Source organism: Kitasatospora sp. NPDC127035 (assembly GCF_042726075.1).
Lineage (GTDB): Bacteria > Actinomycetota > Actinomycetes > Streptomycetales > Streptomycetaceae > Kitasatospora.
Genome location: NZ_JBHXDN010000002.1, coordinates 1 through 57,034 on the forward strand (window position 1 = coordinate 1; position 57,034 = coordinate 57,034).

General features: G+C 72.9%; 47 protein-coding genes, 1 pseudogene and 1 riboswitch (1 of these 49 cut by a window edge). Of the genes and pseudogenes, 21 read left to right on the plus strand and 27 right to left on the minus strand.

Annotation, left to right across the window (positions count from 1 at the left end; genetic code table 11):
• Positions 1-356: 356 nt before the first annotated feature.
• Genes ACFWIC_RS01065 through ACFWIC_RS01075 form a run of 3 tightly spaced genes read right to left on the minus strand, consistent with a single transcriptional unit; the run spans position 357 to position 3,585 of the window.
• A complete protein-coding gene (locus ACFWIC_RS01065) occupies positions 357-1,436 on the minus strand; it encodes a threonine aldolase family protein (protein ID WP_380514996.1) in 1,080 nt (359 codons plus the stop codon).
• Complete coding sequence (locus ACFWIC_RS01070) at positions 1,433-2,188, minus strand: SDR family NAD(P)-dependent oxidoreductase (protein WP_329880246.1); 756 nt, start codon at positions 2,186-2,188, stop codon at positions 1,433-1,435. Before ACFWIC_RS01070 ends, ACFWIC_RS01065 begins: the two co-directional genes overlap by 4 nt.
• Positions 2,185-3,585, minus strand: a complete 1,401-nt coding sequence (locus ACFWIC_RS01075; protein ID WP_380514728.1) for a DUF6421 family protein — start codon at positions 3,583-3,585, stop codon at positions 2,185-2,187. The genes ACFWIC_RS01070 and ACFWIC_RS01075 overlap by 4 nt, the downstream gene beginning before the upstream one ends.
• Positions 3,586-3,847: 262 nt before the next feature.
• Between ACFWIC_RS01075 and ACFWIC_RS01080 the strand changes: the two genes are divergently transcribed.
• From ACFWIC_RS01080 to ACFWIC_RS01100, 5 genes are all read left to right on the plus strand, one after another.
• Positions 3,848-4,714 (plus strand): ABC transporter substrate-binding protein, encoded by an 867-nt coding sequence (locus ACFWIC_RS01080; protein ID WP_380363382.1) that lies wholly within the window; start codon positions 3,848-3,850, stop codon positions 4,712-4,714.
• Positions 4,715-4,722: 8 nt separating this feature from the next.
• Positions 4,723-5,634, plus strand: a complete 912-nt coding sequence (locus ACFWIC_RS01085) for an amino acid ABC transporter permease (protein ID WP_380363391.1) — start codon at positions 4,723-4,725, stop codon at positions 5,632-5,634.
• Positions 5,635-5,738: 104 nt separating this feature from the next.
• Entirely contained in the window at positions 5,739-6,491 is a 753-nt protein-coding gene (locus ACFWIC_RS01090) for an amino acid ABC transporter ATP-binding protein (protein ID WP_380514998.1), read from the plus strand.
• A 144-nt stretch (positions 6,492-6,635) separates the two neighbouring features.
• Complete coding sequence (locus ACFWIC_RS01095) at positions 6,636-7,277, plus strand: DUF5134 domain-containing protein (RefSeq protein ID WP_329948793.1); 642 nt, start codon at positions 6,636-6,638, stop codon at positions 7,275-7,277.
• A gap of 173 nt (positions 7,278-7,450) precedes the next feature.
• The gene (locus tag ACFWIC_RS01100) at positions 7,451-8,398 is read left to right on the plus strand and encodes a M56 family metallopeptidase (RefSeq protein ID WP_380514732.1); all 948 of its coding nucleotides are present in this window, start codon (positions 7,451-7,453) and stop codon (positions 8,396-8,398) included.
• An 18-nt stretch (positions 8,399-8,416) separates the two neighbouring features.
• Here the strand turns inward: ACFWIC_RS01100 and ACFWIC_RS01105 are convergent, their stop codons facing one another.
• Positions 8,417-8,869, minus strand: coding sequence for a MarR family transcriptional regulator (locus tag ACFWIC_RS01105; protein WP_329948795.1), 453 nt, complete (start codon positions 8,867-8,869; stop codon positions 8,417-8,419).
• A gap of 87 nt (positions 8,870-8,956) precedes the next feature.
• Here ACFWIC_RS01105 and ACFWIC_RS01110 point away from each other — a divergent pair, with 87 nt between their 5' ends.
• Positions 8,957-10,474 carry an MFS transporter gene (locus tag ACFWIC_RS01110; protein WP_329948796.1) on the plus strand — a complete coding sequence of 506 codons (1,518 nt, stop codon included), beginning with the start codon at positions 8,957-8,959 and terminating at the stop codon, positions 10,472-10,474.
• Positions 10,475-10,732: 258 nt separating this feature from the next.
• Positions 10,733-10,804 (plus strand): annotated as a pseudogene (locus ACFWIC_RS01115) (TetR/AcrR family transcriptional regulator); the annotation flags it as partial.
• A gap of 495 nt (positions 10,805-11,299) precedes the next feature.
• On the opposite strand, the gene ACFWIC_RS01120 reads toward ACFWIC_RS01115, so the two are convergent.
• Positions 11,300-12,166 (minus strand): helix-turn-helix transcriptional regulator, encoded by an 867-nt coding sequence (locus ACFWIC_RS01120; RefSeq protein ID WP_329880262.1) that lies wholly within the window; start codon positions 12,164-12,166, stop codon positions 11,300-11,302.
• Between the two features lie 415 nt (positions 12,167-12,581).
• Between ACFWIC_RS01120 and ACFWIC_RS01125 the strand changes: the two genes are divergently transcribed.
• Positions 12,582-13,103: an ATP-binding protein gene (locus ACFWIC_RS01125; RefSeq protein WP_329880263.1), complete on the plus strand. Its 522-nt coding sequence runs from the start codon at positions 12,582-12,584 to the stop codon at positions 13,101-13,103.
• A gap of 357 nt (positions 13,104-13,460) precedes the next feature.
• Here ACFWIC_RS01125 and ACFWIC_RS01130 read toward each other — a convergent pair whose 3' ends face one another.
• Complete coding sequence (locus tag ACFWIC_RS01130; protein ID WP_329880265.1) at positions 13,461-13,706, minus strand: DUF397 domain-containing protein; 246 nt, start codon at positions 13,704-13,706, stop codon at positions 13,461-13,463.
• Between the two features lie 526 nt (positions 13,707-14,232).
• On the opposite strand from ACFWIC_RS01130, the gene ACFWIC_RS01135 reads away from it, so the two are divergent.
• Entirely contained in the window at positions 14,233-15,144 is a 912-nt protein-coding gene (locus ACFWIC_RS01135) for a sirohydrochlorin chelatase (protein ID WP_380514736.1), read from the plus strand.
• Between the two features lie 137 nt (positions 15,145-15,281).
• Here the strand turns inward: ACFWIC_RS01135 and ACFWIC_RS01140 are convergent, their stop codons facing one another.
• Entirely contained in the window at positions 15,282-17,501 is a 2,220-nt protein-coding gene (locus tag ACFWIC_RS01140; protein ID WP_380514739.1) for a hypothetical protein, read from the minus strand.
• A gap of 234 nt (positions 17,502-17,735) precedes the next feature.
• A riboswitch (cyclic di-AMP (ydaO/yuaA leader) is annotated at positions 17,736-17,932 on the plus strand.
• Between ACFWIC_RS01140 and ACFWIC_RS01145 the strand changes: the two genes are divergently transcribed.
• Together ACFWIC_RS01145 and ACFWIC_RS01150 are read left to right on the plus strand one after the other, a co-directional pair.
• Complete coding sequence (locus ACFWIC_RS01145; protein WP_380514742.1) at positions 17,919-19,250, plus strand: transglycosylase family protein; 1,332 nt, start codon at positions 17,919-17,921, stop codon at positions 19,248-19,250. It overlaps the preceding riboswitch by 14 nt.
• A gap of 189 nt (positions 19,251-19,439) precedes the next feature.
• Positions 19,440-19,640 (plus strand): hypothetical protein, encoded by a 201-nt coding sequence (locus ACFWIC_RS01150; protein WP_329880272.1) that lies wholly within the window; start codon positions 19,440-19,442, stop codon positions 19,638-19,640.
• A gap of 67 nt (positions 19,641-19,707) precedes the next feature.
• Here the strand turns inward: ACFWIC_RS01150 and ACFWIC_RS01155 are convergent, their stop codons facing one another.
• The 7 genes from ACFWIC_RS01155 to ACFWIC_RS01185 form a co-directional block, all read right to left on the minus strand.
• Positions 19,708-20,727, minus strand: coding sequence for a LacI family DNA-binding transcriptional regulator (locus tag ACFWIC_RS01155; RefSeq protein ID WP_329880273.1), 1,020 nt, complete (start codon positions 20,725-20,727; stop codon positions 19,708-19,710).
• Positions 20,728-20,752: 25 nt separating this feature from the next.
• Positions 20,753-22,459 (minus strand): alpha-amylase family glycosyl hydrolase, encoded by a 1,707-nt coding sequence (locus ACFWIC_RS01160; protein ID WP_329880274.1) that lies wholly within the window; start codon positions 22,457-22,459, stop codon positions 20,753-20,755.
• Between the two features lie 77 nt (positions 22,460-22,536).
• Complete coding sequence (locus ACFWIC_RS01165; protein WP_329880275.1) at positions 22,537-23,451, minus strand: carbohydrate ABC transporter permease; 915 nt, start codon at positions 23,449-23,451, stop codon at positions 22,537-22,539.
• A gap of 37 nt (positions 23,452-23,488) precedes the next feature.
• Positions 23,489-24,490, minus strand: coding sequence for a sugar ABC transporter permease (locus ACFWIC_RS01170; RefSeq protein ID WP_329948802.1), 1,002 nt, complete (start codon positions 24,488-24,490; stop codon positions 23,489-23,491).
• Positions 24,491-24,605: 115 nt separating this feature from the next.
• Entirely contained in the window at positions 24,606-25,883 is a 1,278-nt protein-coding gene (locus ACFWIC_RS01175) for an extracellular solute-binding protein (protein WP_329880278.1), read from the minus strand.
• A 313-nt stretch (positions 25,884-26,196) separates the two neighbouring features.
• A complete protein-coding gene (locus ACFWIC_RS01180; protein ID WP_380514748.1) occupies positions 26,197-27,279 on the minus strand; it encodes an aldose epimerase family protein in 1,083 nt (360 codons plus the stop codon).
• Positions 27,280-27,561: 282 nt separating this feature from the next.
• Entirely contained in the window at positions 27,562-30,606 is a 3,045-nt protein-coding gene (locus ACFWIC_RS01185; protein WP_329948805.1) for an AAA family ATPase, read from the minus strand.
• Positions 30,607-30,899: 293 nt separating this feature from the next.
• On the opposite strand from ACFWIC_RS01185, the gene ACFWIC_RS01190 reads away from it, so the two are divergent.
• The 3 genes from ACFWIC_RS01190 to ACFWIC_RS01200 all read left to right on the plus strand — a co-directional run bounded on the left by ACFWIC_RS01190 (position 30,900) and on the right by ACFWIC_RS01200 (position 34,439).
• Entirely contained in the window at positions 30,900-31,847 is a 948-nt protein-coding gene (locus ACFWIC_RS01190) for a terpene cyclase (RefSeq protein WP_329880282.1), read from the plus strand.
• Positions 31,848-32,366: 519 nt separating this feature from the next.
• Positions 32,367-33,890, plus strand: a complete 1,524-nt coding sequence (locus ACFWIC_RS01195; RefSeq protein WP_380359852.1) for an aldehyde dehydrogenase family protein — start codon at positions 32,367-32,369, stop codon at positions 33,888-33,890.
• 225 nt (positions 33,891-34,115) lie between these two features.
• Complete coding sequence (locus ACFWIC_RS01200; protein WP_329880284.1) at positions 34,116-34,439, plus strand: nuclear transport factor 2 family protein; 324 nt, start codon at positions 34,116-34,118, stop codon at positions 34,437-34,439.
• Between the two features lie 7 nt (positions 34,440-34,446).
• Here ACFWIC_RS01200 and ACFWIC_RS01205 read toward each other — a convergent pair whose 3' ends face one another.
• Positions 34,447-35,667, minus strand: coding sequence for a serine hydrolase domain-containing protein (locus tag ACFWIC_RS01205; protein ID WP_355400881.1), 1,221 nt, complete (start codon positions 35,665-35,667; stop codon positions 34,447-34,449).
• Between the two features lie 62 nt (positions 35,668-35,729).
• Here ACFWIC_RS01205 and ACFWIC_RS01210 point away from each other — a divergent pair, with 62 nt between their 5' ends.
• From ACFWIC_RS01210 to ACFWIC_RS01225, 4 genes are all read left to right on the plus strand, one after another.
• Complete coding sequence (locus ACFWIC_RS01210; protein WP_355400882.1) at positions 35,730-36,239, plus strand: NUDIX domain-containing protein; 510 nt, start codon at positions 35,730-35,732, stop codon at positions 36,237-36,239.
• A gap of 251 nt (positions 36,240-36,490) precedes the next feature.
• Positions 36,491-37,288, plus strand: a complete 798-nt coding sequence (locus ACFWIC_RS01215; RefSeq protein WP_380514754.1) for a TetR/AcrR family transcriptional regulator — start codon at positions 36,491-36,493, stop codon at positions 37,286-37,288.
• A 147-nt stretch (positions 37,289-37,435) separates the two neighbouring features.
• A complete protein-coding gene (locus tag ACFWIC_RS01220; protein WP_380514757.1) occupies positions 37,436-39,298 on the plus strand; it encodes a hypothetical protein in 1,863 nt (620 codons plus the stop codon).
• A 464-nt stretch (positions 39,299-39,762) separates the two neighbouring features.
• Positions 39,763-42,042 carry a glycosyl hydrolase family 18 protein gene (locus ACFWIC_RS01225; protein WP_380514760.1) on the plus strand — a complete coding sequence of 760 codons (2,280 nt, stop codon included), beginning with the start codon at positions 39,763-39,765 and terminating at the stop codon, positions 42,040-42,042.
• Between the two features lie 57 nt (positions 42,043-42,099).
• On the opposite strand, the gene ACFWIC_RS01230 is transcribed toward ACFWIC_RS01225, so the two are convergent.
• The 11 genes from ACFWIC_RS01230 to ACFWIC_RS01280 all read right to left on the minus strand — a co-directional run bounded on the left by ACFWIC_RS01230 (position 42,100) and on the right by ACFWIC_RS01280 (position 53,062).
• Entirely contained in the window at positions 42,100-42,861 is a 762-nt protein-coding gene (locus ACFWIC_RS01230) for a spermidine synthase (RefSeq protein WP_329948811.1), read from the minus strand.
• A gap of 82 nt (positions 42,862-42,943) precedes the next feature.
• The gene (locus tag ACFWIC_RS01235; protein ID WP_380514763.1) at positions 42,944-44,038 is read right to left on the minus strand and encodes a YeiH family protein; all 1,095 of its coding nucleotides are present in this window, start codon (positions 44,036-44,038) and stop codon (positions 42,944-42,946) included.
• A 7-nt stretch (positions 44,039-44,045) separates the two neighbouring features.
• On the minus strand, positions 44,046-44,612 hold the full coding sequence (locus ACFWIC_RS01240) for a cysteine dioxygenase family protein (RefSeq protein ID WP_329880295.1): 567 nt from the start codon (positions 44,610-44,612) through the stop codon (positions 44,046-44,048).
• Between the two features lie 89 nt (positions 44,613-44,701).
• A complete protein-coding gene (locus ACFWIC_RS01245) occupies positions 44,702-45,616 on the minus strand; it encodes a LysR family transcriptional regulator (protein ID WP_329880296.1) in 915 nt (304 codons plus the stop codon).
• A 137-nt stretch (positions 45,617-45,753) separates the two neighbouring features.
• On the minus strand, positions 45,754-46,623 hold the full coding sequence (locus ACFWIC_RS01250; protein WP_380359859.1) for an amino acid ABC transporter permease: 870 nt from the start codon (positions 46,621-46,623) through the stop codon (positions 45,754-45,756).
• The gene (locus tag ACFWIC_RS01255) at positions 46,620-47,264 is read right to left on the minus strand and encodes an amino acid ABC transporter permease (RefSeq protein ID WP_329880299.1); all 645 of its coding nucleotides are present in this window, start codon (positions 47,262-47,264) and stop codon (positions 46,620-46,622) included. Before ACFWIC_RS01255 ends, ACFWIC_RS01250 begins: the two co-directional genes overlap by 4 nt.
• A 14-nt stretch (positions 47,265-47,278) precedes the next feature.
• Positions 47,279-48,175: a glutamate ABC transporter substrate-binding protein gene (locus ACFWIC_RS01260; RefSeq protein ID WP_380514769.1), complete on the minus strand. Its 897-nt coding sequence runs from the start codon at positions 48,173-48,175 to the stop codon at positions 47,279-47,281.
• Positions 48,176-48,183: 8 nt separating this feature from the next.
• Complete coding sequence (locus tag ACFWIC_RS01265) at positions 48,184-48,903, minus strand: amino acid ABC transporter ATP-binding protein (protein WP_380515001.1); 720 nt, start codon at positions 48,901-48,903, stop codon at positions 48,184-48,186.
• Between the two features lie 65 nt (positions 48,904-48,968).
• Positions 48,969-49,214: a LapA family protein gene (locus ACFWIC_RS01270; protein WP_329880303.1), complete on the minus strand. Its 246-nt coding sequence runs from the start codon at positions 49,212-49,214 to the stop codon at positions 48,969-48,971.
• Positions 49,215-49,320: 106 nt separating this feature from the next.
• Positions 49,321-51,117, minus strand: a complete 1,797-nt coding sequence (locus tag ACFWIC_RS01275; protein WP_380514773.1) for an ABC transporter ATP-binding protein — start codon at positions 51,115-51,117, stop codon at positions 49,321-49,323.
• A gap of 154 nt (positions 51,118-51,271) precedes the next feature.
• Positions 51,272-53,062, minus strand: a complete 1,791-nt coding sequence (locus ACFWIC_RS01280; RefSeq protein ID WP_329948815.1) for an ABC transporter ATP-binding protein — start codon at positions 53,060-53,062, stop codon at positions 51,272-51,274.
• Between the two features lie 339 nt (positions 53,063-53,401).
• Between ACFWIC_RS01280 and ACFWIC_RS01285 the strand changes: the two genes are divergently transcribed.
• Positions 53,402-54,265 carry an aldo/keto reductase gene (locus ACFWIC_RS01285; RefSeq protein WP_329880638.1) on the plus strand — a complete coding sequence of 288 codons (864 nt, stop codon included), beginning with the start codon at positions 53,402-53,404 and terminating at the stop codon, positions 54,263-54,265.
• A 161-nt stretch (positions 54,266-54,426) separates the two neighbouring features.
• Here the strand turns inward: ACFWIC_RS01285 and ACFWIC_RS01290 are convergent, their stop codons facing one another.
• Positions 54,427-55,293: a MarR family winged helix-turn-helix transcriptional regulator gene (locus tag ACFWIC_RS01290; protein ID WP_329880307.1), complete on the minus strand. Its 867-nt coding sequence runs from the start codon at positions 55,291-55,293 to the stop codon at positions 54,427-54,429.
• Between the two features lie 475 nt (positions 55,294-55,768).
• On the opposite strand from ACFWIC_RS01290, the gene fabG reads away from it, so the two are divergent.
• Together fabG and ACFWIC_RS01300 are read left to right on the plus strand one after the other, a co-directional pair.
• The gene (fabG, locus tag ACFWIC_RS01295) at positions 55,769-56,536 is read left to right on the plus strand and encodes a 3-oxoacyl-ACP reductase FabG (protein ID WP_329948816.1); all 768 of its coding nucleotides are present in this window, start codon (positions 55,769-55,771) and stop codon (positions 56,534-56,536) included.
• Between the two features lie 232 nt (positions 56,537-56,768).
• A protein-coding gene (locus ACFWIC_RS01300; protein ID WP_380514778.1) for a phosphatase PAP2 family protein crosses the window boundary here: on the plus strand, positions 56,769-57,034 show its beginning. The gene runs 577 nt beyond the window's last position; the window shows 266 of its 843 coding nt (coding positions 1-266); its start codon is at positions 56,769-56,771; the stop codon falls past the right edge of the window.

The following is a 57,034-nucleotide window of genomic DNA, read 5'->3' on the forward strand; positions in this document are numbered from 1 at the left end:
CCGAGGCCGGGGATGTCAACATATCTGGCGTTGACTTTTGGCACGCTGTTGAGTTCTCAAGGAACGGACACTTCCTTCAGGCGGCTTTCACACCGGCCCTCCGGGCGCTTCGTTCTTTCGTGTTTCCAGCTTATCAGACGTTTTCCGCTCCGTTTTCCGGAGTTTCATTCATCGGATTTTGCTTTCCGCTTGCCCCCGCTCTCTCGCGGCGACTCCGGAACTGTACGGCGATCGGCACGCCACATGCAAATCGTCCCGTCCCGCGGCGGCAGGACGGGACGATCCGCGGTTCGAGCAGGCCTTCGGCAGGCGCCGGACGCGTGCAGGACACGGGTCGGACGAATGTCAGAGGCCTGTCACACGCGGCCCATCTCCTCGGCGATGGCCGTCGCGAAGGCGTCGATGTCAGCCTCCGTCGTGTCGAACGAGCACATCCAGCGGACCTCTCCGGTGTGCTCGTTCCAGAAGTAGAAGCGGTAACGCTTCTGCAGCCGCTCGCTCACCTCGCGGGGGAGGATCGCGAAAACGGCGTTCGCCCTGACCGGGCGGACGACCGTCACGCCCTCGATCCCGCGGACGGCGGCCTCGAGGCGGCTGGCCATGGCGTTGGCGTGGCCGGCGTTGCGGAGATAGAGGTCACCCGCGAGCAGCGCCTCGAACTGGACCGAGACGAAGCGCATCTTCGAGGCGAGCTGCATCGAGGTCTTGCGGAGGAACTTGATGTTCCGGACCTTCTCGGGGTTGAGCACGACCACGCACTCACCGAACAGCAGGCCGTTCTTCGTCCCGCCGAAGGAGAGCACGTCGACGCCCACGTCCGTGGTGAAGGCGCGCAGCGGGACGCCGAGCGAGGCCGCGGCGTTGGCCAGGCGGGAGCCGTCCACGTGGACCAGCATGCCGAGCTGGTGCGCGTGGTCAACGATCGCCCGGATCTCCTCCACGGTGTAGAGGGTGCCGAGCTCGGTGCTCTGGGTGATCGAGACCGCGAGCGGCTGCGCGCGGTGCTCGTCGCCGAAGCCCCAGGCCTGCTGGTCGATGAGCTCGGGGGTGAGCTTGCCGTCCGGCGTGGGGACGGTGAGCAGCTTGATGCCGCCCATCTTCTCCGGGGCGCCGCCCTCGTCCACGTTGATGTGGGCCGACTCGGCGGTGATCACCGCACCCCAGCGCGGGAGCAGTGCCTGCAGGGCGACGACGTTGGCGCCGGTGCCGTTGAAGACGGGGTGCGCCTCGGCCTTGTCGCCGAAGTGCCGGCGGAAGACGTCCTGGAGGTGGGCGGTGTAGTCGTCCTCGCCGTAGGCCACCTGGTGGCCGCCGTTCGCGAGGGCTATCGCGGCGAGGACCTCCGGGTGCACACCGGCGTAGTTGTCGCTGGCGAAGCCGCGGACGGCGGGGTCGTGCCGCCGGACGGCGTCCGTCTGCGGGGTGGGGTCGGTCATCGGGCTGTCAGCCACAGGTGCTGTCCGTTCAGTTCTTCTGCGGGGCGGTCCCAGAGGCCCGCCAGGGTGGTGGCGAGGTCGGCGGTGTCGGTGAAGCCGGCGAACTTCGCCTCCGGCTTCTCGGCCCGCATCTCGGGACTGACCAGCGCCTTGATCACCAGGATGGCAGCCGCGGCGGTGGGCTTGCCGTCCTCGGCGGTGGTCTCCTTCGTGAAGGAGTCCGCCATGGCGAGCGTCCAGGCCTCGGTGGCGGCCTTCGCCGCGGCGTAGGCGGCGCCGCCCGCGGTGGGCTTGTGGGCGGCGGCGGCCGAGATCATGGCGTAGCGGCCACCGCTGCGGACCAGGGCGGGCTGGAACGCCAGCGAGGTGTGCTGGAGGGTCCGCACGACGGTGTCGTGCAGGAAGTCCCAGTCGTCGATCCGGGTGTCGAAGAAGGTCTTGCTGCCGCGCCAGCCGCCGACCAGGTGGAGGAGGCCGTCGACGTGGCCGTGCTCGGCCTCCAGGTGGTCGGCCCAGTCGTGGACCTCCTGCGGGTCGAGGAGGTCGATGACCTGGCCGCTGACCCTGGCTCCGCGCACGGCGACGCGCACGGTGTCGAGGGCGGCCTCCAGCCGCTGGGCGTCGATGTCGGCGCCGATGACGGTGGCGCCGTCCGCCGTGAGGCGGCGCAGCACGGCCTGGCCGGCCGGGCCGCTCGCGCCGGCGACGGCGATCACCTTGCCGCTGAGCGGTCCCTTGGGTGCGGTGGTCACGCGGCAACTCCCTGCAGGCCGGCACCGGTGATGCCGGTGGTCGAGGCGATGACGCCGCTGAGCTTCTTGGAGAGGGCCTCGTAGAACATGCTCAGCGGGAACTCGTCGGGGAGCACAGCGTCGCACAGGGCCTTGTTGAGGGCCTTGCCCTCGGTGATGTCGAACGGCAGCGCCGCGGAGCCCTTCGCCCAGGTGGAGGCGGGGTGCGGGGTGAGGTAGCGGGAGACCAGCTCGTAGGCGGCGATCCAGTGGGCCGGCTTGGGACGGTCGATGCCGTCGCGGTAGAGGGTCTCGATCTCGGCGCAGAGCGCGTTGGTGACCTGCGGGGCCCGCTCCCAGTCGATGCTGAGGCGGTTGTCGCGCCAGCGCAGCGCGTCGTGCTTGTGCAGGTACGCGAAGAGCAGCTGACCGCCGAGGCCGTCGTAGTTGCGGACGCGGTCGCCGCTGACCGGGAAGCGGAAGAGGCGGTCGAAGAGGATCGCGTACTGGACGTCCCGGGCGTGCTCGTTGCCCTCCCCTTCCAGCTTCACCGCCTCCTTGAAGGTGGTGAGGTCGCAGCGGAGCTCCTCCAGGCCGTACATCCAGAACGGGCTGCGCTGCTTGATCATGAAGGGGTCGAACGGCAGGTCGCCGTGGCTGTGGGTGCGGTCGTGGATGAGGTCCCACAGCACGAAGGTCTGCTGCGAGCGCTCCTGGTCCTGGAGCAGGCTCTCGGCGTCGGCCGGGATCTCCAGGCCGAGCAGCTCGACGGCGTTGGTGGAGACGACCCGGAAGCGGGCGGCCTCACGGTCGCAGAAGATGCCGCCCCAGGTGAAACGTTCCGGCGCCTTGCGCACGGCCACGGTCTCGGGGAAGAGGACGGCGGAGTTGGTGTCGTAGCCGGCCGTGAAGTCGGTGAAGGTGATCGGCACGAACATCGGGTTGTCGAAGCGGGTGCGCTCCAGCTCCGCCAGCCAGTCGGGCCAGACGACGTTCAGCAGGACCGCTTCGAGGTTGCGGTTCGGGTTGCCGTTCTGGGTGTACATCGGGAAGACGACCAGGTGCTCCAGGCCGTCCTCGCGCTGTTCGGCGGGCTGGAAGGCGAGCAGCGAGTCCAGGAAGTCCGGCTCCCGGTAGCCGGTGTCGGCCCACTTGGCCAGGTCCACGTCGACGGCGGCCAGGTAGGCCGCGTCGTGCGGGAAGAGCGGCGCAAGCTCCGCGACGGCCGTGCGGACGGTGGCGACCAGCGGGTCGACCGTCCGGCGCTCGACGACGGACAGGTCGATGGAGCCGTCCTTGGACTGCAGGGGGCGCAGGGCCTCGACAGCTTCCTTGAGCCGCAGCCAGGCCGGGTGGCCGGCGAGGGACTCGACCGGGGCGTCGGTCGCCACGGCGAGCCTTGGCGAAAGATTCTGCATCGGGGACTCACTTCGACAGGAGGGTTTTCAACGAGACCACCATAAGTACGAAAGGTTCTTCTGTTCAAGGGGGCACCTGGCGGCGGATCTGCGGTAACCGGGGCCGGAGACCGTATGTCGTCCGTGTGAACAGCTGCCGGGATCTTCCGGGACAGAGCGGACGAAGCCCGGTAAGCCGACCGTGCCGCGCGTGTTCCGGCGTCGCCACCGGGGGAGGTTCCCCACCCGACCGGTCCGTCCCCTTCCTCCCGGGAGCCCCGCCATGCCCCTCCCCCGAAAGCCGCTCGCCGCCCTCCTGCTCGCCGGTGCCGTGCTGGCCGCCTGTGCCCCGCAGGACACCGCGTCCGACGGGAACCCCACGGCCGCGAGCACGGCCGGCGGCTGCGCGCCGGGCGCGTTGCCCACCCGGGCGGCGGGGACGCTGACCATCGGCACCGACAAGCCCGCGTACGAGCCGTGGTTCGCCGAGGACGCGCCGGCGAACGGCAAGGGCTTCGAGTCCGCGGTCGCCCACGCGGTGGCGGAGAAGCTCGGCTACCCCAAGGAGAAGGTGACGTGGGTGGTCGCTCCGTTCGGCACGGCGACCGCGCCCGGTCCGAAGAACTTCGACTTCGACATCAACCAGGTGTCGATCAGTGCCGAGCGCCGGCAGGCGGTGGACTTCTCCTCCGGCTACTACGACGTGCGCCAGGCCGTGATCGCGCTGAAGAGTTCCAAGGCCGCCTCGGCCCGGAGCCTCGCCGATCTCAGGGGCGCCAAGCTGGGCGCACAGGTCGGCACCACCAGCCTGGACGCGGTCACCGACACCATCAGGCCGACCACCCGGCCGGCCGTCTTCGACTCCAACGACCTGGCGAAGGCCGCGTTGAGGAACGGTCAGGTCGAGGCCCTGGTGGTCGACCTCCCGACGGCGTTCTACATCACCGGGGCCGAGGTGACGGACGCCCAGGTGGTCGGCCAGCTGGCGGGCTCCGCGAAGGGTGAGCAGTTCGGCCTGGTGCTGGACAAGGGCTCGAAGCTGACCGGCTGCGTCTCCGGCGCGGTGGACGCGCTGCGGGCCGACGGGACGCTGGCGAAGCTGGAGAAGCAGTGGCTCTCGGACGCCGTCTCGGCCCCCGTCCTCCAGTGAGCGACACCGTGAAGGGGCTCTCCGGGCGGTCCGCCGACCCGGGGACGCCGGCCGGCCCGGGCGCGGCCGACGACGGCTACCGGCCGTCGGCGAGACGGCTCGCCCACGAGGCGTACCGGCGCCGGCGGGCCCACCGCTCGGCGCTGATCGCGGCCGGCTCGACGCTGGTGACGGCGGTGGCGCTGGTCCTGCTGGTGGTCGGCTCGCCCGGCTGGCCGGCCGTGCGGCGGTCCTTCCTCAGTGCCGAGTACGCCCGGCAGGCACTGCCCGAGGTGCTCAAGGGACTGCGGATCAACCTGGAACTGATGGCCGTCTGCGGGGTGCTGATCCTCTTCTTCGGCCTGCTGCTCGCGGTGCTGCGGACCCTGAGCGGGCCGGTCTTCCTGCCGGTGCGGCTGCTCGCCACCGCCTACGTCGACTTCTTCCTCGGCCTGCCGATGATCATCTGCCTGCTGGTGATGATCACCGGGGTGCCGGCGCTGCGACTGACCGGTGTCACCACCGACCCGCTGTGGCTGGGCGGCGCCGCGCTGGTGCTCACGTACGCGGCGTACGTGTCCGAGGTGTTCCGGGCCGGCATCGAGTCGGTGCACCCGAGCCAGCGGGCCGCCGCCCGGTCGCTGGGCCTCTCCAACGCGCAGGCGATGCGGTACGTGGTGCTGCCGCAGGCGGTCCGCCGGGTGGTGCCGCCGCTCCTCAACAACCTGGTCAGCCTGCAGAAGGACACCGGACTGGTCTCGATCGGCGGGGTGATCGACGCGGTGTACGCGGCGAAGATCATCAACGGCCGGTCGTTCAACTCCACCCCGTACCTGGTGGCGGCACTCGTCTTCGTGGTGCTGACCATCCCGCTCACCCGGTTCACCGGCTGGCTCACCACCCGGATGAACCGCCGACGCCAGCAGGGAGGTGCGGTGTGACCGGCCGTCCGTCCGACGACGCGACAGGCCGCCCGCCGGGCACGTCCGCCGTACGACCGGGTGTGCCCAGGCCGTCGGGCGGGGCCGCGCCGTCGGGCGGGCCGGTGAAGCCCGTGCTGCGCCTGGAGTCGGTGCGCAAGAGCTTCAACGGCCAGGCGGTCCTGCGCGACGTGGACCTCGCCGTCCCCGAGCACTCGGTGACGGCGCTGATCGGTGCCTCCGGCTCCGGCAAGTCGACGCTCCTGCGGTGCGTCAACCTGCTGGAGCGGATCGACGACGGCGCCGTCTTCCTGGACGGCGCGGAGATCACCGACCCGCGTGCCGACGAGGACGCCGTGCGACGACGGATCGGCGTCGTGTTCCAGGCCTACAACCTCTTCCCGCACATGACCGTGCTGGAGAACGTGACGCTCGCCCCGCGCCGGGTGCACGGTCTGGCCCGGGCCGAGGCCGAGGCGCGGGCGCACGAGCTGCTCGACCGGCTGGGCCTGGCGGCGAAGGCGCGGGAGTACCCCGACCGGCTCTCCGGCGGCCAGCAGCAGCGGGTGGCCATCGTGCGGGCGCTCGCCACCGGGCCGCGGCTGCTGCTCCTCGACGAGATCACCGCGGCGCTCGACCCGGAGCTGGTCGGCGAGGTGCTCTCGGTGGTGCGCGACCTCAAGGAGCAGGGCATGACGATGCTGGTCGCGACGCACGAGATGGGGTTCGCCCGCGAGGTCGCCGACCAGGTCTGTTTCCTGGACGCCGGGGTGGTACTCGAACAGGGCTCGCCGGAGCGGGTGTTCGGGGCGCCGCAGCAGGAGCGGACCCGGCGGTTCCTGAGCCGGGTCATCGCCTCCGGGCGGCTCTCCGGGTAGCCGGACCTGTGCGGCAGTCCGGCGCCCGCCGGTGGGCCCACTCCGCCGGGCACCACCATGCGCCCCGCACGCGCCCTGCTGCACGCGGCCCCGGGCCGTGATCGTGGACGGTACCCCCGCCCGTCACCGCCCGGGAGGCCGCCGTTGCACGGATCAGCCCTCGTCAGCTGGTTGTTGGCCGCCCTCGCCGCGACCTCCGGCGGCTACTGCCTCACCCGCCTGCGCCGTACTCCCCCCGCGCCGCCCCCGGGAGCGGCCGGAGCCGGAACCGCACCGAGGACGCCCGGCCCGAGAAGGACCGGGGCCACCGGGGCGACCCGCGCGCACCGGCTGCACGCGTACGAGTCGGATGCCTCCGAGGCCCTGATGGGCTTCGGCATGGCCGCCATGGCCGTGACCGGGACGGCCGTACCGGGCGTCGCCTGGGCCTGGCTGTTCGGCCCGCCCGCGGTCGCCCTGCTGCTGGCCGCCGCGTACCGCCCGGAGCGGCGGGCGCACCGGCTGCACCACGCGGTCGGCGCGCTGGCGATGACCTACATGGCACTCGTGATGGCCACCGCACCCGCCGCCGGGCACGCGGGCCACCACCCGTCCGCGGCCGGATCGCCGGCCCTGACCGGCGCCCTGCTGCTCTACTTCGGCGGGTACGCGCTCTGGTCGGGCAGCAGGCTGCTCAGCGGTGCCGGAGGCGGGCCCGGCGGGCTGCCGGCGGCCTCGGCGACGCTGCCCCGGGCCTGGCGGCTGTCGATGGGCATCGGCATGTTCGCCATGCTCCTGACCATGTGACACCAACGCCCGCGCCCACCGTCGCGGCGCCGCACCGTCCTCGCGGCGCGGCCGCCGAACAGCCGTGGCGTTGGTCACTGGTGGCCGAAAGTCGTACCACGCCGCGCCGGCAGCGCTTAGGTTGGACGGGAAGCGCGTTGTCGCGCTCCGTGCGTCCCCGGGGAGCCCATGCCATGACGGCCCTGCTCGGCCTGCTGCTGCTCGGACTGCTGCTCGCCACCGCCGCTCCCCGGCGGCTGACCCGGGCCCGCTGGGTGGACCGCGAACCCGTGCTGGCGCTGCTGGTCTGGCAGTGCCTGGTGGTGGCCGTACTGCTGTGCTGTGCGCTGAGCCTGCTGCTGGCCGCCTCGGCCGCGCTCCCCGACCTGCGGTCGCTGCTGTTCACGGGCGCACCGCACGGCGTGGAGGCGGCGTACGGACTGCACAACGCCGAGGGCTGGGGCCGGCTCTGCGCGGCGGTGCTGGCCGCGGGCGGGCTGCAGACGCTGTTCGCGCTGACCCGTGAGGTCCGTTCGGCGAAGGCGCTGCGCGCTCACCGGCATGCCGAACTGGCCACGCTGTCACCTGAGTTGCCGGGCTCCATCGACGACGCACGGCAGCGCCGGGAGCGGCTGGTGGTGCTGGAGGACGTCCGGCCCGGGGCCTGGTCGCTGCCCGGGCACAACTCCCGGCTGGTGGTCACCACGGGGGCGCTCCGGCAGCTGACCGACCGGGAGTTGGAGGCGGTGCTGAGCCATGAGCGCGGGCACGTCCGGGCCCGGCACCACTGGCTGGCGCAGGGCGCGCAGGCGCTCGCCTCGGGCTTCCCCGGGGTCGGCGTCTTCAGCGCCTTCCGGAATCAGGTGGGCGAGCTGGTGGAGCTGGCGGCGGACGACCGGGCCGCGCGGCGGCACGGCCGGCACACCACCGCCCTGGCACTGGCCGAACTCAACCTGGGGCGCGGGGTGTTCGGCTCCTGCCCGCCCGGGATGGCCCAGTCGCCGAAGCGGGTGGACCGGCTGCTGGCCGGGCGCCCCCGGCTCTCCGTGTCGCACCGCCTGCAGCTGACCCTGGCCGCCCTGGCCGCGCCGGTGGCGGTCGTGCTGACGGCCGCCGCACCGGGCCTCGCGTCCCTGCTGTAGCGCCGGCCTCCGGCCCCGTCAGTCCAGGGTCGTCCCGCAGGCGCGCACCGGTTCGTCGGCGAGCGTGAGGGAGAGCACCTCGCGGTGCAGGGGACGGGCCTCCGTGTAGCGCCGACGGCCGGCCTCGGTGAGCGCGACCTGGATGCCGCGCCGGTCACTGGTGCACATCGCGCGGGTGACCAGCCCGGCCTTCTCCAGCCTGCCGATCAGCCGCGAGAGCGCGCTCTGGCTGAGGTGCACGGTGTCGGCCAGCTCCTGGATCCGCAGCCCGTGCCCGCCACTGCCGTCACACCCCTCGACGAGGCGTTCCAGCACCTCGAACTCGCTCATGCCCAGGCCGTGCTTCTCGCCGAGTTCACGGTCGAGGAGGCAGGCGGTCTGGGCCTGCCGGGCCAGCAGGTCGCGCCACTGGACGACCAGACCGGCCTCCGCCGGGGAGTCGTGGGAATCGTGGGGGTCGAGTTCAGCCACGCCGCCACGGTATCACATGCGGAAGCAACTTATGCGTTAACATCTTATTCACTTGCATTGAATGCATGTGCATGTACTCTCTTGCCCATGACCACCGCGACCGTCACGACGTCTGACGATTCATCACAGGGGGCTCCGCGCTGGAGTCCCCGCCTCTGGGGCACGCTGATCGTGCTCTGCGCCGCGCTGTTCCTGGACGCCCTGGACATCTCGATGGTGGGCATCGCGCTCCCCTCCATCGGCTCCGAACTCCACCTCTCCACCTCCACCCTCCAGTGGGTGGTCTCCGGCTACGTACTCGGCTACGGCGGGCTCCTGCTGCTCGGCGGCCGGACCGCCGACCTGCTCGGCCGCCGCCGGGTCTTCCTCGTCGCACTCGCCGTCTTCGCCGCCGCCTCCCTGCTCGGCGGCCTGGTCGACGACGGCGGCCTGCTGATCGCCGCCCGCTTCATCAAGGGCGTCGCCGCCGCCTTCACCGCGCCGGCCGGCCTGTCGATCATCACCACCACGTTCCCGGAGGGCCCGGCCCGCAACCGGGCACTGTCGATCTACACCACCTGCGGGGCCAGCGGCTTCTCGCTCGGCCTGGTCCTCAGCGGAGTGCTCACCTCGGTCGGCTGGCGCTGGACCTTCCTGATGCCCGTCCCGATCGCCCTGCTCGCCCTGGTCTTCGCCGTCCGGCTGCTCCCCCGCCCGGCCGCCGGGGAGAAGGCCACCGGCCGGTACGACGTGCTCGGCGCGATCACCGGCACCGCCACCGTGCTGCTGCTGGTCTTCACCGTGACCGAGGCGCAGGGCGCCGGCTGGCTCAGCCTGCGCACCCTGGGCTCGTTCGCCGTCGTGGCGCTGCTCGGCTCCGCCTTCCTGTTCGTCGAGAGCCGCACCGCGCACCCGCTGGTCCGGCTCGGGATCTTCCGCAACGGCTCGGTCGCCCGCGCCAACGTGATCGCATTCGCGATGACCGGCGCGTACGGCGGCTTCCAGTTCGTGGTCACGCTCTACCTCCAGGAGCTGCTCGACTGGTCGGCCCTGGAGATGGCGCTCGGGCTGCTGCCCGCCGGCGCGATGATCGCCCTGTCGGCACCGTTCATGGGCCCCGTGGTGGACCGCTTCGGGACCGGCCGGCTGCTGCCGATCGGCCTGCTCGCCCTGGTCGGCGCGTTCGCGCTCTTCCTCCGGCTCGACGAGCACAGCTCGTACCCGGTGCTGGTGCTGCCGTCGATCATCCTGCTCGGCGTCGGCTTCGCGCTGGCCTTCCCCTCGGTGAACATCGCCGCCACCGACGGCGTCGCCGACGATGAGCAGGGACTGGCCTCCGGCCTGGTGAACACCGCGATCCAGGTCGGCACCGCGGTCGTCCTGGCCGGCGCCACGGCCATCATCACCGCCGGCAGCGGCGGCGGCACCGGCGCGCAGGCCCAGCTGGACGGCTACCGGCCCGCCCTGCTCTTCATCACCGGGATCGCGGTGGTCGGTTTCGTGATCGCCGTCGCGGGCGCCGTTCTCGACCGACGGACGAAGGCACCTCACTTCTCCGTACCGGACTATGATTATCCGTCAGTCGACCTGGTCGACCGGGGCGGCGAGGTTCTGACCAAGAGCTGAACAGCGGTACGAGTTCCACCAGGCCCGGGACGGAGTCCCCGGGCGGGCGCCGGCTCCACCAAACCCCCGTGTTGGTAGAGCCGGCGCCTCCGTACGAACCGAACGCCGCCGCCCGGCCCAAGGCCCGGGGGCCGCGGTCCGGTCGCCGGCCGCGCCAGTATATTGGCCGACAGCCAACGAACGTACGGAGCAGAAACGATGGCACCTCGCGGGGATTCGGTCAATGAGGAGATGCGTCAGCGTTCCCGGCGACGCATCATGCGGGCCACCGTCGAACTGGTCGACCGGCACGGATACGCCGGGACCACGCTGACCGACATCGCCGAACGGGCCGGACTGGCCCGCGGACTGCTCTCGTACTACTTCGACGGCAAACGGCTGCTCATGCAGTCGGCGACCCACCGGATGATGCACCAGGAGCTCTCCACCGCGCTCGGCGAGCTCGCGCCCGACGCGACACCGGAGGCCCGGCTGGCCCGGGCGATCGACGCGGTGCTCGGCCTCGCCATGGACCACCCGCGGGTGATGCGCTCGCACCTGGCGCTGATCCTCGACCCGGACACCGGCGCCTTCGTCCAGGACCCCGAGCAGCAACGGCTCGGCTCGATCCTCCAGGAACTGCTGCGCGACTGGGGTGCGCCCGACCCCGTCGCGGAGCACGCGGTGCTGCGCAGCGCCCTGATGGGCGGCTGCATAGGCGTCCTGCTCCCGGGCGCGGAGGTGCCGCTGGCGCCGATCCGCGCGGACCTCTTCAGCCGCTACGACCTGCCCTGGCACCTCGGCCGTCCGGTGGAGCGGCGCGCGGCGGACGGGGACGTCCGGCGCTCAGCGCTCCTTCAGGATCGAGGCCAGCAGGTCGATGGTGCGCTCGGGCGTGAGGCTGTCCACGCAGAGCCGCTCCATCACCTGGATGTAGGCGTCGACGTCGTCGCGCTTGTCGAGGTACAGCGCACTGGTCAGCTGCTCCAGGTACACGACGTCCGCCAGGTCCTGCTCGGGGAAGCGCAGGATGGTGAACGCACCGGACTCACCGGCGTGCGCACCGAAGCGGAACGGCATGACCTGGATCACGACGTTGGCCTGCTCGGCCGCGTCGATCAGGTACTGGACCTGGCCGCGCATCACCTTCGGCCCACCGACCGGACGGCGCAGCGCCGCCTCGTCGATGACCGCCCAGAGGCGGGGGCTCTCGCCCTCGGTGAGCAGCTTCTGGCGGCGCATCCGCAGGCTGACCCTGCGCTCGACCTCCTCCTCGCTGATCACCGGCCGACTCTGGCCGAAAACCGCCCGTGCGTACTCCTCGGACTGGAGCAGGCCGGGGACGAACTGGACCTCGTAGGTGCGGATCAGTGCGGCGGCCTCCTCCAGACCGACGTAGGTCTGGAACCAACCCGGCAGGACGTCGTTGAAGCTGTGCCACCAGCCCGACTTGTTGGCCTCGCGGACCAGCCCGAGCAGCGCCTCGCGCTCCAGGCCGTCGTCCACTCCGTAGAGGCTGAGCAGGTCCGCGACATCGCGTTCCTTGAAGCTGACCCGGCCGAGTTCCATGCGGCTGATCTTGGACTCGGACGCACGGATCGCGTAGCCCGCGTCCTCGCGGGTGATGCCGCGCCCCTCCCGGAGGCGGCGCAGCTGGGAGCCGAGGAGGATCCGGCGGACCATCGAGCCGCCGCCCGGCTGAACTGTGGTCATGTGGTCCTAACCTCCACCTAGGGCAAACAGCGCACAGTCTGCCATCAGTTGAGCGCTCACGGTGCCGATACTGACGGATGTTCCTATCAGTTCTGTACTCCGCACACCAGGATGCACGTGCATCCGGCGCTTGCATATGCCATTTGAACGACTGCACGTGAATCGACTCTTGCATCTGCAGTGAGCGCAGAGGACGATGGTGCACGTGCACCTGCACATCCCTGGCAATCCCGCGGGCTCCGCGTCGACCCCACGCGCGACTCCGTGCACAGGCCCGGCAGCGCCCCCGCGCCTCCGGGCCCTTGTGCGCGCGCGCCTGGTCGAGTGGGCGGCCGTGCGGCCGAGCGAGTCGGAGGTGACCGGCATGACCCCGGCGGGTCCAGCCGTGTCCGCCCCCTTATGGGAGGAGCTCTTCATGAGCACCGGAACGGCTTTGGCAGTCGACCCCCATGTGGTCACCTGTACGCTCGCTCCTCGATATGAAGCCGTCAGAACCGCGCGCGACTTCGCCAGAACCGCCCTGCACCGCTGGGGCCTGGGCGAGCTCTTCGACGACGTCGCGCTGGTGGCCTCGGAGCTGGTGACCAACGCCCTGCGGCACGCGATCGGCGCGCGCCCCGGTGCGGCGGACGACTACGACTTTCCCATGCAGTGCGCAGCCGAGGGGAGGCTGCCGATCCGAATAAGCCTGGTGCACCGTTCCCCGCAGGTGGTCTGCGCGGTGAGCGACCCCAGCAACATCGGCCCGGTGGCGCGGGAGGCCGACTTCGTGGCGGAGTCGGGCCGCGGCCTCCACCTGGTCGACTCGTTCAGCCACTCCTGGGGCTGGCACCCGCTCGGCGGCGGCAAGGTCGTCTGGGCGCTGTTCGAGGCGGAACCGGAACAACGGTCGATCCCGGCCCCCGAGATGAGCGGACGGCACCGACGCTCGGCCTAGCACGGCGCACGACCCGTGACAGGACCCCCGGGAGCACCACACCGCCCGGCGGGAGACCACACACCAGCGCGACACACCCCGGCAACGGCGATCGGTGACCCTCGGGCAGCGGGTACCGGCCACCCTTGCGGCGGTGCGCCCCTCCGATCCGCGTGCGGCGGCTCGGCACGGCGGCGACGGCGGGTGACCCTGGCGGGCGGAACGGCGGCCGGCGGGCGAGGGCCCGCGAACGGCGGCCGGGCCGGCGGAACGGCAGCTCGTGGCACGACGGCTCGCAGGGCGGCGGAGCCGGTAAGACAAAGGCCGTCGTGGTGTCAGCACCCACGACGGCCCCCCGATGGTGAAGCCGGCGGCCGGTCAGACCGCCAGGTGGTCGAACTCCCCGTCCTTGGCCCCCAGGAGCAGGGCCTCGATCTCGGCCCGGGTGTAGATGAGCGCCGGACCGTCCGGGAAGCGGGAGTTGCGCATCGCCACATCGCCCCCCGGGAGGGCGGCGAACTCGACGCAGTTGCCCTGAGAGTTGCTGTGCAGGCTCTTCTGCCAGACCACGCCCTTGAGGTCCGCAGCGGCCATCCCGTTGTACGTGTCGAACGTGTCGTGCATAGAAATCTCCCGAAGAGCTCCGGAGTGGGTCGTCCAGCTCGGCGCCCCGGCTCTCAGCCGAACGGCTCGGCCGGCCCCGTACCGGCCCGGCACAACGCCTCACTTGACGTGATGATAGCTCCAGTGCACGTGCATCAGCACGGGACGTTGCAGGTGCACGGGCTTTTCGACACCGAACCGGAACTCTTCACGAGCCGCGCACCTGACGGTACGTAAGTGGACATAGTCGACCGAATCGGCCGGATGTCGATGACGGCCCGTAGGCGACCACCCGCTGAATGTTGATCTTCGGGAGCCCGGAGTCGCACCGCTGTGACCCCACTGTGACCCTCCGTCAGACGATGCCCGCCCTGTGAGACATCTCACGCGCCCCTCCTGCAACGCGGAGCTCCTCCTCTCGCATCTGAGCGGATACCGGGAGAGAAACCGGGTTCGGGCCGGTTATGTCCGGTTTTCGGATGGGCCGCCCCTCCTCGTACGGCAGCCGACTGCGAGCACGGCGGGGGAATGTCCTACGATCTCCGCCATGAGCACCGCAGCCATCCCGGGCGCGCCACTGCCCGTCCGAACCCCAGGCTCCCGTGCGCGGGGGCGCCACCGCCGTCCCGAGCGCCCCGAAATCCCGACCGGTTCGCCGGTCCTGCTGCTCGCCGTGCCCGCGGCCGCCGGACCGGAATCCCGGTCCGTGGTCGAGGAGCTGCTGTCCATCGTCCGCAGCGAGCAGAACGGCGTGCAGACGGCAGCCGGTTACCTTCCGGCCCACGGCGCCGAGGTCGGCGCCGAGCGCACCGTCGCCGAACTGCTGGACGAGGCGGCCGAGGCCGGCCTGCCCACGCCGGTCATCGTGCCCCTCGTGCCCGGCCCGCACGACTTCCTGACCGACCTGTACGCCCTCGCCGCCGAGTACGGCGCCCCCGTCACCGACGTGCTGGGCCCGCATCCGCTGCTGGCCGAGGCCGTGCACGTGCGCCTCTCCGAGGCCGGTCTGGCCCGCGCCGACCGGGCCCGGCTCTTCGCCATCGCGACCGCCGCCGACGGCGTGGTGCTCACCACCGTCGGTGGGCAGGCCGCCGCCGACGCCGCCGGGATCACCGGCATGCTGCTGGCCGCCCGGCTGGCCGTGCCCGTCGTCCCCGCCGCGCTCGACCTGCCCGGCTCGGTGGCCGCGGCCGTCGCCCACCTCCGGGAGATGGGCTCGCAGAACCCGGCGCTGGCCCCCCTGGTGATCGGCCCGGAGGCGGACTCCGAGCTGCTCGCCACGGCAGCCGAGGAGTCCGGCTGCCCGTCGGCCGCCCCGCTGGGCGCGTACCCGACGGTGGGCCAGCTGATCGCCTCCACCTACCTGGCCACGCTGCCGACCGTCGACTTCGAGGCGCAGGCCGCGGAGGCCGGGGACGTCGCCGCGGAGCCCTCCGGCGGACGGCACGCCGCCCAGTAGCGCAAGCCCGTCCGAAGGGGCCCGGAACGCATCCGTTCCGGGCCCCTTCGGCTGCTCGCACCGGCCGGAACGGTCCGGCCCCCCGCCCTCCGGCCGGACCGGGACCCCGCACCGCCGCCGCGGCCCCCGGGGCGGCCTCAGCGGCCGACCCGACTGGTGGGCGAGGCCGCGTCCTTCAGTTTCAGGGCAGGCAGCCGCACCGGCCGGGACTGCGCCGCGAAGGTGGCCACCGGCGCGGCGGCGGCGTTCCACTGCGGCTGCGCGGCGCCCTCCTCGTCCGGCTTGCGGACCTTGAGCACCTCGGTCTGCCCGGCCCGGCGCAGCAGGATGTTCTTCGGCCGCACGGCCTCCGGGTCCAGCCAGAGCTCGTTGCCGCCGAACTCGCAGTCCAGCAGCAGCACGTCGTCCGGCTGCCCGTCCGAGGTGGCCCGGAAGGCCACGCCGGCCCGCCGGTAGCCGGTGAACCGGCTCCGGCTGAAGGTGACGGCCTGTCCGGCGAGTTCGTGCCGGGCGGTGGAGACGGCGAAGTCGCTCTGCCCGGCCGCGTCGACGAGCAGTCCGTCGAACACGGTGCCCTCGTCCCGGCCGAGCGAGTGCAGCGCCACTCCCCCGCCCGCGTTGCCGTACAGCACGCTCGCGGTGTAGTCGAAGTCGTTGAGGTAGGCGCCGTGCTCGATGCCCCAGCCGCCGTTGTGGTAGGCGGCGAACTCGGTGACCACGTGGTGCTGACGGGCATTGAGCCAGACGAAGATGCCGTCCCGCAGGTTGTTGTGGGCCAGGCAGCGCTCGAAGGTCCAGACGCCCTCGCTGTTCTCCGGCCACTCGAAGCCGGAGGCCCCGTCGGCGCCCTGGACGCCGACGGCCACGCAGTCCACCGCCTTGCCGCCGGTGCCCGCGCCGAGGTTGAAGCCGGTCAGCCGGTAGGCGCGGGGGTGGGGTTCGAGCAGGGTGCGGGAGGCGACGCAGGACTCGTAGACGATGTCGTCGGAGGGGCGCTGCGGGGTGCGGGTGTCCAGCGGCCCGTCCCACCAGTACGCGTCCTCCCAGGTCTCGTGGCTGATGCAGCTGCGGAAGGTGATGCCGTGACTGGCGTGCGGCACGTACGCGTGGCTGCCGGCGTCGCGGACGACCACGCCCTCGACGACGGTCCCGCGGGTGGCGTCGCCGAGCTGGTGGAAGTGGAGCCCGTACCGGCCGAGGACGGCCGCGGTGACCGGGGCGGTGCCGTCCTGTCCTCTCCAGGTCTCCTTGGTGTCGGCGCGCGGGCCGACCCAGCGCAGCGCGGCGTGCCGGACGTCGGCGCGCCGGGAGCTGGTGAGGTGGACGTGGGCGCGGCCCTCGGCGGTGCCCTCGACCCGGACGGTGCGGGTCAGGTTGAGCACCTCGGCGCCGACGGTGACGCCCCCTCCGGCGGCGACCAGGGGGTGGGCGTGCTTCAGCGGCGACTCCAGGGTGACGGTGGCTCCGCTGACGGACCGCACGGTGACGAGGTCGTAGTGGGCGGCGAAGCCCTCCTGGTCGGGCGGGCCGGTCGGGGTGACGGCCAGTTCGTCGCCGGGGAGCCAGCCGGCGGGCGGGGCGGACAGGGCCAGCTCGGTGCCGCCGGCCTTCAACTCGCGGTCGGCGCGGACCCACGCGGTCTTGGCGGCGCCGTCGAGCCGCAGGTAGCCGGCGCCGGTGACCCAGAGGCCCACGTCGGTGTCGACGACCTTCATGCCGTCCCCCTGGAAGCGCCTCTCGTCGACGGCGGGGAAGCGCAGGGTGTGGGTGTGGGTGCCGTCGGGGGCGAGGGCGAGGGCGCCGCGGATCTCGACGTTCCCGGTGGCGGCGAGGGTGAGGGTGCGGTCGGCGGCGAAGGTGAGGGCGCCGGTCGGCTCCACCAGCAGCGTGCCGACGGCGGCGTCGGTGTCGAGCAGCACCCGGTCGGTGATCCGCACGGTGCTTCTCGGGCCGGGCACGGCACCGCCCCAGCCGGCCGGGTCGGACCAGCGGCGGCCGCTCTGGTCGACGGTGGGCGCGGGGGCCGGCTGTTCGGGCGCGGCGCCGACCGGAGCGGCCTCGGGGGACGCCCCACCGTGGCCTCCGGCTCCCGTCCGGTCCGCGCCGACGGCCGTGGACGATCCGGCGACGGCGGCGACCGGTTCGGTCGGGCCGCTCAGCGAGCGCCGCAGCACCTCCTCGCCGCTGACCGCCGCGAAGGCGGTGCCGACGGCGAGCCAGCGCAGTAAAGTGCGGCGACTTAAGGGAGTTAGGTGCGGTTCGGGCGGGATGTCCGCTCTGCGATGCTTTGCCCTGCGGTGCGCTCCGCGCGCCCGGCCGGTCGGCCGGGCGGGGTCCGGGTCCTCGTCCATGGCCATCGGTGCGTAGCCCTCCCCACGGGCGGCTGCGGCGGCGCCGGCGTCCTACCGACGCTCTGAAGCATAGGCAGTTGCGTTGACCGCGACGGGCGTTGCATGAAATCGGTCATTTCTGATCATGAAGGACAGCCACCCACCACGGATTTCGCAAACAGTGACGTGCCTCACACATGTTTGCGGTTTGAAGGCGGCTCTGCTTAACGTGCTCCCCGTTCGTGGCCACACGGACCCAGCTCCCCTGCAACGCCGAGTCCTGCCGTCGGGTGCGCTGGAAGTACGAAGCACCACGGCAGGAGCGGGGGAACCACAGGTAGTTCGCCCAGGCCGGTCCCCGGACCGACCAGGGCTAGGGGTGAAGCCGCGTCCACAGCGCGGCCGGGCAACTCCAGCCCGAATCCGACAGCTCACCTCGCAGGCGTGGGAGAGGACCGCGTCTTCATGCTGCCCACCAACGGCACCCGCCTGTCCAGCCGCACCCGTCGCGCCATCGCCACCCTCGGCGTCGCGGGCATCGGCCTCACCATCCCCTGCCTCACCACCGGCACCGCCTCGGCCGCCTCCGTCGCCACCTGGGACAAGGTCGCCCAGTGCGAGAGCACCGGCAACTGGAGCATCAACACCGGCAACGGCTTCTACGGCGGACTCCAGTTCACCAGCTCCACCTGGGCCGAGTTCGGCGGCACCTCGTTCGCCGCGCGCGCCGACCTCGCCACCAAGGACCAGCAGATAGCGATCGCCGAGAAGGTGCTCGCCGTGCAGGGCCCCGGTGCCTGGCCGGTCTGCTCGGTCAAGGCCGGCCTGACCAAGGGCGGCACCCCGGCCGCCGTCGACACCTCCACGGCCGCCGCCAAGCCGGCCGTCCAGACCCCGGCCCCGGCCGCCAAGCCCGCCGCCCAGCCGAAGGCCACGCAGCCCGCCGCGCCCAAGGCCGCCCAGCCGCAGGCGCAGGCTCCCGCCGCCACCGACGCCGCCCGCCAGGGCGACGGCGGCCAGGACGGGCGCCAGTGGCGCCAGCAGACCGGCCAGCAGGGCGACCGGAAGCAGTCCGCCGACTACACCGTGGCCGTCGGCGACTGGCTCTCCTCCATCGCCGACAAGAACGACGTCCAGGGCGGCTGGGAGCGGCTCTACGAGCTCAACCGCGCCACCCTGACCGAGGGCCCGCACAGCATCTACCCGGGCCAGCACCTGACCTTCGGCGACCGGGCCAAGGGCAACCAGGCCTCGGAGGAGTCCGGCAAGGGCTTCGACTGGTTCAACCGGGCCAAGGACACGGGGACCGGCACCGCCACCACCGAGCCGGCCGCCCAGACCCCCGCCCCGGCCACCAAGCCGGCCGCCAAGCCCGCCGCCCAGGCCGAGACCCCGGCCCCGGCCCAGGCCGCCACCGGCAGCATGGCCGCGGCCGTCTCCTTCGCCCAGTCGAAGGTCGGCCAGGCCTACGTCTACGGCGGCACCGGCAACGGCGGCTGGGACTGCTCCGGCCTCACCCAGGCCGCGCTGCGCGCCGCGGGCATCACCGTCCCGCGCGTCGCCGCCGACCAGGCCGCCGCGTCCACGCACGTCTCGCTCGACGCCCTCAAGCCGGGCGACCTGCTGTTCTGGTCCAACAACGGCAAGGACTCCGGCGTCCACCACGTCGCGCTCTACATCGGTGACGGCAAGTACGTCGAGGCCGCCAACCCGAGGTCGGGCGTGCGGACCCAGACCCTGGCCAACTGGGCCCCGGACTTCGCCGGCCGGGTCTGACCCACGGCCGGGTCTGACCCGCGAAAGCCCGGGGCCCCCGGGGAGGAGCCAGGTCGCTCCCTCCCCGGGGGCCCCGGTGCGTCCCGCGCCGGACCGCCCCCGGAACCCCGCACGCCCCGCCCCGGAAGGTCATGGTCAAATCCGGCCGCACCAGGCATGCTGCTGCTCTGTCCCCGAGGAGGAGTCACCATGGCCCAGGTCACCGTCACGCTCGACGCCAACCTCGCGATCGACGCGATGATGCTGTCCGGCACGAAGAGCCCGCAGGACGCCGTCGAACTGATCCTCCGCGACTACCTGGACCGGGGGCGGCGCACCGAGACCCGGACCGGCGACGCCGCCGACGGCCACCGGGTCACCCCGGACCGCCCGGCCGTCCAGGAGGGCTGATCCGCACGACGAACGGCCGGGGTCCGGGAGCGGCCTGCTCCCGGACCCCGGCCGTTCGTCCGATCCGTCAGCGCGCGCCTGCGCCGGTCGAGCCGCGCATCACCAGCTCGGGCTGGAACATGAACTCCCCGCGCTGGGCGGCGTTTCCGCCGACCTCCTCCAGCAGGGCGTCCACCGCGGCGGTGGCCATCGCCTCCACCGGCTGGCGGATGGTGGTCAGCGGCGGCTCGGTGAACGCTATCAGCGGCGAATCGTCGAACCCGACCACCGAGACGTCCTGCGGCACCGTCAGGCCCCGCTGCCGGACGGCCCGTATCGCGCCGAGCGCCATCATGTCGCTGCCGCAGACGATCGCCGTGCAGCCCTTGTCGAGCAGCGCGCCGGCCGCCGCGTGGCCGCCCTCCACGCTGAACAGGGTGTGGTGGACGAGGCCCTCGGCCTCCTCCCGGGTGCGCCCGAGCACCTCGCACAGGGCGGCGGTGAACCCCTCGATCTTCCGCAGCACGGGCACGTACCGGCGCTGCCCGACGGCCAGCCCGATCCGCTCGTGGCCGAGTTCGGCCAGGTGCTGGACGGCCATCCACATCGCGGCCCGGTCGTCCGGCGAGATGAACGGCGCGTCGATCTTCTCGCTGTACCCGTTGATCAGCACGAACGGCACCCCGCGGCCGGCCAGCCGGGCGTACCGGTCGTGGTCGGCGGTGGTGTCCGCGTGCAGGCCGGAGACGAAGACGATGCCCGCCACGCCCCGGTCGACCAGCATCTCCACCAGTTCGTCCTCGGTGGAGCCGCCCGGCGTCTGGGTGCAGAGCACCGGCGTGTAGCCGTGCCGGCTCAGCACCTGCTCGATCACCTGGGCCAGCGCGGGGAAGATCGGGTTGCTCAGCTCCGGGGTGATCAGCCCGATCAGGCCCGCGCTGCGCTGGCGCAGCCGGGTGGGCCGCTCGTACCCGAGCACGTCGAGTGCCGCCAGCACGGTCTGCCTGGTGGCGGCCGAGACGTTCGCCTTGCCGTTGAGCACGCGGGAGACGGTGGCCTCGCTGACCCCCGCCTGCGCCGCGATGTCTGAGAGTCGCGCCGTAGTCACGGTCCCAGAGCCTATTGCAACCACGTCAGACCGCCCACCAGTCGGTGCTGTCCGGTGCGAGCACCGTCCCGCCGCCGTCGATCAGCGGGTCGGCGCCGGCGGAGCTCAGCAGGAGCCGGCCGGGCACCGGTATCCGGACCGGGCCGGCGGTCGTGTTCACCGTGCAGACGAACGCGCCGCGGCGGAACGCCAGGGTGCCCTCCGGGCTCTCCAGCCACTCGACCCCCGTGCCGGCGCCGAGCTCGGCCCGGGCCCGGCGGACGGCCAGTGCGGAGCGGTACAGCTCCAGGGTGGAGGTCGGGTCGCCGGTCTGCGCCTCGACGCTGAGCCCGGCCCACTCGGCGGGCTGCGGCAGCCAGCTGGGGCCGCCGGCGGTCGGGCCGAAGCCGTACGGGGCCTCGGTGCCGGACCACGGGATCGGGACGCGGCAGCCGTCGCGGTAGCCGTCCTGGCCGGCCTTGCGGAAGAACGACGGGTCCTGACGGACCTCGTCGGGCAGGTCGGTGACGTCCGGCAGGCCGAGCTCCTCGCCCTGGTAGACGTAGGCGGAGCCGGGGAGCGCGAGCATCAGCAGGGTGGCGGCGCGGGCCCGGCGCAGGCCGAGCGCGCGGTCGCCGGCGGTGCGGATCTGGGTGCCGAGGCCGGGCGGGTTGGCGAACCGGGTGGCGTGCCGGGTGACGTCGTGGTTGGAGAGCACCCAGGTGGTGGGGGCGTCGACCGGGCGCATCGAGTCGAGCGAGAGGTCGATCACCGCGCGCAGCTCGGCGGCGTCCCAGGAGGTGCCCAGGTACTGGAAGTTGAAGGCCTGGTGCAGTTCGTCGGGGCGGACGTAGTTGGCGGTGCGCTCGACGGTCGGGGTCCACGCCTCGGCGACGCCGATCCGCTGCCCCGGGTACTCGTCGAGGATCTTCCGCCAGCTGCGGTAGATCTCGTGCACGCCGTCCTGGTCGAAGAACGGCATGACGTCGTTGCCGAGCAGCCTGAGCTGGTCGGAGCCGCCGAGGTCGGGCAGGCCGGGGGCCTTCACCAGGCCGTGGGCGACGTCGATGCGGAAGCCGTCGACGCCCATGTCCAGCCAGAACCGGAGGATGGAGCGGAACTCGTCGGCGACGGCCCGGTTCTCCCAGTTGAAGTCGGGCTGCTCCGGGGCGAACAGGTGCAGGTACCAGTCGCCGGGGGTGCCGTCCGGGTTCTCGGTCCGGGTCCAGGCCGGGCCGCCGAAGATGGACTCCCAGTCGTTGGGCGGCAGTTCGCCGTTCGCGCCCTTGCCGGGGCGGAAGTGGTAGCGGTCGCGCAGCGGGGAGGCGGGACCCTCGCGCAGCGCGCGCTTGAACCACTCGTGCTGGTCGGAGGAGTGGTTGGGGACGAGGTCGACGATGATCCGCAGGCCCAGCCGGTGCGCGTCGCGGATCAGCGCGTCGGCGTCCATCAGGGTGCCGAACATCGGGTCCACCGCGCGGTAGTCGGCGACGTCGTAGCCGGCGTCGGCCTGCGGGGAGGCGTAGAACGGCGAGAGCCAGACGGCGTCCACGCCGAGGTCGCGCAGGTAGGGCAGGCGGCTGCGGATTCCGGGCAGGTCGCCCATGCCGTCTCCGTTGGAGTCGGCGAAGCTGCGCGGGTACACCTGGTAGATGACCGCGTCCCGCCACCAGCCTCTGTCCGCGCCGGCACCGGCCTCGTGAGCGGTGGCGTCGGCGGCGGGCCGGGAGGTGTCGGCCAGGTTCTGGGTCATGGACGGTATCCCTCGGGGATCAGAGGAGCGGGGATCGGAGGATCGGTCGGGCGCGGGGAGCGGCGGTCCGGGCGCGCTCAGGACTTGGAGGCGCCGGCGGTCAGACCGGTCACCAGGTGGCGCTGCACCAGGTAGAAGAGGACCGACGACGGGATCGCGATCAGCACCGCGGTGGCGGCCATCAGGTTCCACTGGGCGTCGTGCTCGCTGACGAAGGTCTGCAGGCCGACGGCCAGCGTGTACTTGTCGGAGCTGAGCATGAAGGTGGAGGCGAAGGCGACCTCGGCCCAGGCGGTCAGGAAGGAGTAGAACGCGGCCACCGCCAGGCCCGGGCGGGCGAGCGGCAGCACCAGCCGCCAGAAGGTGCCGAACGGGCTGAGCCCGTCGACGCGGCCGGCCTCGTCGATCTCCACCGGGATCGTGTCGAAGTAGCCCTTCAGCAGCCAGGCGCAGTACGGCACGGTGGTGGTGGAGTAGACCAGGATCAGGCCCAGGTAGCTGTCCAGCAGACCGAGCTGGGAGAGGATCGTGTACATCGGCACGATCAGCACCGCGATCGGGAACATCTGCGTGACCAGCAGCGACCACATCAGCGGCCGGTGGCCGGGGAAGCGCATCCGGGAGACGGCGTAGCCGGTGGAGGCGGCGATCAGCACGCCCACCACGGTGGTGGCGCCGGAGACCAGGAAGGCGTTGCCGAACCAGTGGACGAAGTCGGTGTCGAACAGCACCGTGCGGTAGTTGGACAGCGTCAGCTTGTCCATGATCTCGCCGGGGTGGAGGTAGTCGGTCTTGTCCGGGCCGAGCGAGACGTAGAGGATCCACGCCACCGGGAACAGTGCGACCAGGCTGGCCAGGATCAGCGTGCCGTGCGCGAGGGCCTTGCCGAGCGGGGAGGGTTCGCCGCGCCGGCGGACCCTGGCCGGCCGGGCGGCCGGGGCCGCGGGGCGCGCGGCGAGGGGGGTGGGGCGGTCGGTGGTGGTGCTGCTCATCGGGATGCCTGCCTTCGTGGTCGCTGGGTGGGCCGGGTCAGCCGTTCGCCTGCTCGTTGCGGGCGAGCCAGCGGCGGTAGAAGGCGGTGAAGACGATCAGGATCGAGAGCAGGATGACGCCGTAGGCGGCGGACTGCGCGTAGTCCCGGGGCTGCTGGCCGAAGCCGAGCCGGTACGCCCAGGTGACCAGCAGCTGGGCGTCGGGCGCGCCGTTGCCGAACAGCAGGAAGATGACGGCGAACTGGTTGAACGTCCAGATCACGCCGAGCAGCACCACGGTGGAGGAGACGGTGCGCAGTCCCGGCAGGGTGACGTGCCGGAACCGCTGCCAGGCGGTGGCGCCGTCCATCTCGGCCGCCTCGTACAGCTCGGCCGGGATCGACTGGAGGCCGCCGAGCAGCGAGATCATCATGAACGGCACGCCGACCCAGGTGTTGACCAGGACGGCCGCGGCCTTCTGGGCGGTCGGGTCGTCCAGCCAGCCGGGTTCGGGCAGGTGCAGGGCGGACAGCACGCCGTTGACGGCTCCGCCGTCGGCGAGCATCAGGCGCCAGGAGAACACGGTGACGAAGGTCGGCACGGCCCAGGGAAGGATGAGCAGCATCCGGTAGACGGCCCGGCCGCGCAGCTTCTGGTTGAGCAGCAGGGCGAGGCCGAGGCCGATGGTGTAGTGGAGGCCGACGCAGAGCGCCGTCCAGGCGATGGTCCAGACGAAGTGCGACCAGAAGCGGTCGTACGAGCCGGGGCCCCAGAGGATGTCGGCGTAGTTGTCGAGGCCGACGAACGTGTAGGAGGCCGGGATCTCGTTGGCACCGATCTTGCGGGCGACGTTGAGACTGTTGGCGTCGGTGAGGGTGAGCCAGAGTCCCTCGGCGAGCGGGTAGAGCACCAGCACGCCGAGCACCAGCACGACCGGCGCGATCATCGCGTAGGCGTACCAGTGCTTGGCGTACGAGCGCTTCAGGCGCTCCATCAGGCCCGGTCGCGGATCGCGCTCCCGGCTGCCCTTGCCGGTGGCGCCCTGCACGGCGACTGACATTGTTCGACACCTTCTCGGGGAGGTCCGCCGCCTCGCTTCGGCGACTGCTGCTACGGGTCCGGCCGTCCGGCCCGCGCGGGAGGGGTGGCGGCGGGCCGGACGGCTACGGGGAGGACTACTTGGCGAAGCCCGGGAGGAGCTTGGCGTAGTCGGTGGCGACGGTGTTCAGGCCGTCCTGGGTCGAGGTGCCCTGGACGATCTTGCCGAGGTTGGTGCCCAGCGAGGCGAACAGCGAGCTGTACTCGGGCAGTTCGGGACGCGGCTTGGCGCTGGAGAGGACCGCCTGGAAGCCGGCGATGCCGGGGTCGGCCTTGACCTCGGGGGTGAAGGCGTCGGTGCGGGTCGGCAGGGTGGAGTTCTTCTGCGCGACGAACGCCTGGCTCTCGGCCGAGGTCATGAAGGCCGCGAACTTCTCGGCGGCGTCCTTGTGGGCCTTGTCGGCGCCGGCGTAGACGGAGATGTTGTGGCCGCCGGTGGGGGCGCCGGCCTTGCCCGCGGAGCCGCCGGGGACGGGGGCGATGCCGAGGTTGGTCCTGTCGGCGAAGGCGGTGCCCTTGTAGATGTTGGTGATCTCCCACGGGCCCTGGATGATCGCCGCGACCTTGCCGCTGTTGAAGGCGTCCATCATGTGCGCGTAGGCGTCGGTGGTGACGTCGGCCTTGGCGGTGCCGGGCGAGGTGAACAGCGTCTTGTAGGTCTCGATGCCCTTGGCCGCCTCGGGCGAGGTGACGGTGATCTTCTTGCCCTTGGCGTCGACGGTGTCGGTGCCCTCGCCGAACAGGAACGGCATCGCGTAGTAGCCGTCGGCGGCCTTCAGCCAGAAGCCGTCGACGCCGGCCTTCTCCTTGACCGCGGCGGCGGCGGTCTTCAGCTCGTCCCAGGTGGCGGGGGCGGCGGTGATGCCGGCCTTGGCGAAGAGCTCCTTGTTGTACAGCAGGCCGAGGGTGTCGGTGACCAGCGGGACACCGTAGAGCTTGCCCTCGTACTTGGCCTGCTGGATCAGGCTGGGCTGGAAGCCGGCGACGTCCGCGGCGGCCGGGGTGCCGTCCAGCGGCTCCAGGAAGCCGGCCTTGGCGAAGGCGGCGGTCCAGCCGACCTCGGAGCGGAAGACGTCCGGAGCGCCCTTGGCCCCCATCGCGGTCTGGAGCTTGTTCTGCGCCTGGTCGAAGGGCACGTTGACGAAGTCGACCTTGACGCCCGGGTTGGCGGCCTCGAACTTCTTGACGAGCGCCTGGTAGTTCGGCGCCTCGTTGGTGGCGTTCGACGTGTCCCAGTAGGTGAGGGTGACCGGCCCGTCGGCCTTGCCGTCCGAGCTGGAGCCGCTGCTGCCACAGGCAGCCATCGAGACCGCGAGGGCCACAACGAGGGCAGAGGCCGCGATGCCACGCCGCATGAGAACTCCTTGGAGGGTGGGGGTGCCCGAGATGTAGGGAGGCAGGCGCATAATGGCTGCCTCGCGCCGACCGCACCGTTGCTGCCGTCGGGCTCGGAAGGAAGTTAACAGCGGGGCAATCACCGCGGAAAGCCCTTGCAGCAAGTTTCTGCAAGAAACGGCGATCGTTACGCCCACGTGTCCTTCACGTTGCCGCACGGTAGTTGACAGGTGTGGAAGTTATGGCGCTATGTCCGGTTCGCCCCGGCCGACCGAAGCCGCCGGGGCCACCCTCCGTACTGAAAACCGGTGAAATCTGCTTGCAGCGGCGGGGTCAGGAGACGCCCAGTCGCAGCACCGTGACCGAGCGGAACTCCTCCCCCGGGCGGAGCACGGTGCTCGGGAACTCCGGGTGGTGCGGGGAGTCCGGGAAGTGCTGGGTCTCCAGCGCGACCCCGGCGAACGGCCCGTACGGCACCCCGCTCGCGCCGGTCACCGCCCCCTGGAACGCGTTGGCCGTGTAGACCTGGAGACCCGGCTCGGTGGTCAGCACCTCCAGGGTGCGGCCGCTGACCGGGTCCTCCAGCAGGGCGGCCCGGACCGGGGCGCCGTCGGCCGGACGCGGGCGGAGCACCCAGTTGTGGTCGTACCCGCCGGGACCGGTCAGCTGCGGGTGCTCGTCATGCACGGACTTGCCGATCGGCCGGGCGGTGGTGAAGTCGAACGGCGTACCGGCCACCGGCTCGACCCTGCCGTACGGGATCTGCCGCTCGTCGGCGGGCGTGTAGCCGTCCGCGTCCAGGGTGAGCAGATGGCCGAGGACGTCCCCGGTGCCCTCCCCCGCCAGGTTGAAGTAGGCGTGGTTGGTGAGGTTGAGCACGGTCGGCGCGGTCGTGACGGCGCGGTACTCGACGGTCAGCTCCCCGGACGGGGCGAGCGTGTAGTCGACGGTGACGTCGAGCGCGCCCGGGAAGCCCTGGTCGCCGTCCGGGCTGTGCAGCCGCAGCCGCACGCCGGCGGGCAGCTCCTCGGCCGCCCACATCCGGTGCGCGAACCCGTCCGGGCCGCCGTGCAGGGTCACTCCGTTGCCGGTCGGGGCCAGCGGGAACTCCTCGCCCCCGACGGTGACCGCGCTGCGGTCGATCCGGTTGGCGTACCGGCCGACCACGGTGCCGTAGTGCCGGGCCGGGCCGAGGATCTCGGTGAGCCGGTCCGTGGAGAGCAGCAGCTGCGCCGGACGGCCCTGCCGGTCGGGCGCGACCAGGGTGTGCAGGGTGGCACCGAGGGAGAGCACGCTCGCCTCGTACGGGCCGGCCTGCAGGGTCCAGCGCTCGATGGCGGCGCCCGCACCCGCGGGCTCGAAAGGCTCGTGCCGCACAGTGGTCGCCTGCGGCCCGTTCGCCGGGGGCGTCGCCATGGCCTGCTCCTCACTTGCGGGGGCGGTGCACCGCCCCCGCGCTGGTTCCGGGTCCCGTCCGGGGGACTGCGCCTCGGCGGGCCCCCGTGGGCGAAAGCCTAACGAGGAGCACCATGGCGGGGGCGCTCATGAAGTCTCCGCGCGCCGCCCGGCACCTCACCCGCCGACGGACGCGCCGACGCCGCGCGCCCGCCGTCCGCCACGCGCTCTCCCCGCCGCACCGCCGCACCGCCGATGCCCGTGCCGGCGATGCCCGTGCCACCGGTGCCCGGTCCGGTCCGGTCACGTCCCGCCGGGGAGGTCGCCGTCGAGCCGGAGTCCGTCCGGCCCGAGACCGTCCGCCCCGGCGGCGTCCCGCTGACCGGGCGGCAGGCCGAGCGCGGCGGCCAGGCCGTCCGGGCCGCTGCCGGCCTTCCGGTAGACCGCGGCCAGCCGGCGGTTGACCAGGCTGAGCGGGAGGTCCAGCGTCTCCGCGATCCGCTGCGGCGGCACGCCGCGGACGGCCTGCCGGGCGACGTCCCACTCGGGCTGGCTGAGCATCTCCCGGACGTCGCCCAGGCGGTTGGGCCGCAGCCCGTAGTTGGCCAGCTCGCGCCGGGCCCGGTCGACCAGCCCGTCGGCGGCGCAGTGCTGTGCCAGCTCGATCCCCTGGTACAGGTACTCCTGGGCGTCCTCCAGCCGTCCGACCCGGCGCAGCGCGGCCCCGAGGTCGACCAGCGCCACCGCGTGCTCGTAACCGGCCGGCGACTGCCCGAGGTGCGCCACGGCCCGTTCCAGCAGCTCGACCGCCTGCTGGCCGTCCTCGATCTGGGCGTACAGCCGCAGCGCGGTGCCGATCGCCGAGGCGGTGCCGAACCGCTCGGCGTCCGCGACGGACCTCCGGGCGTACGCACGGGCGCGCTCCGGCTCGTCCCCGGCCAGGGCGATCGCCAGGTGCCCGGCCCACGGCGCCCAGACCGTGTTGTGCCAGCCCCGCAGGTCCAGCTGGGCACCGGCCTCGGTGAGCGCGGCGGCCGCACCGGCGGGCCGGTCCACGGCGAGCAGCAGCTTGCCGTACAGCGAGGCCGCGTCCGGCAGCACCATCGCGGTGGCGTGGTACGGCGGGTGGAAACCGAAGCCGATGGCGAGGTCCCAGGCCTCCCGGGGCCGGCCGCGGGCGATCAGGGTGTCGACCAGTACACCCACCGCGTCCCAGGCCAGCGGCAGCTTGGGACCGATCCGCTCGGAGAGCCGCAGCGCCCGGCGCAGGAAGTCCTCGGCCTCGGCGAGCAGGCCGCGCCGGAACCGGGCCAGGCCCATCAGGAAGTAGGCGAAGCCCCGGTGGGCACCGCTCCAGCCGGCCACCTCGAACTGGATGATGGCGTCCGAGAAGAGCCGCTCGGCCTGCGCGATCCGGTCGTTGTAGGTGTAGGAGAGGCCGAGGGTGGCGGGCAGCTCGAAGCCCCAGGTGTTGTCGGTCCAGCCCAGGCCCTTGGGCAGCCGGCCGTTGTCGAGGACGTCGTCGGCGTACCGGAGCGCCTCGGCGGACGGCTCGCCGCGCAGGGTGAGGTCCCAGGCGCGCATCGCGAGGACGGCCCGGTCGGCCGCGTCCCGCCCGGAGAGGCTGTCGCAGAGCGCACCCAGCCGGGCGGAGCGGGCCGGGCCGTCCTCCTCGGACTTGCGGTAGGCGTGCCACATGAACGAGGCGGCCTCCAGCCTGAGCCGTCCCGCCGGATCGGAGACGGTGCGCTCGGCCTCCTCCTGGCAGACCACGGCGGCCTGGCGCAGTTCGCCGCTGTGGGCGAGCACCTCCGAGAGCCGGAAGGTGGCGTCCACCCGCAGCGAGGCGCGCAGCGGACCCTCCTCCGGGTCGAGGGCGAGCTTCAGCTGGTTGACGGTGGCGATCGGGTCGGTGAGCAGCGCGGAGCAACCGAGCTCGTACAGCACCTCGGCGCGGTCCAGGTCGTCCGGCGGCTCGGCCAGTGCGCGGTGGAGGCAGCGCTGGGCGGCCTCGGGTGCGCCGATCAGCAGGTGTTCGGCGGCGGCCCGGCGGAGCTTGCGGACGGTGCGGTCGTCGCCCTCGCCCGCGAAGGTCTCCACCAGGTGGCGGGAGGCGGCGAGCAGACCGAGCCCGGCGTTCTCGATCTCGGCGGCGGCCACGCCGTGCATGCCGGTCCGGGTGGCCTCCGGCATGGTGTTGTAGATCGAGCTGGCGATCAGCGGGTGGACGAACTCGAGGTTGCCGTTCGGGGTCTGGGTGAGCACCCGTTGCTTGCGCAGCGCCTTGATGGACTCGCGGGCGCCCTCGCCGCTCTGGGTGGAGATCCGGGCGGCGAGGTCCTGCCGGATGTCGGTGCCGAGCATGGCGGCGGCCCAGGCGAACCGCAGGGTGGTGGCGCCGAGCCGGTCCAGCCAGCTCTTGAGGGTCATCCCGGTTGCGTCGACGGCGAGTTCGCGCAGCTGGTGGGAGTTCTCCTCGACCGGATCCAGCTCCTGGTCGCGGACCTGGTCGAGCAGGGCGACGACCTCGAACGGGTTGCCGTTGACGACGTTCCAGAACTCGTAGCAGAAGGCGTCCTCGGCCCGGTCGCCGAGTTCGGCACGGATCATGTCGGTCACGGCGACGAGCGAGAGACGGCTCAACTCGTGCTTGCGGGTCGCGAGTCCGGTGACGGCGCTGTGGTGGTCCTGGGACTCCGTCGGCCAGTCGGCGATGTCGTCCCGGTAGGCGAAGACGAGCAGGACCGGGAGCTCGCGGGCCCGGACGGCGAACTGGGAGAGCCAGGCGAGCGATTCGAGGTCGGCCCAGTGCAGGTCGTCGACGATCATCACGAGCGGGGCGCGGCGCGGGGCGAGCTGGGTGAGGACGTAGTCGAGGCCGTCACGGACGCCCTGCGGGTCGAGGCGGCGGGCGCCCTGCTTGGGCTGCTTGAGGCCCATCGCCGGGCCGACGACCTCCTCCCAGGTGCCCATCACCTGGCGGAACTCTCCGGGTTTCAGACTGCCGAGCACGGGCTGGAGCAGCTGCCGCAGGACGTGGTAGGGCTCGTTGAACTGGCGCTCGCCGCCGCGGGCGAAGAGCACGGTGGCGCCCGGGCGCAGCTTGGCGAGGCGTCGGACCTCGTGCAGCAGAGTGGTCTTGCCGATGCCGGGCCGGCCGGAGAAGGTGAGCAGTTCGCCGATCTCGGTGCCGCCGGCGGCGAACTCGCGGCAGAGCTTGTCCACGGCGGCCTCGGCCGAGCGGAGTTCGGCGTCGCGGTCACGCAACCTGACCCGGTTCGGGGCAGCCGCCGCCTCCGGTCCGCCGGGCACCGCCTCCGCCCGGAATTCGTTGTCCCGCTCGGTCACCGTCGCGCCCTCCGCCTCGCCGATCCCTGCCCGTGGAGCCGAGGTTAGCGCCGCCGGAGGCGGGGTGGAATCCATTCACGCAGGCCGGGGCCGAGATCGAGGGTTCGAAGGCCTTGCCAAGGGCAATTGCCCTATATCCCTAACGTCCGATCATTGCATCAGATACTCTACGCCCCGCGTAGTGGGTTGATCATGGCACAGCCGCATTTCCCGCACGGCCGAAATTCCTCAACTCCCCCACCGTCACGCCCAGTACCGCCAGCACCCCCACCCCTCGCCGCCCCGGGAGTCCGATGTCTGACGACACCTCACTTCAGATTCCGTTCCCGCACCGTCGCAGCCCCCACGGGCCGTACGCCACCGAACTGCACCGCGCCTGGCTGACCCGTCACCCGCTGCTGCCGGACCCGACCCACCCGTCGTACGCGCACTGGGAGGTGGTCGACCTCGCCGCCCTCGGCTACCCCGACGCCGGTCCCGACGAACTCGCCCTGGCCGCAGACCTGATGGGCTTCTACTTCCTGTTCGACGATCAGTTCGACGGACCGCTCGGCCGCCGCCCCACCGAGGTCGCGCCGATCTGTGACCGGCTGATCTCCGTCCTGCACGGCGCCCGCCCCCACCCGGACTCCGCCGTCGAGACCGCCTTCGCCGACCTCTGGGAGCGCAGCGCCCAGGGCATGCCCGCGCGCTGGCAGGCGCGCGCCGCGTACAACTGGGAGTGGTACCTCGCCAGTCACCCCGCCGAGGCGGCCGGCCGGATCTCCCCACGACCACCGGACCGCGACGGGTACCTGGTCCTGCGGCGCGGGACCGCCGCCATGGAGACCATCTTCGACATGGTCGAACGGCTCGGCCACTTCGAGGTCCCCCCGGCCGTCCTGCACCACCCGGTGCTGCGCCAGCTCCGCCAGCTCGCCGCCGACATCCCGTCGCTCACCAACGACGTGCGGTCGTACCCGCTGGAGGCCCCGCGCGGCGACGTCAACAACCTGGTGATGATCGTGCAGCGGGAACGGAACTGCTCGGCCGAGGAGGCCTGCTCCGTGGTGATGGGGGAGGCGCAGCTGATGGTGGAACGCTGCCGGGGACTCCACGACCGGCTGCCCGACGTGCACCGGGAACTCGGCCTCGCCCGGGTCGAACGGAGCCTCGCCCAGCGGTACGCCGACGGCCTCCTCACCTGGCTGGCCGGATACCTGAGCTGGGAGCGCCGCACGGGGCGCTACCAGGCCGCCTAGCCGCCCCTGGCGGCCCCTCGCCGCCCGCCACCGGGCCGTCCCGATCCGGTGTCGACGGTCGGCGCCCCACGGTGCGCGCCCCCGGCGCCCGACGGCGCCCGCTCTCCGCAGCCCCCTCGCTCCCCCTCCTCTCGCTACCGGCGCAGTCCTCGCGCCCGGCGCGCGGTGGCTGCGCCGGGCGCGAGGCGGGCTCCGGGGGCGCGTGCCGTTCGACCGGACGCGGGCGCACGGGGGCCGCAGGGGGGCGGGGGCACGCCCCAGTACCCGTCAGCCCGGCGCGCGGGCACCCGGTTCCGGGGGCGACCGGAAACCGCCACCCTCCGTCGACCCAGGCCGTACGGACCGTAGCCGAACCGGCCGTCCCCGGCTAGGGTGCTGCCCGGCGGGTGTCCCGGTAAGGGGCGCCCGACCCGCGTGTGTGTCCGTACCCTCCGCCGGGCCGCCCCCTGCCGCGGCCCGGCGCGCCGCCCGGCCCGCGTGCCGTGACGGCGCCTGACAGCGCGAGGAGGCACCCAGAACATGCCGGTCTACCTGCCCCCGGGCCAGCCCGGATCCGTCGTCGGCTACCGCCCCCGCTACGAGCACTGGATCGGCGGCCGGTGGGCACCGCCCGTCCTGGGCCAGTACTTCGAGAACCCGAGTCCGGTCACCGGCGAGGTCTTCACCGAAGTGGCCCGCGGCACCGCCGAGGACATCGAGGCCGCGCTCGACGCCGCCCACGCCGCCGCCCCGGCCTGGGGCCGCACCCCGCCCGCCGAACGGGCCCAGGTCCTGCTCCGGGTCGCCGACCGCATCGAGCAGAACCTGGAGCGGCTCGCCGTCGCGGAGAGCTGGGAGAACGGCAAACCGGTCCGCGAGACCCTGGCCGCCGACCTGCCGCTCGCCGTCGACCACCTGCGCTACTTCGCCGGCGCACTGCGCGCCCAGGAGGGCGGCCTCTCCCAGCTGGACGAGGACACCGTGGCGTACCACTTCCACGAACCGCTGGGCGTGGTGGGCCAGATCATCCCGTGGAACTTCCCGATCCTGATGGCGGTGTGGAAGCTCGCCCCGGCCCTGGCCGCGGGCAACGCGGTGGTGCTCAAGCCCGCCGAGCAGACCCCCGCGTCCGTCCTGCTGCTGGCCGAGCTGACCGCCGACCTGCTGCCGCCCGGCGTACTCAACGTGGTCAACGGCTACGGCCTGGAGGCCGGCCGGCCCCTGGCCTCCAGCGACCGGATCCGCAAGATCGCCTTCACCGGCGAGACCACGACCGGCCGGCTGATCTCCCAGTACGCCAGCGGCAACCTGATCCCGGTGTCGCTGGAACTCGGCGGCAAGAGCCCGAACCTGTTCTTCGCCGACGTCGCCGCCGAGCAGGACGCCTTCTACGACAAGACCGTCGAGGGCTTCGCGATGTTCGCCCTCAACCAGGGCGAGGTCTGCACCTGCCCGAGCCGGGCGCTGATCGAGTCCGCGGTGTACGACCGGCTGCTCGCCGACGGCCTGGAGCGGGTGCGCGCGCTGCGTCAGGGCAACCCGCTGGACACGGAGACGCAGGTCGGCGCCCAGGCGAGCGACGAGCAGCTCCGCAAGATCCTCTCCTACATCGAGATCGGCCAGGCCGAGGGGGCCAAGGTCCTGGCGGGCGGGGAGCCGGCCGACCTCGGCGGCTCCCTCGCCGGCGGCTACTACGTGACGCCCACGGTCTTCGAGGGCGTCAACGGGATGCGGATCTTCCAGGAGGAGATCTTCGGACCGGTGCTCGCCGTCACCCGGTTCGAGGACTTCGACGACGCGATCTCGCTCGCCAACGACACGCCGTACGGGCTCGGCGCCGGCGTCTGGACCCGCGACGGCGCGACCGCCTACCGGGCCGGACGCGCCATCCAGGCCGGCCGGGTGTGGACGAACTGCTATCACGCGTACCCCGCGCACGCGGCTTTCGGCGGGTACAAGAACTCGGGCATCGGCCGGGAGAACCACAAGGCCGTCCTGGAGCACTACCAGCAGACCAAGAACCTGCTGGTCAGCTACGCACCGGACGCCCAGGGCCTCTTCTAGGGCGCCGGGCCCGGCAGATACGCGGAGTGGGAAGTCGGGCCGGCCGACTTCCCACTCCGTACGCCACTCCCCGTGGCTCAGCCGGGGACCCGAGGGCAAATCACCCGTATCGGGATCTAAGCACATGAATCCCTCCATATCCTCGACGCGCCGCCGACATGCCCGGCGAGTCCCGGCCGACGCCCTAAACAGGAGGTACCCGACCCTTCACCCCTGGGAGACCGGATGACCATCGCCACCGCCAAACTGTCCGACCCGACCGTGCGCGCCGCCGTCACCGCGATCAACGCCGGCGACCGCGCGGCCTTCGTCGCGCTGCTCGCCCCCGACGCGACCATGGCCGACGACGGCTCCGACCGCGACCTGCAGGACTGGATCGACCGCGAGATCTTCACCAGCCGCGGCCACATCGACGTCCAGTCCGAGTCCGACGGCGGCCGCGCGCTGGTCGCCAACTACAGCAACGAGACCTGGGGCGAGATGCGCACCGCCTGGCGGTTCACCGTCGACGGCGGCCGGATCAGCCGCTTCGAGACCGGTCAGGCCTGATGCCCGCTCAGGACAGGCCGAGACAGCCCCGCACCGCCCGGATCAGCGTGCGGGAGCGGATGTCCCCCGTGACGCCGGGCTGCATCCCGTTGGTCACGTAGCCGAACCCGATCCCGAGGTCCGGGTCGGCGAAGCCCAGCGAGCCGCCCCGGCCCGGGTGGCCGAACGCCGCCGGCGAGGACATCAGCGCGGTCGGGCCGTGGCGGAAGAAGCCGAGCCCGAAGGTGGAGTTGACGATCAGCACCCGGTCCGGTCCGCTGACCACCGGCCCGACCGCGCGGGCCAGCACCTCCGGGCCGAGCAGCGGCGGCAGCGTCCCGCCGCTGCCGCCGTGCCGGTCGGCCACGCCGGCCAGCGCCGCGTAGAACCGGGCCAGCGACCGGGCCGTGCCGATCCCGCCCGCGCCGGGGATCTCGGCGGCCTGCACCGCCGGATCGTTGAGGTCCACCCCGGGCCGGACCGAGGCGAACGCGCGGGCGGTCAGCGACGTCGGGTCCTGGTACGCGTCCCGGACCGCCTGCTTGGGGCGCAGCCGCAGCCCGCTCGGCCCCGTCCGGGCGGCCGCCGGCGCCGGCAGGTCGACCAGCCGGCCGACCCGCGGCGCGGCGCCGGACGGCAACCCGATCCACAGGTCGAGGCCGAGCGGCCGGGCGATCTCCTCGGCGAAGTACTGGCCGACCGTCCGCCCGCTCACCCGCCGCACCACCTCGCCGACCAGCCAGCCGAAGGTGTACGGGTGGTAGCCGTGCGCGGTGCCGGGTTCCCAGGCGGGGGCCTGGGCGGCCACCGCGGCCACCGCCCGCTCCCAGGTGAGCACGTCCTCCAGGCGCAGCGGCACGTCCAGCGCCGGCACGCCCGCCTGGTGCGAGAGCAGCCAGCGCACCGGCACCCGCTCCTTGCCGGCCGCCGCGAACTCCGGCCAGTACGCGGCCACCGGCGCGTCCAGGTCGAGCTGCCCGCGCTCGGCCAGCAGCAGCGCGGTGGTGGCGGTGAGGCCCTTGGTCACCGAGCGCAGCACCTGCGCGGTGTCGGCGGTCCACGGCACGGCCGGCGCGGGCCGCCCGCCGACCTCGGGCCGGGCGTCGCCGCCCCACAGGTCGACCACCTTGCGACCGCGCACGTAGAGTGCGAAGGCCGCGCCGAGTTCGCCGTACTCGCGGAAGTTGCGCGCGAAGGCCTCCCGTACGGGCTCGAAGCCCTCGGCCGTCTCGCCCCAGATCTCCACCACCGCGTGTCGCCCTCTTCCGCACATGTGTCCGTCGATCGCCCGGAAACCCTAACCTGTCGGTCATGACCAACCCTGCCGAAGAGCTGCTGGACGTCGTCGACGAGCACGACCGGGTGATCGGGATCGCCCCGCGCGGGGAGGTGTACCGGCGGGGACTGCTCCACCGGTGCGTCTTCGTCCTGGTCCGGGACCCCGCCGGGCGGATCTTCGTCCACCGGCGCACGGCCACCAAGCTGTTCGCCCCCGGCGCGCACGACATGTTCGTCGGCGGGGTGGTGGGCTCCGGCGAGACGTACGAGGACGCAGCCGTCCGGGAGGCCGAGGAGGAACTGGGCGTCGAGGGGATCGTCCCGCGCCCGCTGTTCCGGTTCCTGTTCCGGGGTGACGGGCTGGGCTGGTGGTCCGACGTGTACGAGGCCGAGTGGGACGGCCCGGTGGCGCCGCAGGAGTCGGAGGTCGCCTGGCACACGTGGCTGACCCCCGCCGAGCTGACGGAGCGGCTGGCCCGGGACGAGTTCGTGCCGGACGGCCGGGAGGCGTACCGGCGCTACCTGGAGCGGTACGCGGGGTAGCGCCGGATAAGGTGGCGCGCATGGCATCCCGCACGCCGTCGGCCCCCTCCCCCGCGCCCGCGCGCTCGGAACGACCGGACGGCCCGGCGCGGCCCGAGGGCCCGGCGGCGCCGGAAGGAACGGCCCGGCCCGCGGGCGGCCCGCGCCCGGAACCCGCAGCGCACCCGTCGCCCGCCGAGCGCCCCGGGAGCGGCGAGCGCCCTGAGCGCCCCGGGCGCGGGAGCGGCGAGCGCACGCGCCGGCGCCTCAGCGTGGACGAGCGGCGCGAGCAGCTGATCTCCGTCGCTCTGGAGCTGTTCAGCCTCCGCCCGCCGGAGGAGGTGTCGATCGACGACATCGCGGCCGCCGCCGGCGCCTCCCGGCCGCTGGTCTACCACTACTTCCCGGGCAAGCAGGCCCTGTACGAGGAGTCGCTGCGGCGGGCGGGCCGCGAGCTGGCGGCCCGGTTCGAGGAACCCGCCGAGGGCCCGCTCTCGGAGCGCCTCCACCGCGTCATGGGCCGCTACCTGGACTTCGTGCAGAGCCACGGCCCCGGCTTCGCGGCGCTGCTGCGCGGCGGCTCGGTGGCGGCCAGCACCAACACCTCGGCGGTGATCGACGAGGTCCGACGGGCCGCGCACGACCAGATCCTGGGCCACCTGGCACTGCCCGAGCCCGGTCCGGGCCTGCGGCTCACCGTCCGCGCGTGGATCGCCAACGCGGAGATCACCTCGCTGGAGTGGCTGGCCGACCGCTCGGTGCCGCTGGAGGAGCTGCAGCTGCACCTGGTGCAGGAGTTCGTCGCCGCGCTCACGCTGACCGCCGCCCGGGAGCCCGCGCTCGCCGCCGAGCTGACCGGCTTCTTCGCCGACGAGCGGCCGGACGGCCCGACCGGGCGGCTGGTCCGCGACCTGGCAGGGCTGTTCGCCGTCCCGGGCCTCGCCGAGGCGGTCACCGCCCTGGCCGTCGAGCCGCCCCCCGGGCCGGTGGCCGAGCCGGCCGCCGGGCAGGCCGCCGGGCAGGCCGCCGACGTGGCACCACCCGCACGCCCCGCGCCCGCCGACGCCTGACGGGCCGGGCCGGGCCGCCGACGGCAGGTTCTGCCACGTCGGCGGCCTCTGATAGGAATGGGCACGGATCTGACGGCCCGCCGGTCACCCCGGGCCCGGGTCCCCGGACCACCGAACGCACACCGAGCAGAGCGGGGGGCTCAACAGTTGACCCAGGACGGCCAGTTCAGCGCGGAGGCCAACCCCTTCGCGGCGGCGGAGCGGATCTCCGCGACGCTCGGAACGCTCACCGACGCCCTCTTCGACGCCCGGACCTCACGCCACCCGGCGTCCTCGCTGACCGCCCTACGGGTGAGCGGCCCGGCCGCCGAGGCCCTGTTCGACCTGCCCCTCGCGCCCAACGGACCGGTGCACACCGCCGTCGACCGGCTCGGCACCGTGATCACCGCCGGAACGGCCCGCCCGGGCACCGGAGCCGAGGTCTCCGCGCTGGCGACCGGCGCGCTGCTGAGCCGGTACGGCACCGCCGGCCCGGTCCGCGGCGCCTCGCCCGACGCTCCTGGTGTCCTGACCGCCGCCCGGTTCGAGCTCCCCGTGACCGGCGAGCCCGCCGACCCGAAGCTCCGCCCGCCGTTCACCGCCCCCCTGGCGGCACTCGCTGCCGGGCAGCAGACCCGGCAGCCGGTCGAACTCGCCACCGGCGCCGGCTCGGAGGTCCGCCTGGTCGCCCCGCCGGGCTTCCACGCGCTGACCTCCCCGGGCGGGCCTCCCGGGGTCTCCGCCCGTACGGTGCCCCTCGGCCCGGCCGGCGGCTCCCCGTCCGTCCGGGGCGTCGACCCGGCCGCCGGCGCCGCCGCCGCCGAGTTGGCCACGCACCTGGCGGAGACCGCCGAGGAGCTGTTCAGCGGCGCCGAGCCGGCCGGCCGCCGCGACTTCGCGGTGATCGCCGCCACGCTGGCCGACGCGGTCTGCGCCTCGGGCGCCGTCTACGCGGGCGTCGCCGCGCTCCGGGCGGACGGCCGGCCCGCCGACGCCACCCTGGTGGTCTCGCTCGCCCGGCACCCGCTGCCGATCACCGGGCTGGCCACCGAGCTGGCCACCGTCCGCCGGCACGCCGAGGTGTGGACGGTGCTGCTGCCGGCCGGACCGGCCGCCGTGCTGGTGGAGGGCCGCAGCGTCCCGGTGCCGGGCCCGCTGGCCGCGGACGGCGTGCGCCGCTGGGCGGTCACGTCGGTGGTGGAGGCGTTCGTCCCGCTGCCGGACGGCGTCTCGGTGCTCTGCGTCCAGCTCAGCACCGCCCAGCCGCAGGACTGGGAGCTGTACACGGACGTGTTCGCGGAGCTGCTGAAGAGCGTGCAGTTCGGCTGGGACGGCGTGCCCGGCGCGCCGGCCGCGCCCGCCCCGGCGCAGGCCGTCCCGGTTCCCGCCCCCTCGCCGCCGGCCGAACCCGCGCCCGCGCTGCACGCGGCGGCCCCGGCGGACGCGGCACCTGCCGACGCGGTGCCGGCCGACGCCGCCCCGCTCCCGGTCGACCTGCGGGGCACGCCCGTTCGCGTCCCGCCCGCCGATTTCAACCCCTTCGCGCAGGTCGCCGACCCGACCCCGGCCCGGCCGATCCTCGTCCCCGACGGCGCCACCGGCACCGGGGGCACCGGTGACGCCGGTGACGCCGATCTGCCGCCCCGGCCCAAGGGCACCCCCGTGATGGTGCCGCCCCCGGACTTCGACCCCTTCGCCCCGCAGCCGGACGCGCAGCCCGCCCCGCCCGTCCCGGCCGGGCCGCCCCCGGCCGTCCCCGTCACCGACCCGTTCGGCACGGTGACGGCGGCCGACCGTCCGCAGGACCCGTTCGGCACCACCGTCCTGCTGCGGTCCGCCCCGGTCCCGCCGCCGCCCGCCGCCCCTCCCGCACCCGGGGGCGCCGCCGGGAACGCCGACGAGCCCGGGCCCCGGCCCAAGGGCACCCCGGTCATGGTCCCGCCCCCGGACTTCAACCCGTTCGCCCCGCAGCCGGAGGACCGCCCGGCCCCGCCACCGGCCGCCGCTCCGGAGCCCGGCCCGTTCGGCTGAGCCCCGCACCCGACCGCCGGACGGCCCACGGCCCCCACCGGCCCCTCCGACCGCCCGACCGCCCGACCGCATCGAGGCCCGACCGCCCGGCCGTCGCTCCCGCCGGCCCGGGGCGACGGCCGCCCCCGCGCCCCTGCCGGGAGCCGCACCCGCGCCGCTTTCGCCGCACTGCATTCGGCCACAACATCACTCCGACGAGGCCCAGTTGACGAAAGCCCAGGTCAACTGAGGCCGTCCGGGCGGCCCGTCATGCCCACGACCGACAACTGGTACAGACCTATTGCCAGTTGCCGATCTGCTCCCTACTCTCGGCACAGGATCCTCCGTGGCACCCCGACGGCCCGAGGTCTCCGGTTCCGCGCCGCCCCCATGGCCGGAGCTCGCTGCTCCACGCACCTGACACCTCCCCACGGGTTACGGGGCGTCCGGGCCTGCCCCGGGACCCCAGGACAGGAGCCATATCCATGCGCAGACGTCGGATCAGCCTGCCGCTGCTGGCAGCCGGGACGCTACTCGTCCCGCTGCTCGCCGCCGCTCTCCCCGCCGCCATCGCCAACGCCGACTCCGCCGTTGCCGGGTCGGCCACCGCGACCTTCACCAAGGGCAGCGACTGGGGAAGCGGCTACGACGCCAGTTACACCATCACCAACGGCTCCAGCGCCCCGATCAACGGCTGGACGCTGGAGTTCGACCTGCCCACCGGCAACACCGTGGCCGGCCTCTGGAACGCGACGTACACCACCTCGGCCTCGCACGTCACGGTGAAGAACCCCGGCTGGGCCTCGACCCTGCCGGTCGGCGGCACGTACAACGTCGGCTTCAACATCGCCTACTCCGGCGCTTACAAGGCCCTGCTGAACTGCAAGTTGAACGGGCAGCCGTGTGACGGCGCCGGCGGGGACCAGACCGCGCCGACCGTCCCGGGCAACCTCCGGACGGGCACCGTCACCCAGACCACGGTCGACCTGTCCTGGGCCGCGAGCACCGACAACCTCGCCGTCACCGGCTACGACGTCTACCGCGACGGCACCAAGGTGGCCACCACCGACGGCGCCACCACGTCCGTCACCGTGCAGGGCCTGACCGCGGGCACCGCCTACCAGTTCACCGTCCAGGCCTTCGACGCGGCGGGCAACCGCTCGGCGGCGGCCGGACCGGTCAGCGCCACCACCCAGCCGCCGGTGGAGGACAGGCAGGCTCCGACCACCCCGGGCACCCCCACGGTGACCGGCTCGGACGCCAACTCGGTCTCGCTGACCTGGACCGCCAGCACCGACAACGTCGGCGTCACCGCCTACGACGTCTACACCGGCACCACCCTGGCCGCGACCGTCCCCTCGGCGTCCGCCACCGTCGGCAACCTGGCGCCGGACACCGAGTACACCTTCACGGTCAAGGCCCGCGACGCGGCCGGCAACGTCTCGCCCGCCTCCAGCCCGGTGACCGGCAAGACCAAGCCCGGGGGCAGCAACCCCGGCAACCTGAAGATCGGCTACTTCACCCAGTGGAGCATCTACGCCCGCGGGTACAGCGTGAAGAAGCTCGACACCTCCGGCTCGGCGGGCCGGCTCACCACGCTCAACTACGCCTTCGCCAACATCCACCCGACCACCAAGCAGTGCTTCATCACCAACAAGGCGGCCGGGCCGGACAACGACCCGAACGCGGGCGACGGTGCCGGTGACGCCTGGGCCGACTACGGCAAGGGCTGGGACGCGGGCAGCTCGGTGGCCGGGACCACCGACACCTGGGACCAGAAGCTGGCCGGCAACTTCAACCAGCTGAAGCAGCTCAAGGCCAAGTACCCCAACCTCAAGATCCAGATCTCGCTGGGCGGTTGGTCCTACAGCAAGTGGTTCTCCGACGCGGCCGCCACCGACGCCTCCCGCAAGGCGCTGGTCAGCTCCTGCATCGACATGTACATCAAGGGCAACCTGCCGGTGATCGACGGCCGCGGCGGCGCGGGCAGTGCGGCCGGCATCTTCGACGGCATCGACCTCGACTGGGAGTGGCCGAACTCCGACGGGCACACCGGGAACATCTTCCGGCCCGCCGACAAGGCCAACTACACCCTGGTCGCCCAGGAGTTCCGTCGCCAGCTGGACGCGCTCGGCGCCACCACCAACAAGCACTACACGCTGAGCGCCTTCCTCCCGGCCGACCCGGCGAAGATCACGGCCGGCATCGACATCCCCGGCCTGTTCGGTGCCTTCGACTTCGCCACCATCCAGGGCTACGACTACCACGGCGGCTGGGAGATGGTCACCAACCAGCAGTCCGGCATCAAGGTCGCGGCCGGCGACCCGAACCCGCCGGCCCGCCAGTTCAGCTCCGAGGTCGCGATCGGCGCGTACGTCAACGGCGGCGCCCCGAAGAGCAAGCTCACGCTGGGCATCCCGTTCTACGGTCGAGGCTGGACGGGCGTGCCGCGCGGCACCACCAACGGTCTCTTCCAGACCGCGACGGGCCCCGGCCCGGGCACCTACGAGGCCGGGTTCGAGGACTACCGGAAGCTCAAGGAGATGGCCACCAGCGGTGGTTACACCATCTACCGGGACCCGGTGGCCGGCCACTCGTACATCTACAACGGCTCGGTCTTCTACACCTACGACGACCCGACCGAGATCGCCCGGAAGACCGCCTGGATCAAGTCCCAGGGGTTGGCCGGAGCGATGATCTGGGCCTTCGACGGTGACACCGCGAGCGGCGAGCTGATGGCCGCGGTGGACAACGGTCTGAAGTAGCCGGACGACGGCCCGGGTCGACCGGGCCGGTCAGGACCCGCCTGGCCCGTCGTGCGCTCACCGCGCGCGGCGGGCCAGGTGCACGACGTCCGGCACGCCCCGGGCCACCGGGATCTCGTGCGTGACCACGTCCAGGAAGCCCGCCGCGCGCAGCGCCTCCTCGAAGGCGGGGGACGGCTGCGCGCTCCAGACGGCCAGCACCCCGCCCGGCTCCAGCCGGTGCCGGAGCACGGCCAGTCCGTCCGCGCCGTACAGCCCGGCGTTGGAGTCGGTGACGGTCCAGTCCGGGCCGTTGTCGATGTCCAGGCAGAGCGCGTCGTAGCGGGCGCCGTCCGCCACCGCGAGGTACTCCAGCAGGTCGGTGTGGAGCACCTCGACCCGCTCGTCGCCCAGCGCGCCGGCCGAGAAGGCGGCCAGCGGACCGTTCCGGTGCCAGTCGATGATCGCGCTCTCCCGCTCGACGACGGCGATCCGCCCCCACCGCCGTTCGGCGGCCGCGTAGGCCAGCGAGAAACCCACCCCGAGCCCGCCGATGAGCACGGCCGGCCGCTCCGGACCGCCGGGCCGGGCCTGGTCGCCGGTCCGGGCCTGGTCGCCGAGCCCGGCCTGGTCGCCGGTCCGGTCCAACTCGTCGAGCGCCGCCTGGATCAGCAGTCGCTCGGAGCGCCCGTCGGCGGTGTCCATCAGGAAGCAGCCGTTGGCGATGATCTCGTAGTGCCGCCCGCGCTGCCGCAGCACCACCTCTCCGAAGGGCCCCTCGCGCCGGTCGAGCGTGACGACGGCGTCCGAGCCGTCCCGTTCCGGCAGTGCGGTGGACATGCGCGAATCCCCTCCGGTTTTCGGGAGCTTCGGACGATCGGCCTACCCGCCCGACAATAGCCCAGCGCGGGCCGGGCCCCGGTCACCTCGTGACCAGCACCCCCGCGTACGAGACACCGGCCACCATCACCCAGGATCCGAGCCCGAGCAGGGCGATCCGCCCGCCGGTGCGGGCCATGGTCGGCAGGTGGACGGCGCTGCCGAGCCCGAACAACGCGGCTGCCAGCAGCAGCTCCTGGGCGTCGCCGGCGAGCCGGAGCACCGGCTCCGGCACCAGCCCGGTGGTGCGCAGCGCGATCATCGCGAGGAATCCCGCGACGAAGAGCGGCACCAGCGGCGGCCGCTTCCCGACCGGACCGCCCGCCGGACCGCCGGACGCACCGGCCGCCGCGACGCCGTCGGCGGCCGACCGGGTCCGCGCGCGGGCGCGCCGGGCGGTGAGCGCGACCCCGGCGACCAGCGGGGCCAGCAGCATCACCCGCATCAGTTTGACGAGCACCGCCTCGCGCAGGGCTTCCGCCCCGCCGGTCTGCGCGGTGGCGACCACCTGCCCGACGTCGTGCACCCCGGCCCCCACCCAGCGGCCGAACTCCGCCTCGTCCAGCCCGAGCGGGTGCTGGAGCAGCGGCAGGACAGCGATGGCCAGGGTGCCGCAGAGGGTGACCAGCGCGACGGAGGCGGCGACGTCCTCCTCGTCGCTGCCGGCCGCCTGGCTGACCGCGCCGATCGCCGAGGCGCCGCAGATCGAGTACCCGGTGGCGACGAGCAGCGGCTGGTCGCCGGGCAGGCCGAGCCGGCGGCCGAGCCAGCAGGTGCCGGCGAAGGTGGCGGCGACGACGGCGAGCACCATGGCGACGGTGGCCCAGCCCAGACCGAGCACGTCGCCCAGGCCGAGCTTGAGGCCGAGCAGCACGATGCCGATCCGCATCAGCCGGCGTCCGGCGGTGGAGAGCCCGGGCCGGGCGGCACCCCGGACCACCGGGCGCAGCCCGGGCAGGTGGGCGGCGGCGACGCCGAGCACGACGGCGGCGGTGAGCTTGGGTACGGCGGGGACGGCCTGGTGGACGGCGAGGGCCGCGGCCACGCCGAGCGCGGCGAGCAGCAGGCCGGGGGTGTCCCCGCCGAGCGGGGGGAGGGCGCGGGTGCGGACCCGCCGTTCCCGGACGATCAGTGCCATGCGGGGCTCACCGGGGGTCGCCGGCGGGCAGCCGGTAGACCCGCCGGATGCTGGTGCCGAGCCGGGCGACGTCGGCGCCGTAGACGTGGATGGAGATGGCGGTGGAGGTGCAGGCGTTGCGGACGAGGTGGATGTCGCCCGGCGGGGCGAAGGCCGCGACGGTGCCGGCGGGGCCGACCACGTGCTCGGTCTCGACCAGGTGGGCGGTCCGTCCGTCGGAGACCAGGCGGTAGCGGGTCTCGCTCTCCTGGCCCTGGTGGACGCCGGCCACGCACCAGGAGACGTGGTCGTGGATCGGGGTCTGCTGGCCGGGCAGCCAGACCAGGGCGACGACGGAGAACGACCCGTCGGCCTCGGCGTGCAGGACGTGCTGGCGGTAGCGGTCCGGGTCGCCCTCGCGCTGGTCGGCGGTGAGCAGGTCGGCGTCGCCGAGGTGCGGGGCGAGTCGTTCGCCGACGAGGTAGGCGGTGAGTTCCGGAGGCAGGCCGCGGTCGACGACAGCGCGGATCTCGCCGACGAGGGCGGTCATGCGCTCGGTGAGCCGGCCGCTCCCGACCGTGGCTGAGGGTGTCATACGAGCAGGTTCGACCCGCCCGACCTATCACGTCCAACGAGGGATCTTTAGCTCTCCCCTTAAGAACGCTTATGGATTGTCAGGAGCGGTCAGCACCCCACCCGGGCGGCGGCAGCGGACCGCAGGTGGTCCAGCACCAGCGCGGTCGCCGGGATCCGCCGGTGCTCGCGCAGCACGTACGCGCTGACCCGGCGGCGCAGGTGCGGCTCGACGGCCCGGCCGGTGACCTTGCGGTGGCACATGAAGGAGAGGACCAGGGCCGGCATCAGGGCTATCCCCACCCCTGCGGCGACCAGGCTCTGCACGGCGAGGTTGTCGTCGGTGGAGAAGACGATGTCGGGCGCGAACCCCTCCTCCGCGCAGACGTGCAGCAGGTTGGCCCGGCAGCGCGGACAGCCGGCGATCCACCGTTCGCCGTCCAGATCGGCCAGCCGGACGGCGTGCCGCCGCCCGAGCGGGTGGCCGACCGGCAGCAGCACGGTCAGCAGGTCCTCCATCAGGGGTATCTCGTCCAGACCTTCCGGCAGCTCGGCCGGGGCGCCCGGATAACGGAAGGCCAGGGCGATGTCGCACTCGCCGCGGAGCAGCCGCTGGACGGAGTCCGGCGGCTCGGCCTCCAGCAGTTCGACCCGGACGCCGGGGTGTTCGGCGAGCAGCCGGGCCATCGTCTCGGGGATCAGGGTGGCGTTGGCGCTGGGGAAGGCGCAGACCCGCACCCGTCCGGCACGCAGCCGGGCCAGCGCGGCGAGCTGCTGCTGGGCGGCGGCGAGGCTGCCGAGGATCTGTTCGGCGTGCCGGGCGAGCGCCTCGCCGGCCTCGGTGAGGCGCAGTCCGCGTCCGGCCCGGGTGAAGAGCGGCAGGCCGACGGTCCGTTCGAGGGCCTTCATCTGCTGGGTGATGGCGGGCTGGGTGTAGCCGAGTTCGCGGGCCGCCGCCGAGTAGGAGCCGGCCCGGACGACCTCGTGGAAGGTCCTGATATGCCGTGAGTCGAATACCGGCTCCATCGCCCCTCCGCCCGGCCGCCGTGCCACATCCCGGCAATCATAAGCAGAGTTTGGAGGAGTGGAGCCTAACCCCGGCGGCACCTATGGTTTACCGGCGAACCGCCCATCCCTCGCGCACCCCTCGCGCACCCCGCCGGCTACGGCTGGGCGGCCGGCGGCAGCCCCATCGACACGTCCGCGTCGGCCACCGGCGCCCCGCCGCGCACCCGCGGGCTGCGCCGGCTGCGCTGCTCGATCCATCGCGCGAGCCAGGAGAGCAGCAGACACATCCCGATGTAGACCGGCGCGATCACCATCACCACCGGGATGAACGGCAGGTCGTAGTCCAGGTTGGTGGCGATCAGCTTGCCCGCGTGCAGGAACTCCTCGTACGTGATCAGGAAGCCCAGCGAGGTGTCCTTCAGTGCCACCACCAGCTGGCTGATGATCGCCGGCAGCATCGCCCGGTTGGCCTGCGGCACCAGCACGTAGGCCATCACCTGGGTCTTGCGCAGGCCGAGCGCGAAAGCGGCCTCCTTCTGCCCCTTGGGCACCGCCAGCACGCCGGCCCGGAACACCTCCGCGAGCACCGAACCGTTGTAGAGCACCAGACCGGCCACCAGGGCCCAGAGCGGCTCGACCTTGAGCGCGACGAAGATGAAGAAGATCATCACCAGCACCGGCATGGCCCGGAAGAACTCGACCACCAGGGTGGAGAACCAGCGCACCACCCGGTGGTCCGAGAGGCGTCCGGCCGCGAAGAGCGCACCGAACGGCAGGGCGAACAGCACTGTCCACCCGAACGCCTTGAGGGTGTTGCCGAGCCCGCGCAGCAGGAGTTCCTGGACCCCCTTGTACTCGAAGGCCGTCCACTTCTCGGCGGTGAACTGGTTCGTGTGGAACAGCATGTAGACGATCCAGCCGAGCAGCGCGGCGATCGCCAGCAGCGCGAGCGCACCGTACAGCCGGTGCCGGGCGAGCGCCCTGGGCCCCGGGATGTCGTAGAGCGCCGAGGATTCCACCGTCATCGCGACACCGCCAGTCGTCGTTCCAGCAGGTTGAACACGGCACTGACGGCGAGCGTGATGACCAGGTAGCCGACCGCGATCCAGACGAAGGTCCAGACGATGCTGTAGCCCAGCTCGTTGATGGTCCGGTAGGTACCGAGGAGCTCGGTGACGCTGAACGAGCCGGCGATCGCCGTGTTCTTCGCCAGCGCGATCATCACACTGCCGATCGGGGCGATCACCGACCGGTACGCCTGCGGCAGCACGACCAGGCTCATCGTCTGGCCGAAGGTCATGCCCAGGCTGCGGGCCGCCTCGCCCTGACCGGTGGGCACCGTGTTGACGCCCGACCGCATCGCCTCGCAGACGAACGCCGAGGTGTAGCAGCCCAGCGCGAGCACCGCGAAGGTGAAGAACGGAAGCGTGATGTCGAACCGCGGCAGGCCCAGCACCACGATGAAGAAGAGCAGGGTCAGGGGGGTGTTCCGCAGCAGCGTCACCCAGGTGGTGCCGAACACCCGCAGCGGCTTCACCGGCGAGACCCGGAAGCTCGCCACCAGCACGCCGAGCACCAGCGACAGCACCGCACTCACCAGGAACAGCGAGAGGGTGCCGAGGAAGCCCTCCCAGTAGGTCGACCAGTTGTCGGTCAGCGTCTTCACAGGCCGGCCCCTCCTCAGTACCGGTCGATCGGCGGCGGGGTGGGCGCGGGCACCCCGGAGAGGCCGAGGGTCGCGTCGTAGGCCTTGCGCCAGTCACCGTTCTCCTCGTGGTGCGCCAGCGCGTCGTTCAGCGCCCCGCGCAGCACGGTGTCGTTCCGGGGCGTGCCGATCCCGTACGGCTCCTGGGAGAACAGCGGCCCGACCACCTTGAGCTCGTCGGGCACCTTGGCCGCGTAGCCCATCAGGATGGTGTTGTCCGTGGTCACCGCGTCCACCTGGGAGGTGATCAGGTTGTCGACACAGGCCGAGTAGCTGTCGTACCCGATCAGCCGGGCCTTCGGGTAGTCCTTCTGGATCCGCTGGTACGGGGTGGAGCCGGCCGCCGAGCAGACCTTCTTGCCGTCCAGGTCCTCCGGCCCGTTGATGGTCGTGTCGTTCCGGCGCACCAGCAGCGACTGTCCGGCCAGGTAGTACGGCCCGGCGAAGCCGACCAGCTTCTTGCGGTTGTCGTTGATGGTGTAGGTGCCCACGTAGTAGTCGACCTGGCCGTTCTGCAGCGCGGTCTCGCGGTTGGCCGAGGCGATGGTCCTGAACTCGATCCGGTCCGGGGCGAACCCGAGGTCGGCGGCGACCATCTTGGCGATCTCGATGTCGAAGCCGGAGTACTGCCCGGTGGCCGGGTTCTTCTGCCCCAGGTAGGGCTGGTCCTCCTTGGCCCCGACCACCAAGTGACCCCGGCTGCGGGCCGCGTCCAGGGTGGACGAACCGGTGATGCCGGCGCCGCTCTCCACCCGGTAGCTGGGGAGCGCGCTGGGCTGCGGCCCCTTGGGGGGCGGGGTGCCCTCCTTGCCGCAGGCCGCCAGCAGCACGGCCGCGGCCACGACGGCGGCGGCGGTCACGATCTTCTTCACGCGCGGCCTCAGTGCTTCAGGATCTTGGAGAGGAAGTCCCGGGCGCGGTCGCTCTCCGGAGCGCCGAAGAACGCCTCCGGAGAGCGGTCCTCGACGACCCGCCCGTCGGCCATGAAGACCACCCGGTTGGCGGAGGCCCGGGCGAACCCCATCTCGTGGGTCACGACGATCATGGTCATGCCCTCGTGCGCCAGCTGGCGCATCACGTCCAGCACCTCGTTGATCATCTCCGGGTCGAGCGCCGAGGTGGGCTCGTCGAAGAGCAGTGCCTTGGGGTCCATCGCCAGGGCACGCGCGATCGCGACGCGCTGCTGCTGGCCGCCGGAGAGCTGGGCCGGGTACTTGGCCGCCTGCGGAGCCAGCCCGACCCGCTCCAGCAGCGCCCTGGACCTCTCGTCCGCCTCCCCCTTCGACCGCCCGCGGACCTTGACCTGCGCCAGCGACACGTTCTGCAGCACGGTCTTGTGCGCGAACAGGTTGAAGGACTGGAACACCATCCCGACCTCGGCCCGCAGCCGGGCCAGGCCCTTGCCCTCCTCGGGCAGCGGCCGGCCGTCGATCACGATGGACCCGGACTCGATCGGCTCCAGGCGGTTGATCGCCCGGCACAGGGTGGACTTGCCGGAGCCGGACGGACCGATCACCACCACGACCTCGCCCCGGCCGATGGTCAGCTCGATGTCCTGGAGGACGTGCAACTCGCCGAAGTGCTTGTTGACGCCGCGCATCTCGATCAAGGGCGTGAAGGCCGAGGGCCCCGGCCCGGACCCGGGCGGGGGCTCCGGTGCGTCGGTCACCGCCCGCTCCGGCCCTTCAGCAGCCAGCCGAGCGCGCCACCGGCGACCAGCGTGGCCAGCAGGGCGATCCAGAGCGGCGCGGTCACGGTGAACACCCAGAACTGGATCTTCACCTTGTCGAGGTTGGCGAACAGGAACCACACCGCGAGCACGACGATGACACCGATCCCGATGTACCGGGTGGGGATCCCGCCGATCTCGCTGCGCTTGGTGCCGGACGAACCGTCTGAAATCTTGGTCACACGCGAAGTCTGCGGTCGAATGGGCCGGTTTGCCCGGCTACGCGCCCGGGAGTAACCCGCACGGGGCAACCACGCCCCGCGCGGGTTTACCGCCCGTCACTCTCCGTCAGACGCCCCCGGGCCGGGTCTCCGACGGCTCGTCCCGCCAGGACCGCCAGAGCGCCGCGTACGGACCACCGGCCGCCACCAGGTCCGGGTGGCTGCCGTACTCGCTGATCCGGCCGCCCTCGACCACCGCGATCACGTCCGCGTCGTGCGCCGTGTGCAGCCGGTGGGCGATGGCGATCACCGTCCGGCCCTCCAGCACCTTGGCGAGCGAGCGCTCCAGGTGCCGGGCGGCCCGCGGGTCCAGCAGTGAGGTGGCCTCGTCCAGCACCAGGGTGTGCGGATCGGCCAGCACCAGCCGGGCCAGCGCCAGCTGCTGCGCCTGCGGCGGGGTCAGCGCGGCGCCGCCCGAACCGACCTCGGTGTCCAGCCCCGCCGACAGCGCGTCCACCCAGTCACCGGCGTCCACCGCGTCCAGGGCCCCGCGCAACTCGGCGTCGGCCGCGTCCGGCGCGGCCAGCCGCAGGTTGTCCCGGAGCGTGCCGACGAAGACGTGGTGCTCCTGGTTGACCAGCGCGACCTCGGCCCGGACCCGCTCGGCCGGCATCCGCGACAGCGCCGTTCCGCCGAGCGTCACACTGCCCCGGCCGGGCGCGTAGATGCCGGCCAGCAGCCGCCCCAGGGTGGACTTCCCCGCCCCGGACGGCCCGACCAGGGCGACCCGGCTGCCCGGCGCGACGTCCAGGCTGATGCCGTGCAGCACGTCGACGCCCTCGCGGTAGCCGAAGCGGACGTCCCGGGCCTCGACCCGCCGTCCGCTCGGCCGGGCCGCCTCGTCACTCTCCTGCTCGGGCACCTCGTGCACCCCGACCAGCCGGGCCAGCGAGGCCTGCCCGATCTGCAGCTCGTCGTACCAGCGCAGGATCAGGTCGACCGGGGCGGTCAGCGCCTGGGCGTAGAGCACCCCGGTGGTCAGCTCGCCCACGCCGATCCAGCCCCGGAGGGTGAACAGCCCGCCCAGCACCAGGGTGCCGAGCACCGCCAGGGTGTAGACCGCGTCGATGGTCGGGAACCAGGCCGTGCGCAGCCAGAGGGTGTACCGCTCCCAGGCGATCCACTCCGCCAGCTTGCGGTCGGTCAGCCGGACCCGCTGGTCACCGAGGCGCAGTGCCTCGACCGTCCGACCGGCGTCCACCGTCTCGGCCAGCACGGTGTTGACCGCCGCGTACCCGGCCGACTCGTTCCGGTACGACTGCGGGGCCCGCCGGAAGTACCAGCGGGAGGAGGCCAGCAGCAGCGGCAGGCCGATCAGCGAGGTGAGCGCGAGCAGCGGCGAGGTGGCGACCAGGGCGCCCAGCACCAGCAGCAGCGACACGATCGCCACGGCCAGCTCCGGCACCGCCTCGCGGACCGACTTGTCCAGCCGGTCGATGTCGGTGGTGCCGCGGGAGACGAGGTCCCCGGTGCCGGCCCGCTCCAGGACCCCGGTCGGCAGCGCCACCGAGCGGACCAGGAAGTCCTCGCGCAGGTCGGCCAGGACCCGCTCGCCGAGGACGCTGCCGCGCAGCCGCGACCACCAGGTGAACGCCGACTGCACCGCCAGCGCCACCAGGTACCAGGCGACGGCGACCGTGACGGTGGCTCCGACGGTGCCGGTGGCCAGCGACTCGACCAGGGTGCCCAGCACCCAGGGCCCGACGAGCCCCGCCGTGGTGGCCACCGCGTGCAGACCCACCACGGCGGCGAACCCGCCCCGGTGGCGTCGGGCCAGCAGCCGCAGGTAGGACCGCACGGCGACCGGGGAGCCGACCGGAAGGGTGGTGGCCGGCCCCTGCTCCTGATGGACGGGGGGCTTCATGGGGTGCTCCTCAGCTGTTCTCGGACGTCGGCGCGGAGGCCACGGAGGCCACGAGGACCCCCGGCACCACGGGGGCCACGAGGACCACGGGCGCCACGGGCACCACGGGGGTGGCGGTGCGGCCGGGAGGACGGGCCGCGGGGGTCCGTCGGCCTCACACCGCCTCCCCCACGGTCGCGGGCTCCCCCGCCGGCGACGGCTCCTCCGCGCGGGTGACCACCGCCCGGTAGCCCGGCTCGGTCCGCATCAGGTCGCGGTGACGCCCGGCCGCCGCCACCCGCCCGTCGCGGACCAGGACCACCCGGTCCGCCCGGTCCAGCAGCAGCGGACTGGTCGCGAAGACCACGGTGGTGCGCCCTTCCCGGCTCCTGCGCAGCCCGGCCGCGATCCGGGACTCGGTGTGCGCGTCCACCGCGCTGGTCGGCTCGTCCAGGACGAGGACCGGCGGGTCGGCCAGCAGCGAGCGGGCCAGCGCCAGTCGCTGCCGCTGCCCTCCGGAGAGCGAGCGTCCGCGCTCGGTGATCTCCGCCCGCATGGCGTCGCCCCCGCAGGTGGGCGAGCCGTCGACCAGGGCGTCCAGGACGTCCTCGGCGCAGGCGGCGGCCAGTGCGTCGACGGGCTCGACCCGCCCGGAGGCGGGGATGTCGAACAGCCCCGCCAGGGTGCCGGAGAGCAGCACCGGCTCCTTGTCGTGGACCAGGACGGCGGCCCGCGCCTCGGCCAGCGGGACGGAGTCCAGCTCGGTGCCGCCGAGCCGGACCGACGGCTCCGGTCGCGCGCCCTCGGCCGTCGGGACGTGCCCGCCGAGCCGCTCGGCCAGCGCACCGGCGAAGTCCGGGTCGCCGCAGACCACGGCGGTCAGCCGGCCGGCCCGGGCGGTCAGCCCGGTGGCCGGGTCGAACAGGTCCGACTGCGCGGCACCGGACAGTCCCGCGTCGGCGGTCCCGTCGGTCCGGTCGAGCGCGAGCACCCGCGCGGCCCGCCCGGCCGAGACGCGGGCCACGCTCCAGGCGTGGGCCGCCTCGCCGAGGATCCGCAGCGGGGCGGCGAGGTAGGCCGTCGAGCCGTAGACGGCGACCAGGGTGCCGACCGAGATCCGGCCGGACGCGGCCAGATGGGCGCCGTACCAGGTGATGCCGACCACGAACAGGCCCGGCAGCAGGACCTGCTGGGCCTGCATCAGGGACCAGATCCGGGCCGAGCGGACGGCCGCGGCGCGGACCTGCTGGGACGCCGCACGGTACCGGGCGAGGAAGAGCTCCTCGCCGCCGATGCCGCGCAGCACCCGGAGCCCGGCCACCGTGTCGGCGGCCAGCTCGGTGGCCTTGCCCCCGAGCGCCCGCTGTTCCGTGTACCGGCGCTCGAAGGGGCCGAGCAGCGGCCACACCGAGGCCGCCAGCACCGGCACCCCGAGCAGCACGGCGAGTCCGAGGACCGGCTGGGTGACCAGCACCGCCGTGCTGACGGCCAGCCAGACGAGGACGGCACCGCGCAGCCTGGCGACCAGCTCGACGTACCAGCCGATCTTCTCGACGTCCCCGCTGCCGACCGCGACGATCTCGCCGGTGGCGATCCGCCGGGAGAGTCCGGCCCCGAGGTGGGAGGCCTGGCGGGCGACGAGCTGTCTGACCTGGGTCGCGGCGTGGATCCAGTTCCAGACCGCCTGGCGGTGCAGCAGGACGGTGCCCACCGAGGACACCGCGGCGAGCGCCAGGGCGACGCCGCCGGCCCGCCAGAGGCCGGCGGCGTCGCCGTCGACGGCGGCCTGGATGCCCAGGCCGACCGGGACCGGCAGGGCCGCCTGGCCGCCCATCTCCAGCAGCGACCAGCAGGTGGCGAGCACCTGCCCGCGTCGCTGGCCGCGTTGGAGCCAGCGCAGGAAGGCGAGCGGGGAGGTGAGGTCGGGGCGGCCGGGGTCGGCCAGGGGGAGGGTTTCGAGCGGCATGACGCTCCGTTGCGGAGGCGGTGCGGGCGGAGGGCTCGGAGGGGCCGGTGCGGTCACGGCCCGGGGTCGGTCAGGAGGTCATGGCAGCGAGACTGCCAACCCGGATGTGACCCACGCAACAGGTTTTCCGGCGGTCTGCCGCACCCCGACGGGCGCAGGCCCCGCCGCGCGGCCGGTCACGCGGCCGGCCACGTGGCCGTCGCGCAGCCGCCGGACAGCCGATGCGCACGCCGGTACCAGGCGTCGGAAAATTCTTTGGGGCGCCGGGAACATTCCCGGCACCCCGCAGGTTGCCCCCATCGGAACCCCATGGACGACCAGGAGAGGGCACTCCTTCCCGTGAGCAACATCCCCACTGTCACCCTCAACGACGGCTCGCAGATCCCCCAGCTCGGCTTCGGGGTCTGGCAGGTGCCGGACGCGGAGGCCACCCCCGCCGTCCGCGCCGCGCTCGAGTCCGGCTACCGCTCGATCGACACCGCCGCGGTCTACGAGAACGAGACCGGCACCGGCCAGGCGGTCACCGAGGCGCTCGCCGGCGGTCTGGCCCGCGAGGACCTCTACATCACCACCAAGCTGTGGAACTCCGGCACCCGCGACTGGTCCGGCGAGCAGGGCCGGGACGCGGTGCTGCGCGAGTTCGACGCGTCGCTGGACCGGCTGGGCCTCGACTACGTCGACCTCTACCTGATCCACTGGCCCCGCCCGATGCACGGCAGCTACCTCAACGTCTGGAAGGCGCTGGAGCAGCTGCGCGCCGACGGCCGGGCGAAGTCGATCGGCGTCTCCAACTTCGGGGCCGAGCAGCTCACCCGCCTGCTCGACGAGGCCTCGGTGGTGCCGGCACTGAACCAGGTCGAGCTGCACCCGTACTTCCCGCAGGAGGAGCTGCGCGCCTTCCACGCGGAGCACGGCATCGCCACCGAGGCCTGGAGCCCGCTGGGTCAGGGCAAGGATCTGCTCGCCGAGCCGGCCCTGGCGCGGATCGCCGGCAAGCACGGGCGCACCGTCGCCCAGGTGGTGCTCCGCTGGCACCTGCAGAGCGGCATCATCGCGATCCCGAAGTCGGTCACCCCGTCGCGGATCAAGGAGAACCTCGACGTCGGCGGCTTCGAGCTGGACGCCGACGACCTCGCGGCCGTCGCGGGCATCGCCACCGGCAAGCGGATCGGTCCGGACCCGCAGGAGTTCGACTGGAACTGACCGTTCCCGGTCCGGCGCCCCGCAGGGTGCCGCCGACGGCGCAGGCCGCCTCCCCCTCTTCCGGGAAGGCGGCCTGCGCCGCGTCGACCTGCACGAACCACGAACCGTCGACGGCCTCCGATCCGTTGGCGAATCGTTTTGGCTGAAGCTCGAAGCGAAAGCTACAGCCTGGCCGCCTTGGCGATCAGCGCCAGCGCCGCCTCGTGCTCGTGCTCCTCCAGCGGAGACAGCAGCAGCAGCTGGACCTGCGCCACGCCCGCGGCCGAGCGGTGCAGCAGGTCCTGCCCCGCCGGTGAGAGCGAGAGCAGGTTGCGCCGTCCGTCCGAGGGGTCGCGGCGACGCTGGACCAGGCCGCGCCGGACCAGCCGGCTGACCATCTCGGCCATCGTGGCCTTGTCCAGCGAGGCCAGCTCGCCGACCGTCCGCTGGTCGGCGCCCGGCTCCAGCTCCAGAGCGTCCAGCACCGCGTACTGCGGCGCCGTGAGCTCCGAACCGACGTGCTCCGTCCAGAGCTTGGTGTGCACCTGCTGGCTCACCCGGATGAGGTAGCCGATCGCCCGCTGGGCGTCCAGCATCGGTCGCGCGTCCGTGAGGACGGCGACCTGAGCCGGTTCCAGCCTGGCTATCTTGGCCATCACACGGACGATCTCCAGCTGCTCCTCCGGAGTCAGCGGCTCGAAGAGCGTGCGCTGCACGCGGACCACCCCGCCGGTGGCCTCCCGGACAGCCTGGGCGCCGCTCTGCGAGAGAGCGAGCAGCTTGCGCCGGCCGTCGGCCGGGTCTCGGCGCCGCAGTACGAGGCCGCGCCGGACCAACCGGGCGACCATCTCGGCCATCGTGGCCTTGTCGAGCGAAGCACGCTCTCCGACCGTTCGCTGGTCAGCGCCCGGTTCGAGGGCGAGAACCAGCAGGACCGCGAACTGCGGAGCCGTGAGATCGGCTCCGACGTGTTCGGACCACAGACGGGTGTGGACCTGCTGTGCAACGCGGATCAGGTGTCCGGGCGACTGCTGCAGTCGCGCGGACACACGGGTCGTCGGGATCTCCCCCAGCACCATGTATCCGTCCCGATGTCACACCCGGTGTGTGTGGGACACCCGGGTGGGGCAGTAACGGCGAGTGGGCGTCCCGCTATGAGGGAGGGCGCTCCAGCCGTGCAGCCGGTGGCTGCTGGCGGACACTATACAAACGGCGGGCCCTCGCTGGCAGGCAGGGGCGGATAGTAGACGCAGGTTCGGCAACATTGGCATATTTACGCGCCGCGCCGACCCGGCAGTAACCCGTTCGCAGGAGAAAGCCGACCGGTCGGTCCTTACCCTCGGTCACCTGCGCCTTCGGCCCTGGCCGCACCCCCTACTCACCGGTAGGGTGTGGCCACCTCGACGGCCCCCGTCCTCCCCGGGCGCTCCGCACGACCCCCGGAGGTCCCCGAGTGCCGCCTGGGAGATCCCTGGGAGATCCCTGGGAGATCGCGAGCGAGATCCGAGAGAGACGAGAGTGAGCATGACCGAGCAGACCACCGCACCCCGGGTCGCCGTCGTCACCGGCGCCGCGCGCGGCCTGGGGGCCGCCACCGCCCTCCGGCTGGCCGCCGACGGCTACGCCGTGGCCGTCCTCGACCTCCAGGAGGCCGCCGGCCGGGAGACCGTGGACCGGATCACCGCCGCGGGCGGTCGCGCCGTCGCCGTCGGCGCCGACGTCTCGGACGCCGGACAGGTCCAGGCCGCGGTCGACCGGATCGTCGCCGAACTCGGTCCCCCGGTCGTCCTGGTCAACAACGCGGGCGTACTCCGCGACAACCTGCTCTTCAAGATGACCGAGTCCGACTGGGACACGGTCATGAACGTGCACCTGCGCGGCGCCTTCCTGATGACCCGCGCGGTCCAGAAGCACATGGTCGATGCCGGCTTCGGCCGGATCGTCAACCTGTCCTCCTCCTCGGCCCAGGGCAACCGCGGCCAGGCCAACTACTCGGCCGCCAAGGCCGGTCTGCAGGGCTTCACCAAGACCCTCGCGATCGAACTGGGCAAGTTCGGCATCACCGCCAACGCGGTGGCCCCCGGATTCATCGCCACCGACATGACCGCGGCCACCGCCGCCCGGGTCGGCATGGACTTCGAGGACTTCAAGCGCGCCGCCGCCTCACAGATCCCGGTCCAGCGGGTCGGCGTGCCCGAGGACGTGGCGCACGCCGTCTCGTTCTTCGCCGGCGAGGCGGCCGGATTCGTCTCCGGCCAGGTCGTCTACGTCGCGGGCGGCCCGCTCGACTGAGCACCGGACCTACCCAGGGTTACCACGGAGTGGGAACCGGCTCGACCCGGTCTCCCGCTCCGTCCGTTTTCCCGGCACCAGGGAAATCCCGTGCGACGACCGGACGGGCATTCGAACCGAAATCGTCGGAAAACCGGTCCCCAACACTGCGGTTTTCATCGCTTCACGGCTTTGTCGGAGAATTCCGAATTCCGCCGGGAATCACCCGGACGCGGTGGGTATGGTCACCGGCGTGCACGCGCCGAGTGAACTCCCGGAGTACCCGACCACCACCCGCCGCCGGGGCCTGCGCACCACCCGCGGGCCCGCCTCCCGCCCGTCCCCGCAGCCGCCGCTCGGCCGTCGGCAGACCGTCCTGCTGGGCCTCACCGGCCTCGGCTACCTGCTCGTCGTCGCCGGGGTGCTGCTCGACACCGCCCTGGTCGACCTGGACTGGGCGGTCCGTCTGGCCCGGCCCCACGAACGCTGGCCAGGGCCGGAGCCACTGCTGGACAACTG

What these genes read in the sequence shown, in the direction of transcription:
- ACFWIC_RS01065 (WP_380514996.1), bottom strand. Translation starts at nt 1,436, where the DNA reads ATGACCGACCCCACCCCGCAGACGGACGCCGTCCGGCGGCACGACCCC.
- ACFWIC_RS01075 (WP_380514728.1), bottom strand. Translation starts at nt 3,585, where the DNA reads ATGCAGAATCTTTCGCCAAGGCTCGCCGTGGCGACCGACGCCCCGGTC.
- ACFWIC_RS01080 (WP_380363382.1), top strand. Translation starts at nt 3,848, where the DNA reads ATGCCCCTCCCCCGAAAGCCGCTCGCCGCCCTCCTGCTCGCCGGTGCC.
- ACFWIC_RS01100 (WP_380514732.1), top strand. Translation starts at nt 7,451, where the DNA reads ATGACGGCCCTGCTCGGCCTGCTGCTGCTCGGACTGCTGCTCGCCACC.
- ACFWIC_RS01110 (WP_329948796.1), top strand. Translation starts at nt 8,957, where the DNA reads ATGACCACCGCGACCGTCACGACGTCTGACGATTCATCACAGGGGGCT.
- ACFWIC_RS01120 (WP_329880262.1), bottom strand. Translation starts at nt 12,166, where the DNA reads ATGACCACAGTTCAGCCGGGCGGCGGCTCGATGGTCCGCCGGATCCTC.
- ACFWIC_RS01125 (WP_329880263.1), top strand. Translation starts at nt 12,582, where the DNA reads ATGAGCACCGGAACGGCTTTGGCAGTCGACCCCCATGTGGTCACCTGT.
- ACFWIC_RS01130 (WP_329880265.1), bottom strand. Translation starts at nt 13,706, where the DNA reads ATGCACGACACGTTCGACACGTACAACGGGATGGCCGCTGCGGACCTC.
- ACFWIC_RS01135 (WP_380514736.1), top strand. Translation starts at nt 14,233, where the DNA reads ATGAGCACCGCAGCCATCCCGGGCGCGCCACTGCCCGTCCGAACCCCA.
- ACFWIC_RS01140 (WP_380514739.1), bottom strand. Translation starts at nt 17,501, where the DNA reads ATGGCCATGGACGAGGACCCGGACCCCGCCCGGCCGACCGGCCGGGCG.
- ACFWIC_RS01150 (WP_329880272.1), top strand. Translation starts at nt 19,440, where the DNA reads ATGGCCCAGGTCACCGTCACGCTCGACGCCAACCTCGCGATCGACGCG.
- ACFWIC_RS01160 (WP_329880274.1), bottom strand. Translation starts at nt 22,459, where the DNA reads ATGACCCAGAACCTGGCCGACACCTCCCGGCCCGCCGCCGACGCCACC.
- ACFWIC_RS01165 (WP_329880275.1), bottom strand. Translation starts at nt 23,451, where the DNA reads ATGAGCAGCACCACCACCGACCGCCCCACCCCCCTCGCCGCGCGCCCC.
- ACFWIC_RS01170 (WP_329948802.1), bottom strand. Translation starts at nt 24,490, where the DNA reads ATGTCAGTCGCCGTGCAGGGCGCCACCGGCAAGGGCAGCCGGGAGCGC.
- ACFWIC_RS01175 (WP_329880278.1), bottom strand. Translation starts at nt 25,883, where the DNA reads ATGCGGCGTGGCATCGCGGCCTCTGCCCTCGTTGTGGCCCTCGCGGTC.
- ACFWIC_RS01180 (WP_380514748.1), bottom strand. Translation starts at nt 27,279, where the DNA reads ATGGCGACGCCCCCGGCGAACGGGCCGCAGGCGACCACTGTGCGGCAC.
- ACFWIC_RS01190 (WP_329880282.1), top strand. Translation starts at nt 30,900, where the DNA reads ATGTCTGACGACACCTCACTTCAGATTCCGTTCCCGCACCGTCGCAGC.
- ACFWIC_RS01195 (WP_380359852.1), top strand. Translation starts at nt 32,367, where the DNA reads ATGCCGGTCTACCTGCCCCCGGGCCAGCCCGGATCCGTCGTCGGCTAC.
- ACFWIC_RS01200 (WP_329880284.1), top strand. Translation starts at nt 34,116, where the DNA reads ATGACCATCGCCACCGCCAAACTGTCCGACCCGACCGTGCGCGCCGCC.
- ACFWIC_RS01210 (WP_355400882.1), top strand. Translation starts at nt 35,730, where the DNA reads ATGACCAACCCTGCCGAAGAGCTGCTGGACGTCGTCGACGAGCACGAC.
- ACFWIC_RS01225 (WP_380514760.1), top strand. Translation starts at nt 39,763, where the DNA reads ATGCGCAGACGTCGGATCAGCCTGCCGCTGCTGGCAGCCGGGACGCTA.
- ACFWIC_RS01230 (WP_329948811.1), bottom strand. Translation starts at nt 42,861, where the DNA reads ATGTCCACCGCACTGCCGGAACGGGACGGCTCGGACGCCGTCGTCACG.
- ACFWIC_RS01235 (WP_380514763.1), bottom strand. Translation starts at nt 44,038, where the DNA reads ATGGCACTGATCGTCCGGGAACGGCGGGTCCGCACCCGCGCCCTCCCC.
- ACFWIC_RS01240 (WP_329880295.1), bottom strand. Translation starts at nt 44,612, where the DNA reads ATGACACCCTCAGCCACGGTCGGGAGCGGCCGGCTCACCGAGCGCATG.
- ACFWIC_RS01245 (WP_329880296.1), bottom strand. Translation starts at nt 45,616, where the DNA reads ATGGAGCCGGTATTCGACTCACGGCATATCAGGACCTTCCACGAGGTC.
- ACFWIC_RS01250 (WP_380359859.1), bottom strand. Translation starts at nt 46,623, where the DNA reads ATGACGGTGGAATCCTCGGCGCTCTACGACATCCCGGGGCCCAGGGCG.
- ACFWIC_RS01265 (WP_380515001.1), bottom strand. Translation starts at nt 48,903, where the DNA reads ATGCGCGGCGTCAACAAGCACTTCGGCGAGTTGCACGTCCTCCAGGAC.
- ACFWIC_RS01275 (WP_380514773.1), bottom strand. Translation starts at nt 51,117, where the DNA reads ATGAAGCCCCCCGTCCATCAGGAGCAGGGGCCGGCCACCACCCTTCCG.
- ACFWIC_RS01280 (WP_329948815.1), bottom strand. Translation starts at nt 53,062, where the DNA reads ATGCCGCTCGAAACCCTCCCCCTGGCCGACCCCGGCCGCCCCGACCTC.
- fabG (WP_329948816.1), top strand. Translation starts at nt 55,769, where the DNA reads ATGACCGAGCAGACCACCGCACCCCGGGTCGCCGTCGTCACCGGCGCC.